The organism is Prosthecobacter sp., assembly GCF_020439865.1.
In the GTDB taxonomy this organism is placed as follows: Bacteria; Verrucomicrobiota; Verrucomicrobiia; order Verrucomicrobiales; family Verrucomicrobiaceae; genus Prosthecobacter.
This window is the reverse complement of sequence record NZ_JAGRPF010000079.1, coordinates 57,672-115,342: the sequence shown is the minus strand read 5'-3', so window position 1 is coordinate 115,342 and position 57,671 is coordinate 57,672. Positions and strand designations below refer to the sequence as shown.

Annotated in this window: 47 protein-coding genes, 1 tRNA gene and 1 pseudogene (2 of these 49 cut by a window edge); 28 read left to right on the top strand and 21 right to left on the bottom strand. The window is 60.3% G+C overall.

Annotated elements, in window-relative coordinates:
• On the bottom strand, positions 1–299 hold the 5' end (the start) of the coding sequence (locus tag KDL09_RS09065) for a PEP-CTERM sorting domain-containing protein (protein ID WP_294384091.1). It extends 310 nt beyond the left edge of the window; the window shows 299 of its 609 coding nt (coding positions 1–299); it begins with the start codon at positions 297–299; its stop codon lies off the left edge, out of view.
• Positions 300–423: 124 nt separating this feature from the next.
• Here KDL09_RS09065 and KDL09_RS09060 point away from each other — a divergent pair, with 124 nt between their 5' ends.
• The 4 genes from KDL09_RS09060 (at position 424) to KDL09_RS09045 (ending at position 4,150) form a co-directional block, all read left to right on the top strand.
• Positions 424–1,047 (top strand): hypothetical protein, encoded by a 624-nt coding sequence (locus KDL09_RS09060; protein WP_294384090.1) that lies wholly within the window; start codon positions 424–426, stop codon positions 1,045–1,047.
• Positions 1,048–1,165: 118 nt separating this feature from the next.
• Positions 1,166–2,029, top strand: a complete 864-nt coding sequence (locus KDL09_RS09055; protein ID WP_294384088.1) for a sugar phosphate isomerase/epimerase family protein — start codon at positions 1,166–1,168, stop codon at positions 2,027–2,029.
• A gap of 90 nt (positions 2,030–2,119) precedes the next feature.
• Positions 2,120–2,899, top strand: coding sequence for an FkbM family methyltransferase (locus KDL09_RS09050; RefSeq protein WP_294384086.1), 780 nt, complete (start codon positions 2,120–2,122; stop codon positions 2,897–2,899).
• Positions 2,900–2,980: 81 nt separating this feature from the next.
• Positions 2,981–4,150: a hypothetical protein gene (locus tag KDL09_RS09045; RefSeq protein WP_294384084.1), complete on the top strand. Its 1,170-nt coding sequence runs from the start codon at positions 2,981–2,983 to the stop codon at positions 4,148–4,150.
• A 96-nt stretch (positions 4,151–4,246) separates the two neighbouring features.
• On the opposite strand, the gene KDL09_RS09040 is transcribed toward KDL09_RS09045, so the two are convergent.
• Positions 4,247–5,374 carry an Lrp/AsnC family transcriptional regulator gene (locus tag KDL09_RS09040; protein ID WP_294384081.1) on the bottom strand — a complete coding sequence of 376 codons (1,128 nt, stop codon included), beginning with the start codon at positions 5,372–5,374 and terminating at the stop codon, positions 4,247–4,249.
• A gap of 103 nt (positions 5,375–5,477) precedes the next feature.
• Between KDL09_RS09040 and KDL09_RS09035 the strand changes: the two genes are divergently transcribed.
• Genes KDL09_RS09035 through KDL09_RS09025 form a run of 3 tightly spaced genes read left to right on the top strand, consistent with a single transcriptional unit; the run spans position 5,478 to position 8,613 of the window.
• Positions 5,478–5,855 (top strand): DUF721 domain-containing protein, encoded by a 378-nt coding sequence (locus KDL09_RS09035; RefSeq protein WP_294384080.1) that lies wholly within the window; start codon positions 5,478–5,480, stop codon positions 5,853–5,855.
• 16 nt (positions 5,856–5,871) lie between these two features.
• Positions 5,872–7,347 (top strand): CbiX/SirB N-terminal domain-containing protein, encoded by a 1,476-nt coding sequence (locus KDL09_RS09030; protein ID WP_294384079.1) that lies wholly within the window; start codon positions 5,872–5,874, stop codon positions 7,345–7,347.
• Between the two features lie 30 nt (positions 7,348–7,377).
• Positions 7,378–8,613 carry a DUF1015 family protein gene (locus KDL09_RS09025; RefSeq protein ID WP_294384078.1) on the top strand — a complete coding sequence of 412 codons (1,236 nt, stop codon included), beginning with the start codon at positions 7,378–7,380 and terminating at the stop codon, positions 8,611–8,613.
• On the opposite strand, the gene tilS is transcribed toward KDL09_RS09025, so the two are convergent.
• Entirely contained in the window at positions 8,614–9,582 is a 969-nt protein-coding gene (gene tilS, locus KDL09_RS09020) for a tRNA lysidine(34) synthetase TilS (protein ID WP_294384076.1), read from the bottom strand.
• 124 nt (positions 9,583–9,706) lie between these two features.
• Here tilS and cobA point away from each other — a divergent pair, with 124 nt between their 5' ends.
• Positions 9,707–11,233: a uroporphyrinogen-III C-methyltransferase gene (cobA, locus tag KDL09_RS09015; RefSeq protein ID WP_294384075.1), complete on the top strand. Its 1,527-nt coding sequence runs from the start codon at positions 9,707–9,709 to the stop codon at positions 11,231–11,233.
• Between the two features lie 72 nt (positions 11,234–11,305).
• Here cobA and KDL09_RS09010 read toward each other — a convergent pair whose 3' ends face one another.
• Positions 11,306–11,998, bottom strand: a complete 693-nt coding sequence (locus KDL09_RS09010) for a hypothetical protein (protein WP_294384073.1) — start codon at positions 11,996–11,998, stop codon at positions 11,306–11,308.
• A 26-nt stretch (positions 11,999–12,024) separates the two neighbouring features.
• Positions 12,025–13,110, bottom strand: a complete 1,086-nt coding sequence (locus KDL09_RS09005) for a transporter substrate-binding domain-containing protein (protein WP_294384071.1) — start codon at positions 13,108–13,110, stop codon at positions 12,025–12,027.
• Positions 13,111–13,211: 101 nt separating this feature from the next.
• On the opposite strand from KDL09_RS09005, the gene KDL09_RS09000 reads away from it, so the two are divergent.
• Complete coding sequence (locus KDL09_RS09000; RefSeq protein WP_294384070.1) at positions 13,212–14,045, top strand: hypothetical protein; 834 nt, start codon at positions 13,212–13,214, stop codon at positions 14,043–14,045.
• On the opposite strand, the gene KDL09_RS08995 is transcribed toward KDL09_RS09000, so the two are convergent.
• Entirely contained in the window at positions 14,046–15,605 is a 1,560-nt protein-coding gene (locus KDL09_RS08995; RefSeq protein WP_294384068.1) for a PQQ-binding-like beta-propeller repeat protein, read from the bottom strand. It lies immediately after the preceding gene.
• A 296-nt stretch (positions 15,606–15,901) separates the two neighbouring features.
• On the opposite strand from KDL09_RS08995, the gene KDL09_RS08990 reads away from it, so the two are divergent.
• Positions 15,902–16,426, top strand: a complete 525-nt coding sequence (locus KDL09_RS08990) for an SET domain-containing protein (RefSeq protein ID WP_294384067.1) — start codon at positions 15,902–15,904, stop codon at positions 16,424–16,426.
• Between the two features lie 96 nt (positions 16,427–16,522).
• Positions 16,523–17,386: an alpha/beta fold hydrolase gene (locus KDL09_RS08985; RefSeq protein ID WP_345781084.1), complete on the top strand. Its 864-nt coding sequence runs from the start codon at positions 16,523–16,525 to the stop codon at positions 17,384–17,386.
• Positions 17,387–17,448: 62 nt separating this feature from the next.
• Here the strand turns inward: KDL09_RS08985 and KDL09_RS08980 are convergent.
• The 3 genes from KDL09_RS08980 to KDL09_RS08970 all read right to left on the bottom strand — a co-directional run bounded on the left by KDL09_RS08980 (position 17,449) and on the right by KDL09_RS08970 (position 18,964).
• Positions 17,449–17,523: transfer RNA gene (locus KDL09_RS08980), tRNA-Lys, on the bottom strand.
• A gap of 26 nt (positions 17,524–17,549) precedes the next feature.
• Positions 17,550–18,257 carry an HAD-IA family hydrolase gene (locus KDL09_RS08975; RefSeq protein WP_294384065.1) on the bottom strand — a complete coding sequence of 236 codons (708 nt, stop codon included), beginning with the start codon at positions 18,255–18,257 and terminating at the stop codon, positions 17,550–17,552.
• Between the two features lie 59 nt (positions 18,258–18,316).
• Positions 18,317–18,964 carry a hypothetical protein gene (locus KDL09_RS08970; RefSeq protein ID WP_294384064.1) on the bottom strand — a complete coding sequence of 216 codons (648 nt, stop codon included), beginning with the start codon at positions 18,962–18,964 and terminating at the stop codon, positions 18,317–18,319.
• Positions 18,965–19,112: 148 nt separating this feature from the next.
• On the opposite strand from KDL09_RS08970, the gene KDL09_RS08965 reads away from it, so the two are divergent.
• Positions 19,113–21,395: a DUF1549 domain-containing protein gene (locus tag KDL09_RS08965; RefSeq protein WP_294384061.1), complete on the top strand. Its 2,283-nt coding sequence runs from the start codon at positions 19,113–19,115 to the stop codon at positions 21,393–21,395.
• Positions 21,396–21,469: 74 nt separating this feature from the next.
• On the opposite strand, the gene KDL09_RS08960 is transcribed toward KDL09_RS08965, so the two are convergent.
• Positions 21,470–22,849 carry a DUF1501 domain-containing protein gene (locus tag KDL09_RS08960; RefSeq protein ID WP_294384059.1) on the bottom strand — a complete coding sequence of 460 codons (1,380 nt, stop codon included), beginning with the start codon at positions 22,847–22,849 and terminating at the stop codon, positions 21,470–21,472.
• Positions 22,850–22,941: 92 nt separating this feature from the next.
• The gene (locus KDL09_RS08955; RefSeq protein WP_294384057.1) at positions 22,942–24,660 is read right to left on the bottom strand and encodes a DUF4407 domain-containing protein; all 1,719 of its coding nucleotides are present in this window, start codon (positions 24,658–24,660) and stop codon (positions 22,942–22,944) included.
• 80 nt (positions 24,661–24,740) lie between these two features.
• On the opposite strand from KDL09_RS08955, the gene KDL09_RS08950 reads away from it, so the two are divergent.
• Positions 24,741–25,397 (top strand): GNAT family N-acetyltransferase, encoded by a 657-nt coding sequence (locus tag KDL09_RS08950; protein WP_294384054.1) that lies wholly within the window; start codon positions 24,741–24,743, stop codon positions 25,395–25,397.
• Here the strand turns inward: KDL09_RS08950 and KDL09_RS08945 are convergent.
• Positions 25,394–26,341 carry a class I SAM-dependent methyltransferase gene (locus KDL09_RS08945; protein WP_294384053.1) on the bottom strand — a complete coding sequence of 316 codons (948 nt, stop codon included), beginning with the start codon at positions 26,339–26,341 and terminating at the stop codon, positions 25,394–25,396. The genes KDL09_RS08950 and KDL09_RS08945 overlap by 4 nt on opposite strands.
• Before the next feature lie 151 nt (positions 26,342–26,492).
• On the opposite strand from KDL09_RS08945, the gene KDL09_RS08940 reads away from it, so the two are divergent.
• The 4 genes from KDL09_RS08940 to KDL09_RS08925 are packed head-to-tail and all read left to right on the top strand — an operon-like array spanning position 26,493 to position 34,099.
• Positions 26,493–27,413, top strand: a complete 921-nt coding sequence (locus KDL09_RS08940) for a bile acid:sodium symporter family protein (protein WP_294384051.1) — start codon at positions 26,493–26,495, stop codon at positions 27,411–27,413.
• Positions 27,414–27,456: 43 nt separating this feature from the next.
• Positions 27,457–29,787 carry a PSD1 and planctomycete cytochrome C domain-containing protein gene (locus KDL09_RS08935; RefSeq protein ID WP_294384049.1) on the top strand — a complete coding sequence of 777 codons (2,331 nt, stop codon included), beginning with the start codon at positions 27,457–27,459 and terminating at the stop codon, positions 29,785–29,787.
• A 3-nt stretch (positions 29,788–29,790) separates the two neighbouring features.
• A complete protein-coding gene (locus tag KDL09_RS08930; RefSeq protein WP_294384048.1) occupies positions 29,791–31,275 on the top strand; it encodes a DUF1501 domain-containing protein in 1,485 nt (494 codons plus the stop codon).
• A gap of 37 nt (positions 31,276–31,312) precedes the next feature.
• A complete protein-coding gene (locus KDL09_RS08925; RefSeq protein WP_294384047.1) occupies positions 31,313–34,099 on the top strand; it encodes a PSD1 and planctomycete cytochrome C domain-containing protein in 2,787 nt (928 codons plus the stop codon).
• Here the strand turns inward: KDL09_RS08925 and KDL09_RS08920 are convergent.
• Positions 34,089–34,904, bottom strand: coding sequence for a PEP-CTERM sorting domain-containing protein (locus tag KDL09_RS08920; protein WP_294384046.1), 816 nt, complete (start codon positions 34,902–34,904; stop codon positions 34,089–34,091). The genes KDL09_RS08925 and KDL09_RS08920 overlap by 11 nt on opposite strands.
• A gap of 243 nt (positions 34,905–35,147) precedes the next feature.
• Here KDL09_RS08920 and KDL09_RS08915 point away from each other — a divergent pair, with 243 nt between their 5' ends.
• From KDL09_RS08915 to KDL09_RS08900, 4 genes are read left to right on the top strand one after another with little or no spacing between them, the layout of a single operon-like run.
• A complete protein-coding gene (locus tag KDL09_RS08915) occupies positions 35,148–35,882 on the top strand; it encodes an ECF-type sigma factor (RefSeq protein ID WP_294384045.1) in 735 nt (244 codons plus the stop codon).
• Between the two features lie 43 nt (positions 35,883–35,925).
• On the top strand, positions 35,926–36,141 hold the full coding sequence (locus KDL09_RS08910; RefSeq protein ID WP_294384044.1) for a hypothetical protein: 216 nt from the start codon (positions 35,926–35,928) through the stop codon (positions 36,139–36,141).
• A gap of 50 nt (positions 36,142–36,191) precedes the next feature.
• Positions 36,192–39,356, top strand: coding sequence for a WD40 repeat domain-containing serine/threonine-protein kinase (locus KDL09_RS08905; protein ID WP_294384043.1), 3,165 nt, complete (start codon positions 36,192–36,194; stop codon positions 39,354–39,356).
• Between the two features lie 9 nt (positions 39,357–39,365).
• Positions 39,366–39,494, top strand: a complete 129-nt coding sequence (locus KDL09_RS08900; protein WP_294384042.1) for a hypothetical protein — start codon at positions 39,366–39,368, stop codon at positions 39,492–39,494.
• Here KDL09_RS08900 and KDL09_RS25155 read toward each other — a convergent pair.
• Positions 39,464–39,883, bottom strand: a pseudogene (locus KDL09_RS25155) (hypothetical protein); the annotation flags it as partial. The gene KDL09_RS08900 and the pseudogene KDL09_RS25155 sit on opposite strands and share 31 nt — an antisense overlap.
• A 1,031-nt stretch (positions 39,884–40,914) precedes the next feature.
• Here KDL09_RS25155 and KDL09_RS08890 point away from each other — a divergent pair.
• Positions 40,915–42,366, top strand: coding sequence for a DUF1501 domain-containing protein (locus KDL09_RS08890; protein ID WP_294384038.1), 1,452 nt, complete (start codon positions 40,915–40,917; stop codon positions 42,364–42,366).
• Positions 42,367–42,375: 9 nt separating this feature from the next.
• Here the strand turns inward: KDL09_RS08890 and KDL09_RS08885 are convergent, their stop codons facing one another.
• The 6 genes from KDL09_RS08885 to KDL09_RS08860 all read right to left on the bottom strand — a co-directional run bounded on the left by KDL09_RS08885 (position 42,376) and on the right by KDL09_RS08860 (position 48,928).
• On the bottom strand, positions 42,376–43,896 hold the full coding sequence (locus tag KDL09_RS08885) for an alkaline phosphatase D family protein (protein ID WP_294384035.1): 1,521 nt from the start codon (positions 43,894–43,896) through the stop codon (positions 42,376–42,378).
• 76 nt (positions 43,897–43,972) lie between these two features.
• Positions 43,973–44,833, bottom strand: a complete 861-nt coding sequence (locus KDL09_RS08880; protein ID WP_294384034.1) for a ribokinase — start codon at positions 44,831–44,833, stop codon at positions 43,973–43,975.
• The gene (locus tag KDL09_RS08875) at positions 44,833–45,822 is read right to left on the bottom strand and encodes a nucleoside hydrolase (protein WP_294384033.1); all 990 of its coding nucleotides are present in this window, start codon (positions 45,820–45,822) and stop codon (positions 44,833–44,835) included. Before KDL09_RS08875 ends, KDL09_RS08880 begins: the two co-directional genes overlap by 1 nt.
• On the bottom strand, positions 45,819–46,802 hold the full coding sequence (locus KDL09_RS08870) for a nucleoside hydrolase (RefSeq protein WP_294384032.1): 984 nt from the start codon (positions 46,800–46,802) through the stop codon (positions 45,819–45,821). Before KDL09_RS08870 ends, KDL09_RS08875 begins: the two co-directional genes overlap by 4 nt.
• Before the next feature lie 3 nt (positions 46,803–46,805).
• Positions 46,806–47,729: an ABC transporter permease gene (locus KDL09_RS08865; RefSeq protein WP_294384031.1), complete on the bottom strand. Its 924-nt coding sequence runs from the start codon at positions 47,727–47,729 to the stop codon at positions 46,806–46,808.
• 266 nt (positions 47,730–47,995) lie between these two features.
• Positions 47,996–48,928 carry a sugar ABC transporter substrate-binding protein gene (locus tag KDL09_RS08860; protein WP_294384030.1) on the bottom strand — a complete coding sequence of 311 codons (933 nt, stop codon included), beginning with the start codon at positions 48,926–48,928 and terminating at the stop codon, positions 47,996–47,998.
• A 61-nt stretch (positions 48,929–48,989) separates the two neighbouring features.
• On the opposite strand from KDL09_RS08860, the gene KDL09_RS08855 reads away from it, so the two are divergent.
• The 5 genes from KDL09_RS08855 to KDL09_RS08835 all read left to right on the top strand — a co-directional run bounded on the left by KDL09_RS08855 (position 48,990) and on the right by KDL09_RS08835 (position 56,149).
• Positions 48,990–50,489 carry a sulfatase gene (locus KDL09_RS08855; RefSeq protein ID WP_294384029.1) on the top strand — a complete coding sequence of 500 codons (1,500 nt, stop codon included), beginning with the start codon at positions 48,990–48,992 and terminating at the stop codon, positions 50,487–50,489.
• A gap of 297 nt (positions 50,490–50,786) precedes the next feature.
• Positions 50,787–51,317: a sigma-70 family RNA polymerase sigma factor gene (locus KDL09_RS08850; protein WP_294384027.1), complete on the top strand. Its 531-nt coding sequence runs from the start codon at positions 50,787–50,789 to the stop codon at positions 51,315–51,317.
• The gene (locus KDL09_RS08845; RefSeq protein ID WP_294384026.1) at positions 51,314–52,840 is read left to right on the top strand and encodes a LamG-like jellyroll fold domain-containing protein; all 1,527 of its coding nucleotides are present in this window, start codon (positions 51,314–51,316) and stop codon (positions 52,838–52,840) included. The genes KDL09_RS08850 and KDL09_RS08845 overlap by 4 nt, the downstream gene beginning before the upstream one ends.
• Positions 52,837–53,745, top strand: coding sequence for an alpha/beta hydrolase (locus KDL09_RS08840; RefSeq protein WP_294384024.1), 909 nt, complete (start codon positions 52,837–52,839; stop codon positions 53,743–53,745). Before KDL09_RS08845 ends, KDL09_RS08840 begins: the two co-directional genes overlap by 4 nt.
• Positions 53,746–53,944: 199 nt before the next feature.
• Complete coding sequence (locus tag KDL09_RS08835; protein WP_294384023.1) at positions 53,945–56,149, top strand: hypothetical protein; 2,205 nt, start codon at positions 53,945–53,947, stop codon at positions 56,147–56,149.
• A 214-nt stretch (positions 56,150–56,363) separates the two neighbouring features.
• On the opposite strand, the gene KDL09_RS08830 is transcribed toward KDL09_RS08835, so the two are convergent.
• Positions 56,364–57,326 carry an alpha/beta hydrolase gene (locus KDL09_RS08830; protein WP_294384021.1) on the bottom strand — a complete coding sequence of 321 codons (963 nt, stop codon included), beginning with the start codon at positions 57,324–57,326 and terminating at the stop codon, positions 56,364–56,366.
• A gap of 136 nt (positions 57,327–57,462) precedes the next feature.
• Here KDL09_RS08830 and KDL09_RS08825 point away from each other — a divergent pair, with 136 nt between their 5' ends.
• Positions 57,463–57,671, top strand: the 5' portion of a protein-coding gene (locus tag KDL09_RS08825) for a PSD1 and planctomycete cytochrome C domain-containing protein (protein ID WP_294384020.1). 2,623 nt of this gene lie beyond the right edge of the window; the window shows 209 of its 2,832 coding nt (coding positions 1–209); it begins with the start codon at positions 57,463–57,465; the stop codon falls past the right edge of the window.

Here is a 57,671-nt window from a genome sequence, read left to right as displayed (position 1 = left end):
GCCATGAAGGACTGATTACCTGATGTGGGTGCTGAGTAGCTCACCAAGTTGATCCCCGTCAGGTAGTAGCCGGCCGCGATGGTGAACGTCCAAACATCAGCGTCCACCGGACCTACCCCACCCAAGGCTCCCATCGTGCCCTCAATCAGGTTGTCCCCCTCCGTGAAAAGAATGAAGGTCGGCGCATTGCCGTCACCGGAGAGGTCTCCGTCGTTGAGCTCGTTCCAGTCCAAGGCCCGCATAGTGCCGAAGGGCAATGCGAGGGCCGCGATCAAGATGAAGTGTCGGACTGAAAACATGTTATTATAAATATATAAAATATTATTATTACTGTCAACATTACTTATCATTACCCCAACTCAAACATTCTGGCCCCCCATTTCGGACTCGCCCGTCACCGCTCGAACCTCCATTCTGGTCGGCATGCGCCCGCTGAATTCCCTCCTCTGCCTGCTGCTGGTTCCTTCCTGCGTCCATCTTTTCACCACCCGGGTCGAATACGCGGCCACGTCTCCTGCCCCCGAAGTGGGCGGCAGTGCATTTCGAGCGGAGTTCATGCCTCAGGGCAAAGAGTCTGGCATCGCCCTCAATGCCATGGTGATCGGTGGAGCCGTCGTCGCCGAAGTCGGCCCCTACCAGATGCGGATGCACGCCTTCGGGAAAGAGAGTGATCAGCGGTGGTTTGAAATCAAAAGTCTGCGCCTCAGCAGCAAAGACGGTTTCGAGGCGCCCATGGAACCACGCGGCTTTGAAGGCCGAGCCGAGTTCAAACCGACAGCCACCGCCGGGACCACCCGGGCGAGCCTGCTGCTGGGCCCCTACATACGACTCGATGCCAAAAAACAGCACGACATTGTGATAGACGCCGAAGTGGTGGTCATGCGCCGCGGCGGGCTCTCAAAAGGCCGCCTGCACATGCCGCTGTCTCTGAGTAAAACCCGACGGCGTGACAGCATCTATGTCGTATCCGAGCTCTGGCATGATCTGCGTCATCGTGACAGCATGGAGATCCCCTCCGCGCTGCCACCACCTCCCGAGCATCCCTGATTGGCGGACAGCGCGACTTGGCGCTAGACAGTCCGCCGCCGCTCGTTTCAAATGGCCCCCTGCTGGCCACGAGCCCGCTGTTTCATTCCAACGCAAACCCACAACCACACTCAACATCATGGGCAAAATTCAATTCGGCTCCGAAGTCTACACCTGGTTCATGCAGGGCACGGGCAAAGGTTACGACAACAAACTCGATCACATGATCAAGGTCGCCTCCGAGGCGGGCTTCACCGGCATCGAGCCGATGGTGCTTGAAATCTCCCAGAGCGCCCTCGGCTGCTCCAAGTACTGGCTCGGCCCGCAGATCGACCCGATTAAGATGAAGGACACGCTCCAGCAGTACAACATGAAGCTCTGCGGACTCGCGCTCGTCTGCGCATGGGATGGCGACAACGAGGCTCCGAATGAGAAGGAAGCCGCTGATTTCACGATCAATTACCTCAAGCATTTCCCCGGAGCCATGCTCGGCACCGTCACGCTGCCCTCCGGCCGCACAAATGATCTGCAAAAGCGTCGCCTCAACGTCGCCAAAAATGTCAACGCCGTTTCCCAACGTGCGCACGACGCCGGCCTCGTCTGCTCCTACCACCCGAACTCCCCGCCCGCCTCCCTCGTCCGCACCCAGGAGGACTACGACGTCGTCCTCAGCAGCCTCGACCCGAAGGTCACCGGCTGGACACCCGACGTCGGCCACATCATCCGCGGCGGCATGGACGTCATCGCCACCCTCAACAAGTGGCAGCACCTCGTGAACCACATCCACTACAAGGACTTCTCCGGCAACGGCGCCGAGCCTTGGGCACAGATGGGCACCGGCAAGCTCGACTTCCACAGAATCACCGAGTGGCTCGTCGCCCGCAATTACTCCGGCTGGATCATCTGCGAAGACGAAGCCCACGTCGCCGTCGATGACCCTGATGGCGTCACCAAGCAGAACGGTCAGTGGTGCAAAGACAACCTGCACCCGATCGTCGCGTAAGTTTTCGCAACCAAGGCTTGTGATCCAAATGCCATCCGCTGTAAAAAGCGGGTGGCATTTTTGTTTTGCCGTTCTCTCCCGCTTCCATCCATGCCCGCCGTCCTTTCTTCCCAGGAGAATTCGGTGATCAGACTCCCCAACGGCACCCGCCTGCACCTCAGCTCATCCGACTTCCTCGAAGATGCGGGTTGCATCATCGAGGAGATTTTTCAGGCGCAGGTTTATCGACATCCCGGATTCGACCTCCGTCCCACTGATACCATCATGGATCTCGGCTCCCACGTTGGAGTATTCGCACACTGGGCGGCCCCACAGATCCCCAGCGGGAGAATGATCTGCGTGGAACCCACCTCGTCTGCGGACAGCTTCGAATACAGCCTCGCACAAAACGGCATCACCAACGTTCGTCTTCATCGCTGCGCGGCGGGGCCGCCGTCCAGCACCTTGGAACTGATTGAAGACCGCCGGTTCGCGGGATTAAACCGTTCCCATCAGTTCCAGCCCTCCACATTCATGCATCTGATGCTGGCAATCCAAAACATCAGACAAGCTCGGAAGCAGCTGCACATCTGCCGTGTCCCATGCAGATCGATCGAGGAAATCATGACGAGCGAAAAACTCGATCAATGCGATCTCCTGAAGATGGACTGCGAAGGCGGCGAGTATGCCATCCTCGAGCACACCAGCCGCCACGTGCTGCGACGCTTCAAGCGGATCATGCTGGAGTTTCACCTGTTTCATCCCGGTCATAGCCTTCGCAGGATCGAACACTGCCTCGAAGAGTGCGGCTTCTCATTTCAGGTCAAAAAGAAATGGCTGCACCATCTCCTGAACAGGACCGGAATGATCTGGGCCACGCGCATCGACTGATACCGGGAACCGCGGAAAAACAAGCAAGGCAAAAGGATTGACTTACTTAAGCCGAGTGTTCAGCTTGCCATCCAAGACGGTATGAACTTGAAACTCATCACTCTCGCTTGTGCCCTCGGCGTCCTGACAGCCACAGCCCAGCAGCCGCCGGTTTACCCCGACTCGGAGGCAGCGAATCACATCGGCGAGGAAGCCTCGGTCACCGGCAAAGTCTTCGGTGTTTCCACCTCCAAGACAGGCACGACGTATGTGAATCTCGGCGGCAACTTCCCGCAGCACACTTTCGCGGGGGTCATCTTCGTCAGCAAACAGGCCGATGTGGGCGATGTGAAACAGTACGAAGGCAAGGAAGTCTCCCTCACCGGCCGCATCACGCTCTCTCGAGATGCGAGCAAGAAGCCGCAAATTCTCATCAGCAAACCGGAACAAATCAAACTCACCATCTCAGCCGACAGCGCCCCTGCACCGACGCCTCCCGCAACCACCGCCAATTCGTCCACACCCGACGCAGCCACGCCAATGCCCGCGGCGGCGGCCGCCCCCAAGACGGAAAAGCCCATCTCGGCCACCGTGAACGTCCGGCTCGCCACGGGCTGGAACACTCCGCAGCGCAGCGGCGAAATGACGCGCAAAGATCTCGCCAGACTCTTCGGCACACTAGGCTCTGCCAGCGAATCTACCGCCGCCGATGCTGCGCTCGAAGTGTATCCCGGCATCCCCTTCCTCACGCAGTTGAACACGGTCAAGAAGCTGCTGAAGCTCGAAGGCCTGCAATGCTCCCAGTCCAAGGTTGTCACCGCCGGCCTCCCCTTTGACTCTTTCCGTTCGCATGACTTTTCCGGCATTTTCCCCGGTGGTTATGATCACCTCTGCCTCATCACCGACCACGACGATCAAGTTGTCAGCGTCCTCCTCGTCGATTCCAGTTCCCGTACGCGTGTCACGAACGAGCCCGACAGCACCGGCTACCACACGTACAACTTTGTCTCCGGCACCAGCAAAGGCGCCGCCTACTACGCCATCCGCCATCAGGTCACCCCTCCCAGCACTCCCACCGCCAGCATCGTGGTGGACACGCTGCTCGTCGATCCCACCGATCCCGAAACTCCGACGCAAAGTCGCCCGAAGAAGAAGAGCCCCAGCAAATCCAGCACCTATTCCCAGCCCAAGACCGGCAAGGTGCTCGAACGCTCCCGCTGGTTTGTGCCGCCGCCCCTCGTAAACCTCATCCTGCGCTGCGTCGGCGGGTGACACGGATGCGATGACACTGTCGAACGGAACCGAAGTGCTTCAAAAACATAGTCCCCCGGAAATCGAGACGTTGAGCAAAAAGCTCTCCTCCCCGATTCACACCACCGGACCGGCCACGTCTTTCCATTTGGCGTGCCATTCCTTGAACACGATCGGGGAGATTTCGCTGGGTTTGATCTCACTCCGCCCCCCCCAGAAGACGTTGGTGTACTCGACCGGGATGCCCGTCTCGACGAGGTGCTTGTCGATGGCGGCCTTGTGAGCGAGGACGGTGTCCTTGTCGGTGCCGTGGATGACGCCCATGATGTTGACGTTGGCAAAGCGCTCGCCGCCTTCACGCCAGTAAGCATGCGTCATGATGGGATGACGTCCGACTTCACCGCCGGCGCGTTCTTCCATGCCCTTCGGCACTTTCCAGTGGAAGAGGGCATTGAAGCGGGTGACGCGCTGGCCGGTGGCGCTTGGTTTGACGTGCTCGAGGAAGGTGGAGAAGCGACCAATCACGCCTTTCTCATCGAGCCGCTTGGCGACTTCGCAGAACTTCTCCAAAGTGACGCCCGCATCCTTGGCGCGGCCAGCCCACGGCTCGGGGCCGATTTCCTCGGGCTTGAGATCGCCTTTGAGATTGAGCAGCACATTCCACTCCTCCGCGTCGAGGTCGGCGATGTTCGTGGTCATCATCTTGGCCGGTTCGTCGGCCTTTTCACCGGGCTCCATCGTCTTGCGACGGACGTGGCCGACGCCGAGGGCGAAGATGCCGTGGGCCTGCATGGTGTAGTAGTCGTCGGCGCCGATGAGACGCTTCAGGACGTCGCAGTGGTCGTTGATGTTGCGATCCTGCGGGACCTTGAGCGTGGTCCACAGACGGAAATCACTGCCGCTGACCTCGCGGTCAGTGCTGCGCAGCACGACATGGCCGCTGAAGGGGTCTTGTTTGAAGAGGAAGTCGAAGGCGGCGTCGAGCTTGTCCACGGGGAGCTTCCAGGCGACGAGCGCACCCTCGGCAAGTTTGTTGGCCAGCAGGGTTTGGCGCACGCGGCGGATGACGCCGGCGGCGAGCATGGCGCGGATGCGCTCCACCACGGTGTCAAAGGGCACGCCGCTCTCCTGCGCGATGAACTGGAAGGGATGCTGATGGAAGCCCTTCACCCGGTCCTCGCTGACGGAGAGGATCTGGGCGTTGACGGGATCGGTGTGGTCGGTGGGGAGGGTAACGTCGGACATGATGGCTGAAATCGGGGGATGAGACCCTTAGCGGGCATGGGGAGGAATGCGAGATTTGAAATTTGCGATTTAGCACCCGCCCATTGCGGTCTAGCATGCCCCCATGAACAACCGCAAGCCCACGGCCGCCATGCGCAGGCGCCACAACCTCATCGCCGCATGGCGCGGTGTGGAGGACGGGCCGCTGATGGACCTGCCGACGCTCAAGGTGGGCGACCTCGCCGCTCAAATCATGGCGAAGGCCGGCATGGCCAACCGCGTGAAACTGGAGGACATCCTGGCCGCGTGGGAGGAGATCGTCGGCGCCATGCTGTTTCGCATGACGCGCCCGGATACCTTTGAACGAGGCGTACTGACCGTGCGCCTCATGCAGCCCACCGCCCATCACGCGCTGATGCAGGAGAAGGGCAAGATCCTCAAACGCCTGCAGGAAAAGCTGCCGGCCGCCAAAATTAGAGACGTCCGCTTCCGCCACGGCTGACGAATAAATCATTCCATTGAAATCCCACTCACACGCCGCCCTCATCATCGTCGGTCACGGTTCCACCACGAATCCGGACTCCAGCTCTCCCACGCACCTGCACGCCGACTCGATCCGTCGCCGCGGCCTGTTCCGTGAGGTCGTCTGCTGCTTTTGGAAGGAGGAGCCGAACATGCGCGAGGTCTATGAGATGGTGGACAGCGACGTCATCTACATCGTGCCGAACTTCATCAGCGAAGGCTACTTCTGCCAGCAGGTGCTGCCGCGCGAACTGCGCCTCGACGGCCCGACCACGCATCGCGATGGCAAAACGATCCATTACTGCGATCCGGTGGGCATTCACCCGAACATGACGCGACTGCTCATTCAGCGTGCCGATGAAGTGGCGCCGCATGTGCCACGGGATCAGACCAGCCTCGTCATCGTCGGCCATGGCACGAGCCTGAACGAGAACTCCACCAAGGCCATTCAGGATCAGGTGGCGCTCATTCGCGCCGGGCACTACGGCTTTGCCGAAGTGATCGACGCTTACATGGAGGAGGCGCCATTCGTCGCCGAGTGGGCAAAGCTCACCACTGCACCGAACGTCGTCGTCGTGCCGTTCTTCATCGCCGACGGCCTGCACAGCTTTCAGGACATCCCGGTGCTGCTCGGCATGCGCGAAGAAGTGGGAGCCGCGCTCAGCGAGATCGGCGTCTTCCACCAGAACCCTCACGAGCTTCAGGGCCGCCAGGTGTATTACAGCGGCGCAATCGGCACTGAACCGCTCATGGCGGACGTGATTCTCGATCAGGTGAACGATTTCGACGCGAAGCATCAGGTGACTGACAAGATCGGAATGCCGAATGACGAGGTGAAGTCGTCCCTGGCCTTCTGGTTGAACTCAGGCCTCGATGAGATCGGCGAGATCGTCATCACCACCAACGCCGATGGCTCCTACTCGCTCTGCCACATTGCCGATCGTGGCAAAGAGGACCTGCAAGTCCACCACGAGGCGCATGACGCCCTCTTCATTGCCCGCAACGATGCCAGCGGCACCTTCCGCCCGCTGCATTCCGCGCCGACCTTGAATCGTGGCTGGCGGCTTGATCTCACCGACCTCGACGAACTGCGCCTGGCCCTCGATTTCTTCTACCCCGCCGCCATCGGCATGGCGCGTGCGCTGGAACGGGAAAAACTCGCCGCCGTGCCGCTGCGCGAAATGCTCGGCCGCCAGACCGGCATGTATCGCTTTGCGAACACCATCACCGACGAGCAGGCGCATGCGATGATCGGAAAATGCTGCGCCAATGAAAAATGCCTCCGCCGCATTCTCTGGCCGCTCACCTCCACGCAGCCGATGGCGAACGAAGCCGCGTCCAAAACGCAGCCGAATCACGCCCCGAACGCGATTCCCCTGCTCTGCATCGAGGCCTGCACGCATGTCGTCTCCGCCGCACGCAAGATCGCCCGTCAGAATCATGAGGCGAATCAGCCCAAGAGTGCGGATTGACAAGCCTCCCCCGCCATCTTATCCCGCCCCATGCGCATCCGCACATTCAAAGGTCTCGTTCCCGCCCCGAAATTCGCCCCCGAAGTCGCCGCCGTTCCCTACGACGTGGTGAATCGTGAAGAAGCCGCCGCCCTGGCCAAAGGCAAGCCCAACAGCCTGCTGCATGTGGACCGCGCCGAGATCGACCTCGATCCTGAAATCGATCCGTATTCCGCCCCGGTCTATGCCAAGGCCAAGGAAAGCTTCCTGCGCATGCAGAAAGAGGGCGTACTCGTCCGCGAGGCAAAGCCCACGATGTATCTCTACCGCCAGACCATCGCCGGCCACAGCCAGACCGGGCTCGTCACCGTCTGCCACACCGAGGACTACGAGAAGGACATCATCAAGAAGCACGAGAAGACGCGTCAGGACAAAGAGGACGACCGCACCAACCTCGTGGACACGCTCGACGCGAACACCGGCCCCATTTTCCTCACCTACCGCGAACGTGCCGGCATCAGCGCCTTGATTGAGAGCTTCATGAAGGCCGAACGGCCCATCTATGATATCAATGCGCCCGACGGCGTGCGTCATCAGGTCTGGCGTCTCTCGCTCGGTCTCTGTGTGTCATTGACCAGCCTGTTCGAAAGCCAGGTGCCCTGCGCCTACGTGGCCGACGGCCATCACCGCGCCGCCAGCGCCTTCCGCGTGAGCCAGCTCCGCCGCAAAGCCAATCCGAACCACACCGGCGAGGAAAACTACAACTGGTTCCTCTGCGTGCTCTTCCCCGGCAACGAGCTCAAAATCCTGCCTTATAACCGTGCGGTGAAGGACCTGAACTGCAACGACCGCGAGGAGTTCCTCAAGAAGGTCGGCGAAGTCTTCACGATCAAGCCCACCACGCTGAAATCTCCCACGAAGCCAGGCCAGTGCTGCATGTATCTCAAGGACCAGTGGTATGAGCTGACCTGGGAACCGGCCAAGGATGCCAGCCCGATCGACCAGCTTGATGTCAGCATCCTGCAGGACCGCCTGCTCAAGCCGATCCTCGGCATCGACGATCCGCGCACCAGCAAGCGCATCGATTTCATCGGCGGCATCCGTGGCACGGCGGAGCTGGAAAAACTCGTGAACACCAAGGAGCACACCGTGGCCTTCTCCATGTTCCCGACCACCGTCAGCCAGCTCATGGCCATCTCCGATGTCGGCCAGATCATGCCACCGAAAAGCACGTGGTTTGAGCCGAAGCTGCGCTCCGGTTTGTTCATCAACACGCTGGAGGGCTGATCACTCCACCCACAGCTTCTTCGCCTTGCGGCGCAGGTGCTTGTCGTGAGGCAGATTGATCTTGGCTGCGCCATCAGGTGCGAGCATCGACATCGCGGCTTCAATGTCGTCATTCTCGATGCCCGGCAGCTCCATCACTTCGCGAAACCAAAGTGCGAACACACGCGACAGAACGGCGGGATGAAGGGCGAGCAGCTCCTTGGTGATGGACAGAGAGCGATCCTCATTCACTGCCAAGGGAGCAGTTAAGAACGCAAAGGCCTGACGCTGCAGGCAGTCGTCATCCTGTTCGGCCAGCGATCCCAGCCGGACCACCTGCGGCACGACGTCGCGGGCGAAAATGTCATTGAGCAACGGCAGGGCCTCATGCCGCAGACGGTTGCGTCGATGTTTCAGCGACTGATTGCTCGAATCCTCGCGAAACTTCAGGCGCTTGGATCTCAAATACGCGTCGATCTCACTGCGTCGCACCTGCAGCATGGGACGAACGAGGTGCAGGCCGGAATCCAGCCGCTGTACCGCATGCATGCCCGCCAGACCGGCCAGACCTGTGCCGCGGCACAGGTTTGCCAGAATCGTCTCCGCCTGATCCTCTGCATGATGGGCCACCAGCACGACCCAGACGTCGTGCTTCTCGGCCATGCGCAGCAGAAACGCATGCCGGGCCTCGCGTGCCGCCGTTTCGGTCGAGATGCGGCGTTTTTCCGCCAGCGCGGCCACATCCACCTCCTCGATCTCGCATTTCAGCTCGTGTTTCTTCGCCAGACGCCGCACAAAGGCCGCGTCTCCCGTCGATTCCATGCCGCGCAGGCCGTGGTTCAGGTGGCAGAGGATAAGATTCGTGAATCCCGCCTCCCGCATCAAATGCAGCAGCGCCACCGAATCCCGCCCCCCGGAAATCGCCAGAAGGACCGGTTCGGTCGGTTCACAGGCGGAGGGGATGGCGAGGGCGATCGGAGCTTGTGGCATGCAGATGAGGAGTGAAGCAGGCGGAAATGCCCGCATCACTAGGCCTTGGCATCGTTGCTGACAAGTCGTCATCCCTCCTTGCGGTGAGCCGTGGTTTCGACACCTTGCCCGCCCTTTTCCCATCATGGCCTCCAAAACAACCACCCCTGGCATCTGTTATCTCGTCGGCGCCGGTCCCGGCGATCCCGGACTTCTCACGCTCAAGGGCAAGGAATGCATCGAGGCCGCCGACGTGCTCGTTTACGACTACCTCTGCAACCCCGCGCACCTGCGCTATGCCAAGGAGGGTGCGGCAAGCATCTACGTCGGCAAAAAAGCGGGCGACCACACGCTGTCACAGGAGGAGATCAACAAGCTCATCGTCAAACTCACCACCGAAGGCAAAACGGTCACGCGCCTGAAGGGCGGCGATCCGGTGCTGTTCGGACGCGGTGCCGAAGAAGCCGCCGAGCTCCATGAAGCGGGCGTGAAGTTCGAAATCGTTCCAGGCATCACCTCCGCCATTGCCGGACCGGCCTATGCGGGCATTCCGGTCACGCATCGTTCGCACGCGTCCCAGCTCACCATTTTCACCGGCCACGAAGATCCCACGAAGCCCGACACTTCGCTCGACTATGCCAAGCTCGCGCAGGCGGACGGCACCAAGGTGTTCCTCATGGGCGTCGAGCGCATCGAAGAGATCACCGCGCAGTTTTTGAAGCACGGCGCGAAGCCGGAAACCCCCGTCGCTCTCGTTCGTTGGGCTACCCACAGCCATCAGCAGACACTCGTCGGCACGCTGGCAGACATCGCCGCCAAGGTGAAGGCCGCAGGTTTCAAAGCGCCCGCCGTCGCCATCATCGGAGACGTCGTAACCGAGCGTCCGCAGTTGAACTGGTTTGAAGATCGTCCGCTGTTTGGCAAAAAAATCGTCGTCACCCGCACGCGGGCGCAGGCCAGTGTACTGAGCAAACAGCTCGCAGCCCTTGGAGCCGACGTCATCGAGCTTCCCACCATCCGCATCGCGCCGGTGGAAGATCAGCTGTCCTTCGGCGAACTCGTGCAGGACTGCCATACCTACGACTGGATCATCTTCACCAGCCCGAACGGCGTGGATGCCTTCTTCACCATGTTCGACAAGCTCTACAACGACGCCCGCAGCATCGGCGGCGTGCGCATCGCCTGCATCGGACCAGGAACGGCGGAAAAGATCAAGGCCCGCCATCTCGCGGTCGATCTGATGCCCGACAAGAAGAACTACGTCGCCGAAGGCCTCGTCAAAGCCTTCAAAGACCATCAGGACATGGAGAACATCAAAGTTCTCTGGGTCCGCGCCGAAGAGACGCGCGAGATCGTGGCTAACGAACTCACTGGCATGGGTGCCATCGTCGATGAATGCATCGCCTACCGCACCATCGCCGAAACCGAGGACAACCTTGAAGCCCTCGCCCGCCTCAAGGCCGAAGGCGCTGACATGATCACCTTCACGAGCGCCTCAACCGTCGATCACTTCCTCAATCTCAAAGTCCCGCTGCCCGAAGGCATCAAAATCGCCAGCATCGGCCCCATCACCAGCGCCGCCATCAAAGAACACGGCCTCAAGGTCGATGTCGAAGCCAAGGAGAACAGCATCCCAGGACTCGTGGCGGCGGTGGAGAAGTTTTGGAAGTAAGTCCGAGGCATCTACGCCATCAGCCCATGCCGCTTGCGAGCCGACTAAACATCGACTCCGCCCCCGACTTCTTCACCCCTCATTCTTCCGACTCGTCATCACCGTCACCACAAGGATGAAGAAACACATGACGACGGAGAACAGCGGAAACTGCAGAGCTGCAGGAAGGCTGTAAACGAGGACGAGCGCGGGGATCCAGATGAGCCAGTTGGTGAGGAGCACGGTGGGGCAGGTGCGGGTCCAGAACTCACGGTTGAGCGTGGGGCGCGTGCGCGCCCACGAACCGCCCATCTCCACCCAGCGCAGGGCGACCACATAAGTGGGCACAAACCAGACCGGGCTCATGATGAACTGGTCCACGAGAACTTTTTTCACCAGCGTGACTGCGTCGTGACCATCACCGAAAAGCCAGCCCTGAAGATGATAAAACAGGTCGATCTCCATGCCGCGATAACCCCAGAACAGCATGAGCAAGAGGAGGCGTTTCCAGCGGCTCTCCTTCGGCAGCGTTCCCATCGCCAACTGAATGCCGGTGGGCATGATGGCCGCGGCGAACATCGTCGAGACACAGGAGAAGGCGAACGACCAGTGCGTCTTGAACGTGCCCACCGATTCCCAGAATCCCGCCAGATCCGGCACCTGATAGTAGCTGACCACCAGAGCCACGGCGAACAGGTTCAGCACGAGGCATGGCGTCCGGTTCTTCCGAAACACGCCCCCGATGGTGGCAAGAATGCCGGGAGCAGGAGTTTCAGAAGCAGGCATGGCGGGAGCGGGGGAAGATCACCCGCTTACTGATCGGCACCAAAGAACTTTTTCCGCAGTTCATTGCCGGCACCACGCTCGGTGAGGTCCAGAAGGCCCTGATTGAGTCGTTCGCGCAGGGCGCTGTCCTGCTGAAGGGCGAAGGCGTAGTTCTGACGCTCGAACACGGGACCCACCATCTGCAGCTTTTCGTCATTCAGCTTCGCTGCCTCGTATTGCAGCACCGGAGCGTCATAAACGACCGCCTGCACGTCGCCGCTCTTGAGCGCAATGACGCATTCGCCCGGTGTGGCGAGAGGAACCACCTTCGCTCCTTTGGCCGTGAGCCAGGTTTCCGCCGTGCTGCCTTTGACCGTGGCCACCTTGCGTCCCGGAAGATCGCCGGGGCCGTTGATGTCGCCCTTGAGCGAATTCACCGTGAGCGTGGTGGTGAAGGAAGCAGTGAGCAAAGAAACGAGCACGATGCTCAACAGCATCCAAACAATGGCAATGATGCGGCCGCCAACTCCGACGGGACCTTTGTTGTCCGCGCCGCCGACGAGCAGAGTGCTGATGGTCCACCAAAAAGACTCCCACATGCCTGCCTTGTAGTCCTCGGGCCACATGTCGCTGTTCACCTTGTGCTCGTAGCGCCAGACGAGATGCGAGATGATGAACATCGTGATCATGAGCAGTGCGAAGGCACCGATCAGTTGGAGATTGAAGAGGTTGGAGATGAGGGAGAAGATGTTGTCCGCAAAACTTCCGCTGGAGCCCGCCACGAGCACCTGCAGACCGGATTCATAGAACGGCTGCGAGAAGTCGATGACCGCTTCGCGCTTGGCCGTGACACTGATGGCTCCGACACCGACATCCGCCGTTTTGTTTTTCAACGCATCGATGATCTCCTGCGCGGTGGCCACGACCTGCACTTCGTAGTCCAGTTTCGTTTCACGGGCAAGCTGCTCCCACAGTTCCGCCGCATAGCCGACGCGGCGTCCGTCCTTTTCAAAGGAGAACGGTTCAAGATTGCGGGTGACGACACGGACCTTGCCGGTTGCATCCTGTGCAGCGGCCTGCGGGACAAAACTGATCAAGGAAACAGCAGCAAAAAGCAGGAGATGTATGCGCATGAGAGAGGGTGCGGCGACAGTGTCGTGCGCCAATGATCCGTCAACGTAATCCCTAAATTTTGGCAGCTTGCGGCGCCTGATACCCCGCCCATTCATGCCGCATGACCGCCGAATCGTTCCACCAGATCACCGCCCACGGGGCCGCTGCCAATCTCTCCGCCCGCGCTAAGTTCCGGCTCACGGGCGCGGACCGGGTGCGTTACCTGAACGGGCAGGTCACCAACGATGTGCGCCGGACGAAATCAGACGAAACGATCTACGCCTGCGTGACGGATGCGAAAGGCCGCATCGCTGCCGATGTGTTTGTGCATTCGACGGCCGACGCACTGCTGCTGGATGCGGAACCGGATCTGCGCGAAGCGCTGGGCATGCGATTGGAGCGCTACATCGTCGCGGATGATGTGGAACTGACTGACGTGACGGACGACTGGCAGCTCTGGCATGTCTTTGGCGATGCATCTACTCAGGGCCTGCGCTCGACACGATTCGGCATCGAGGGATGTGATGTGTGGCTGCCTGCTGGAGAAACTTTCGAGTCTCCCTGTCCCGTCCTGACTGAGGAAGATCTCGAAACCTGGCGTGTCCTCCAAAAGGTGCCGCGCTGGCCGAACGAACTGAACGCCGACACCTTCCCGCCTGAAGCCGGGATCACCGGTCGTGCGATGGATTTTGCCAAAGGCTGCTACATCGGTCAGGAGGTGCTCTCACGCATCAAAACGACCGGAAAGATGCCGCGCGAACTCATGGCGTGGGCAGCGGAAGCACCGCTGACGGCAGGCACCGAGATTCTAAATACCGAAGGCAAGGCGGTTGGAACAATCACTAGCGTCGCCATCCATCCGGAAACCGGAGACGGCATCGGGCTGGCATTCGTGCGACAGGGAACGCCGCAGATTGCGCTAACCGCGTCCGGCGTCAGTCTGAAGCAGCGCTGATCAGTGCGCAGGCCGCAGGTCAAAGCATGCCAGCTTGTCCTTCTGCCGCACGATGAGACGACCATTCGCGATTGCGGGCGAAGAGCAACCCATCGCCTCCGTCTTGGCACGGCCCAGCACCTCATAGGCGCTGTTGGTGGCCTTGATCATGCGCACGTGCGTGCCATTGTTCTCATAGACGAGCAGCTTGCCATCCACGAGCAGCGGAGAGGTTATGGTGCTGTTGATCTGGTTTTCGACCCACTTCACCTTCCCTGTTTCAAGATCGACACATTGATGCTTCTCACCGCAGCAGAGGTACACATTGCCTTCATAAATGATGGGGCTGCCGGTGTAACGGCGCGTCACCCAGAAGTGTGACCAGGCAGCCTTCGGCGTGCCGTCAGCCTGCATCTTGTAGGCACGCAGCCCGACACCTTCCGTGCCGCTGTAAAGAACCAGCCAGTCGCCACTGGCCACCGGCGTGCTCTGACTGCCGCCTTCCGCTTTCCACTTCACCGCACCGGTCTCAGGATCGACTCCGTAAAGCGCGTTGTTGCCATTGATGACGAGGACGGGCTTCCCATTCGTCGGCACCCACCATGTAGGACTGGCGACGTTGCCTTTGGCCTCCTTTTGCTCCCAAAGGAGCTTGCCGTCATCTTTGGAAAACGCACAGGTCGCTCCGGCAGCCATATACACGCGATCACCCACGACAAGCGGTGACGCAGCGGGGCCTTTTAAAGACAGAGGCGCGATCCACACCTGCTTGCCGTCGGTTTCGTTTACGCAGATCAAATCGCTGCTCAGCGCAGCATACACCTTTCCATCAACTACGGCGCAGGTGCTGGAAGACTGACGCCCGCTCGGCTTGCCGGGCTTCGTGTATTTCCAGATCTGCTTCCCAGTGTTCAGGTCGAGGCAAAGAATCACATCCTGCGCGACCTTCACGGTGTTCGGCACCACGGCGATCATCTTCTCCTTCACTTCCGGCGGAAAGCCCTCATTATCGAGCCACTTGGCGTACGCTTCGGCATTCGGAAACGGCTTGCCCTGTTTGCCAGACATTTTGTCGAGCCACTCGAGCGCAATGGCGGTTTTTCCCGCCTTGAAACGCGAAGTCACCCAGGAACCAATGTTGATCTCTTCCTTCTCCGTGAGGTTGTCCTTTCGCCACTGCGTCACCCATTCATCGAATTTTTCGCCGCGAAGTTTGGGCAGGTTCATGCGCGTTTCCTCAAGCTTCTTGGCGAGCTCCGGCGAAGTGCCGCGGTAGTTGAGCTGCTGCATCACCTCCGTGTCGATCTCACGAGTTTCAGACGGCACCCGCTCATGCCAGACCACGCTGAGAAACACTCGCTCCCCGCTGACCACCGGGCTGCCGTGACCGCCGTACTCGTTGCTGGGAATGAATTCACTCTCCCAAAGTTTTTTGAGTCCCTCGGTGGGGAAAGCTTCAGCGATCGGAGTCGTGTCCTGCGAAACGCCATTGCGCTCCGGTCCGCGCCACTGATTCCAGTCACCAGCAATGGCAGCTGAGTAAAGAAGCAGGGCCGGAAATGCGAGCAAAGTATATTTCATGAGCGTCGGTTAACGCTGGCTGCTTCCGCGAAGTTTCATCCGCCAGTCCACAGATACATCTGGTAAAGGGACAGGGGCGGGCTGCTTCCCCTCCAGTTCACACGTTCACTCATCCACAACGCCTCCCCCCCCGCCTCCCAACGCATGTCAACGGCCCAGTCCCTCAGGCCCGTTTGAACCACGTTCCTTCCCTCTCAAATGCAGTTTCCCGGATGAAGAAAAACCTTGCGATTTACGGCCAAGTCCGGACCGGTTTCGTGGGTCGATCGACCTACCTTCGAGAAAATTTCGACACCATGTCCGACACTGATCGCCCCAACATCGAGATCAAATCCGCTGGCTGCAAAGGCCAGGGCGTATTCGCAACTCGGGCCCTGCCACGTGGCTGCCACATCTACACACTCAGCGGCCGCCGCATGACGTTGCTGCAAATCGTCGTCGGCATAGTCGCATCCAAAATCCGCAATGACGACCCCCTTCAGATTGGCAGGTTTTTGTACCTCGATCTCGATGCCATCTCGAACAAGTTTAATCACAGCTGCGATCCGAACTGCGCGATAATGCGCGATTCCGATCTCGTGACGCGGCGCGACATCATGGCAGGCGAGGAGTTGACCTTTGACTATTCTCTCACCGTTCGCCCGTCCTTCTATTCGTGGATGTGGCATATGAGCTGTCAGTGCGGCAGCGTGCGTTGCCGGAAACGGATTGGCGACATCTCTTCCGTGCCTCACAACCAGGTTGAAGAAAGTGCTTCAGACGGACTTTTGCAGAACTACATGATCGAGCATCTCTCAAAAACAAAGAAGTCACATGGATAAGCAGATGTTGGCCATGCGGATACATTTTTAGAATCAGATCCACCTCACAAACGGCCATGACCAATATCTCAAAGATAGCGTACGCCAGGCCTTAACCTGCCATCCCCCATCAAAGACCACAGCTACATCCTGCCTGGCAACGATACCGGCATTCTTCTTCTGCACGGTCTGAATGGCACACCGTTCGAAATGCGCGCCCTCGCCGATGCTCTTTATGCCCGTGGCTATACTGTTTCTGTTCCCCAACTCGCCGGCCACTGCGGCACTTTTGATGACCTCAGAAAAACTTGCTGGCGCGACTGGGCACGTTCAGCCGAGAATGCACTGCTTGACCTTGAGAAGCGCTGCGCGACGATCATCGTCGGTGGTCTCTCCGCAGGCGCCATCCTCAGCCTGTATCTCGCCAGCCAGCACCCCCTCCTTGTCAACGCCATCGCGCTTTACGCTCCCACACTGTGGCTAAGCGGCTGGGCGATACCGTGGTACGCGCGCATTTTCCGTCTCGTCCATATGCGGTCATTTGCCAACCTGATCCCTTTCCCCGATCTGCCAACGCACGGCATCAAGGATCCGGAAATCCGGGACAAAGTCCAGTCCGCCATCCTGAGCGGCGACAGCGCCATCGCAGGTACAGCGTCCACGCCCGGCAGCTCCGTTCTCGAACATCGCCGCCTCGTCAACAGCGTGCTCAGACGTCTCAACGTCATCACCCAGCCGACACTGATCATCCACTCGCGCGAGGACGACTATGCCGGTCCCGACAACGCCGCCTACCTCATCCGCCATCTGCGCTCCGAGGTCGAAACACTCACGCTCAACGACAGCTATCACATCATCACGTCCGACCGGCAGCTGCCGCGCGTCATTGAAAAGTCACTGGAATTCTTCGCCCGTATCAGTTGCGAAAACGCCGAAGCCTATCAGCCACCGTGCATCACACGTGCACCAACCGCGGACTAGCTCGTCACAAGGGAGCCCCACTCCTCTGAAGGGATTGCACGATGAGTTGCTCCGTCACAGGGTGGTACGCAGGGAGGGGATCGAACCCTCGACCAATTGGTTAAAAGCCAACTGCTCTACCGCTGAGCTACCTGCGCATTTCCCGAAGGGGGCGGGTATGTATTCACAGGAGGGGCCAGTGCAAGCCGGAATATGCCCCGGTGCGGACTTTCTGCACCAGGACGTCGAGGCCGTTCTCGGGCCGCTTGACATGAAACGACGGAATTCTGCTGTCCTCAGCACCTTCCAAATCGCATCTCACATCATCTCCGACGTGCAGGCAGTGGTCGGGCGGGCTGTCCGCCGCTTTAAGTGCCGCCTGAAACATGCGAGGATGGGGTTTCGCGGCACCAACCTCACTGGAGATGATCACCCGCTCAAAGAATGACAGCAAGCCGTGCCCGGCCAGAATATCGCGCAGTCGCCGGTCAAAGTTCGACAGTACCAGCAGCCGATGATCGACCGCGAGGTCGCTCAAAGCAGGCACAACATCGTCAAACACACTCCAAGCCTCGGGCTGAGCGTAGTGGAAATAAAGTTCGTCAAAAAGTCCTGAGAGCGTGCTCTCCGGAAGGGGCTGGCCAAGAGCTCTGAGAAACACAGCGCCCACAAGACTGCGCCACCACTCCCGATCATCATCGTCAGCCGTCCGGCCCACAGGATACAAAGGCGGCGAAGTTGCCTTCCATACCTCGCGAAACGCCCCCATCACGCCCTCCGGTTTCACCAGGACACCATGCCGGGCCGCAAAATGCGCATATGTGCTTCCTACCGGTTCCGCAGGGCTGATCAAGGTGCCTGCTGCATCGAAAAACACCGTCTTGAGTGGCATGATCAGATCAAAAAAAACGGGAGCGGTCTCGCGACCGCTCCCGCATGAAATCATCCCACTTACTTGGAGTAGGTGACCGGGTTTTTGCCCGCGGTCACTTCCGGTTCCGGCTCAACAGGAAGCTGAGGCAGTCTGCAATGCCAGCTGGAACCCGGCATCGCATAGGCGTTGTGCAGATCATTCAAGCTGCCAACCATGTAGGGCTTGGGCTCAGGCGGATTGAAGATGTTCCAGAACCCAAAGTAGCCGCGATTCACGGTCTCTCCATAGGTGTTCATCGTGGCCTGATACACCCTTCTTGTGGAGAAGAGACCACGTTTCATCATTCCGGTCGCGACGCCTGGCCAGCGGGTGATGGCCCTCGCACCGTAGACAGCGCCGTCATCCACCGTGTCCATGCCGTAGTCTGCATAACGATTGACCTCACGATAGGCGATATCATCCGTGCGACGGACGGCGTTCATGCCAATGTTGGTGTAATCACGTGCCTGTCGATCCACCACTTTCCCGCCATAGTTAAGGCTGTCATCGGTCACATCCAAGGTGCTGGTGACTCCCTGACCGACTCCTCCGCTCACATAAGCCAGTCCTTGATTCGTTGCTGGTGCACCACGGCAAGGAAGCTCGGCCGAAGGACGCGGATTGTTCTTCAGGCTTGTGCAGGAGGCGAGACTTGCGAGGAGTGCGATGGGCAGGAGCAATTTCATAAGTAATCCCTGATTCTGTCGGAAAGCAGCCTGAATTGTCAAAGCTAAAATCAGCAGAATCTCAGTTAATTGGCAGGATCATTGCCCAGGCGCCTGAAAGACCTATTCGGGCAGGACGTTATCGCGCAACCCCATTGCCCCCCCCCCAATGAAGATCAATCCCCTCAGCTTTCTCCTCGTCTCGTCCATGGCGTTCACCATGACGTCCGGCGCCGCCCCTGACCTCAAGGCCACCGCCAGCAAGATCGACGAACTCGTCAACGCCAAGCTCGCCAAGGAAAAAATCCAGCCAAACGCCCCGGCGAGCGACGAGGTCTTCGTTCGCCGTGTTTACCTCGATGTCGTGGGCCGAATCCCGACGCTGCGTGAAACCACCGAATTCCTGAAGAGCAGCGAAGCCGACAAGCGCGCCCAGTTGATCGACCAGCTTCTCGCCAGCGACGGCTACGTGCAGAACTACTACAACTACTGGGGCGACATCCTGCGCATGAAGAGCAACATGGTCGGCGGCGGCCAGAGCCTCCCGGCCTTTTACGGTTATTCGAAGTGGCTGAAGGACTCGCTGCGCACAAACAAGCCCTACGACGAGATGGTGCGTGAGGTCGTATCCGCAGACGGCAAGACGTATGAGAATGGCGCCGTCGGTTTCTACATCCGCGACTACAACATGCCTCTCGACAACATGGCGGTGACCACCCAGATCTTTCTCGGCACCAGCATGGTCTGCGCCCAATGCCACAACCACCCTTTCGACAAGTGGTCGCAGATGGATTACTACCAGATGGCCGCCTACAGCTACGGCATGACGGGCACCAACGGCCTCACCAATCCGTTGCTCGCCCAGGCCATCTACGGTGGTGCGGGCAAAAGCAAAAAGAGCAGCTACAAGAGCCCGGTGTCCAAGTTTGATCTGCCGGCGGGCATCGAGCGCAAGGACGTGACCCGGGCCATGACGGAAATCCTCCGCCCGTTGCGCTACAACACCGTGCTCGACGAGTCGCACCGCAAGACCCTGCGCCTGCCGCACGACTACCAATACACGGACGCGAAACCCAAGCAGGAGATCAAGCCCTTCATCCCCGCCTCTTTTAGCAAAGACGGAGACATCATGAAAAAGGACAAGTCCCCCATCGCCGCCTACGCCGGCTGGATGACGAGCAAGGACAACCCGCGCTTCACCACGGTGATCGCCAACCGACTTTGGAAAAAACTGATGGGCCAGGGACTCATCGAACCCGTCGATGAAATCACCGACAGCACCGTGCCGAGCAATCCGCAACTGATGTCCTTCCTCGAAGACACCATGAAGTCGTTGAACTACGACATGAAGGCCTACCTGCGCGTCATCCTGAATTCCGCCGCCTACCAGCGCACCGCCTACACCAAAGATGTCGAACTCGGCGAAATCTACAACTTCCCCGGCCCGCTCCTCCGCCGCATGAGTGCCGAACAGATTTGGGACAGCATGGTCACGCTCTACAAGCCCAATCCCGACGCTCCGAGCATCGAGACCAAGGTCGCTGCCGAAGTTTCCCTGCGCCGGATCGAGTGGCTCGACCGCGCGTTGAACAGCCTCACGCCGAAACAGCTCCAGGACTGCACCGTCAAGGTCGCCCAGAGGCAGAAGGAACTCGCCGCCGAAGTCCGCGAAGCCCAGGAGCGCATGGAAGCAGCGTCGAAGCAGAAGGATGAAGATGCCATCCGCGCAGCCCGCAGGGCCATCCAAAGCCAGCGCAAGCGCATCGACGAGGCGGTGGATGCCGTGGTCTATGACACCGGCTTCAAGCGCTTTGCCGAACTGGCGCACGAAGGTAAACTCAGCGAATTCAGCAAGGACGAGGAATTTGTCAGGGAGGTCGAGACCGCCCTCAAGTCCAAGAAGGACGGAGAAGTCCTCAGCATGGACGAAGCGCTCGGAATCCTCGCGAGACAGCGCCGCACCAAGCTCCAAGAACAGGCAAAGGCCCGCACCAAGGCCGACGCCGAACGTTTTGACGTGGATGACAAAAACGAAAAGGCATCCCTCACCGCATGGGAGAGCTTCCGCGACACCTACATGCTCCGTGCCGCAGACCTGCGCAGCCCGGCTCCCAACGGCCACTTCCTGCGCGAATTCGGCCAGAGCGATCGCGAACTCGTCGAAAACGCGAATGACGAAGCCAGCGTTGGGCAGGCGCTCATGCTTCTGAACGGCAAGGTTTTTTCCAATTTGCTGAACCGTTACACCGTCATCTCCCGCGCCATGGACAAGGTCAAAGTGAACGGTGCAGATGCGGTGATCGACACTGTTTATCTGAGCCTGATGAGCCGCAAGGCCACTCCGGAGGAGCGCGCGCTGCTCAAGCCCATCGTGGACAATGCCGACGCCACAGACCGCGGTGACGTGCTTTGGACGGTGCTGAACACAAGGCAGTTCTTCTTCATCCAGTAGTCCCGGGCCGTCTGCCTGTCTTCGTTTCCTGTTTCAACGCGGAATGTGAACAATCACATTCCGCGTTTCCGTTTTTACGCGATCAAGCCTTTCACCACCTCGCCTGCTATGTCAGTCAGACGGAAATCACGTCCGGCATAGCGGTAGGTGAGCTTCAGGTGGTTCAGTCCGAGCAGATGCAGGACGGTCGCGTGCAAATCGTGGATGTGGACCTTGTCTACCGCCGCGTAGTATCCGTAATCGTCCGTCGCTCCATACGCGGTCCCCGGTTTGCTGCCACCGCCCGCCAGCCACATGGTGAACCCATGAGGATTGTGATCGCGGCCGTCCGCACCCTGCGCCACGGGTGTGCGGCCAAACTCGCCGCCCCAGATCACCAGCGTGTCCTCTAACAGCCCACGCGACTTGAGATCGGCGAGCAGACCGGCGATGGGCTTGTCCACCTCGGCGGCATTTTTCGTGTGTCCCTTGAGCAGATCGCCGTGCTGATCCCATTGCACAAAACCATCGCTGTGCGTCACCTGCACAAAACGTACGCCGCGCTCCGCGAAGCGTCGCGCCATGAGGCACTGCCGGCCAAAATTCGCGGTCACAGGATCGTCGAGGCCGTACAGCTTCCGCGTCGCCTCGGTTTCACCGGAAATGTCCTGTAAATCAGGCAGGGTCGATTGCATGCGGTAGGCCAGTTCAAACGAATTGATTCGCGCCTCCAGCGCGGCATTCGCCCCGGTCGTCTCCAGATACGAGTGGTTCATCTGCGACACGAGATCGAGCTGCGAACGCTGCATTTCTGGCGACAGCATCTTGTTATGGATGTGTTTTACCACCGCCTGATCAGCCGGAACGCTCGCATTGCCCAAAGGCGTGCCTTGGCAGTGCGCCGGCAGGAAGGCAGAGCCCCAGTTGTTCACGCCGCCATGCGCCAATGTCGGGCAAATCGTGATAAAGGCCGGCAGGTCGGAATTTTCGGTGCCCAAGCCGTAGCTGACCCATGACCCCATGCTCGGTCGCACGAACGTGTCACTGCCTGTGTGAAGCTTCAGCAACGCACCGCCGTGCGCCGGGTTCGTGCCATGCATCGAGCGGATGATGCACATGTCGTCCACATGCTTGGCCACATGGGGAAACAAATCGCTCACCGCCAGACCGCTCTGTCCATACTGACGAAATTTCCAAGGCGAACGCAGCAGATTGCCCGTCTGCGCGAATTTTACGCGCGGAAGCGCGAACGGCGGCGGCTTGCCATGATCACGATCCAACAGCGGCTTCGGGTCAAACGTATCCACCTGCGAGGGCCCGCCCTTCATCAGCAAGAATATGACCCGCTTTGCCCGGGCCGGAAAATGCGGCTGCTTCGGTGCCAGCGGATCAACCACCGCCGCCTGAGCCGAATCGAGTCCAAGAACGCCCTGCAAAGCAAGATAGCCGAATCCCGCGCACGAGTTACGCAACATGGCGCGGCGGCTGAATGGCAGAGCTGAAGGCGGTGCTTTCACACCTTAAGATACGGCTCGAAACCGCTGCTCTTGCTGCCCGGCAGCAACGGCTACACCCGCCCGGTGATAGGGGTCCGGCTTCCGCTGTCTTCGTTGAAGAACTGCTCCATGCGTTTGTGCAGGTCGGCGTAGAACTTGCTCGCCATGTCTTCCAAAGCGTCGGTGGTGCGGGTGATGCCTCCTGCCGCCGCCTGCTCACGGGCCAGTCGGTTCTTCTCTTCAAACGCCCGCTCCAGCTCCATGAGGTGCTCCAGAAATCCCTTCGCAGCACGCGTGCGGTCCGCACCTTCGATCAGCGCGCGTTCCAGCGGCTTGTTCTGCGTGAGATGCAGCAGCTTGCTCTGGCTCAGCTCCTTCATGTAGCCGTTGAAGCTGTTCAAGAAGGCCTGACGCTCACCGTCATACTTCACCTCCTCGCGGTCCAGCATCGTGTCATACGGACCTGGTTTGGAAAAGAACTTCACGACCAGCGGGATCGTGTCCACCAGCATGAACAGCGCCGTGAGCACGAGGTAGGCCACGAGGGCAAACATGCCGCCCTGCTGGCCGTTTTCGAAGAGCTCATGCAACGCCAGCGTCTGCGTGAGAATGTCGCGCCGCGGCTCAGCCCTGATGCCGGCGATGCGCGTGTCCTCGTCCTTCACGAGCTGGGTGATTTCGGCGTGGTAGTTTTGCAACTGGAGCAGCAAGGCGTCGATCTGCGCCTTCAGCGTCTCGCGAATGGCATTTTGCTGGCCGACAAATGCGTCCGCCTGCTCCGTCTGCACCTTTTCCTTCAGGGCCTGAATTCGATCCTGCTCAGCCTTGTTGCGTATGGCTTCTTCCGCGGCCTTGGCATCCAGCGCAGCATTCACGCCGTCTTCGGCGGCCTTGATCTCGGCCACAAGAACCACGCGGTTCTTCGTCATCGTATCCAGCACGCCGCTCAGACGTGCGGACTCGGCACGGCGCCAGGTGAGCTGGTCCTCCTGAATGCTCTTCGCCCGCGGACCGAGGCCGATGATGCCGCTGCGCTGACCGTTGACCTCGCGTTCAAACTCCGTCTGCCAATGGTTGAGCTCTGCCGCGATTTTTTGATAGTCGGCGCTGATGGTGGCCGTCTCCTTGTCGAGAGCTTCAAGACGCATTTTACCCGGAGCCACCGCCTCGGCAATTTTCGCCTCACGCTCGGCCTTGGCCTTCTTTTCGTCGTCAGAGAGCGGCTTTTCGACAGGCTTGCCGTTTTCATCGAGGAACTTGGCATTGAAGGTAGCGTTCCAGTTCTCGCGCTGTTTCGCGATCTCTGCCTCCAATGGTGCAATTCGTGCCTCCACCGCCGCCTTTTGCTGCTTCGAAGTCTCACGTGCTGACTCGATCTCACCCTGACGATGCTTTTCAATGACCGACGTCACGGTGTCTTTAAATAGCAGCAGCGTAAGCGGATGCGAGATGGTGATGCCCATCAGCGCCGCCACCACGATGCGCAGTGAAAACTGCGCGGCCTTGCGGAAGATAGACTGGTAGGCGCGGTACGTCGCCAGCAACGCCCGGTCAACCGTGAGAATGATGAATGACCACACGAGCGACACCGGCGCGATGATCCACCAATTGTCCGTCAGCGTGGAAAGCGCATACGCACATGCGATGATCGCGAACGTGGACGGCACAAGCACCGTCGCCCCGAATGCCACATACTTGCGCCGCTCCCACGCCGGACATTGATCGAGGTTGTCAGAAGAGGCCGAAGAGAGCCAGAAGAAGACGCGTTCGATGCGTTGGAGGAGGTTCATGGGCGTGAGGGGCTGCCGTGTCCCGAGTGTGTGGGCATGGGCGGGATTGTCAAACTGCGGGACTGGTATAATGAGAGCCTATGACGCCCGCCCTCGACGACGCATTCATCTGCGATTCTGTGCCTGCGGAAATCATGGACAAGCTGTGGGCGGCGGGCTGGCGGCATTTTGGCAGGTATTTCTTTCGTTACAGCACGCAGCCGACGAGCGACGGCGGCGCTCAAACGATAACGCCGCTGCGCATCAATCTTGTGTCCTGCACCTTCACCAAGAGCCAGCGCCGGGTGTTGCGTAGAAATGCCGACCTGCATCACGATTTCGGTCCGGCCGTGCTCGATGATGATTTGCGCGCCCTGTTTCAGCGCCACAAACAGCGCTTTACTCACAACATTCCTGAAGCGCTGGAGACCTTTCTAGGCCCAGATCCTGGAAAAGGCCCCTGCAACTGCCGCATGGTGCGTGTCTTCAACGGGCCACGACTCCTCGCCGCCAGCTTTTTCGACATGGGAGACGGGGCCGCCTCCAGCGTCTATGGCCTCTTCGAACCGGAAGACGCCAGACGCAGCCTCGGCATCTTCACCATGCTGCTGGAGATCCAGCACTGCCGCGAGTCCGGCCTGCGCTGGCTTTATCCCGGCTACGCCACGCACGAGCCCAGCGTCTACGACTACAAAAAGCAGTTTCGCGGCACGGAGTTTCTCGATTGGTCCACGGGCGAATGGCTTCCCCTGCCCTAGCGGCGCACGTGCAGGAACAGGTTCACTTCTTCAGGCTCCCATTGGATCTCGATGGAATCCGCCGCGGCCCCAGCTTCCAACGCGAGCTCACGCAGGTGATCACGGGTGCGATGATGCAATACCCAGTCTCCGAGCAACTCCATGTAGTCGCGGCTAGGGTTGAAGTCAGAGAAATTGCCCACCACGACCTCTCCGCCGCGCTTCGTCACCGTCATCAGCGCCTTGAGCAGGTAAACAAAAGTGCGGTCGGTAAGGTAGTCGAACAAACCCGCCGACCATACCAATTCATAGCCTTTGGCAGGAATAAAGCGTAACACGTTGCGGTGATAGAACTCCACGCGTTTCGCAAACGGTGCGCACAGTTTCTTCGCGTGCTCGATTGCATGAATCTCCGCGTCCACGCAGTCAAAAAACACCTCGCGCTCCGGATTGTCCAGCACCCACTCGCGCACGTCGCGCGCCGGACCGCTGGCGACGTTCAGAACGTTGAGAGGTGCCTTGGGACGCCCCGCCGAGTGGGAGTTCAGCAACTGATGGAAATACGCTTTGCGGTTGCGCACCGCGTTCGGGGCCGCCTGCGAATGAAAATACAGGTCCCAGCGGCGCAGATGGGGCTCCTGGGCGGTTTGCAGCGTGTAGATCGCCTCGATGATCTCAAAGTCGCCGCTGTAACCGTGCTTCTTTCCTAACGCCCGGGACTGCATCGTGCCATCGAGGTAACGGCTCGTGATGTCATGCGCATAGGCCATCACATCGTCACGCGCGATCACCTTCGCCCGCACCGCGTCGCCAAGCTGCCGCAATGTGCGGTTCAGCAGCGCATACTCCGTCGGCATCGGACCGCCGGCAGCGATCAGCTCACGCAGCAGATCGTCCATTTGCAGCAACGGCTCGAAGTCGCTCTTCCGAGCGGAAATTCGTTCCTGGAGGACAAGGGGAGGCATGTATCGGTGGTGACTTCACGATGTCCCAAAGCTCGACGCCGAAGGACCTAATCGGTTGATAATAAGCCATTCTTAACTAATCGGGAAGCAAAAAGTGCAAAGGTGGCCCAAGGCTTGAACTGGCCGCCCCTCTGCCGATGATCCGCTCTTCATGCTTGCCCGCCTCAACAATGCCTTCGCCCTCTGGCTCGCCATCGGTCTAATTTGGGCCTGGCTGGTGCCTGCCCATTTCATCTGGTTCCGGGCCTATATCCCGCAGGGGCTGGGCATCATCATGCTGGGCATGGGCCTGACCCTGCGCTTCGCCGATTTCCGCGATGCCCTGCGCACGCCGTGGATCGCACTCGTCGGGATCGGCCTTCAATTTGTCATCATGCCGCTGGCGGGCTGGAGCGTGGCCACGTTGCTGCAACTGCCCCCTCCGTTTGCCGTCGGCCTCATCCTGGTCGCCTGCTGCCCCGGAGGAACAGCCTCGAACGTCATCACCCATCTGGCCGGTGGCAATCTCCCGCTGTCCGTCCTCATGACCGCCTGCTCGACCTTCGCCGCGGTGGGCCTGACCCCGCTTCTCACGGACCTGCTCGCAGGGGCGCAGGTGCCGGTTCCCGTGGGCGACATGCTGCTGGACATGGCCACCGTGGTAGTGCTGCCCGTCCTCGCCGGGTTGCTGCTGAATCACTTTCTCGGCAACGTCGTGCGGCGAATCGAACCCGTCACCCCGCTGGTGAGCATCTTCTTCATCATCCTGATCGTCGGTGCCATTGTCGGAGCGCAAAAGAAGGCCATTTCCGAATCCGCACTCCTGCTGCTGGCCGCCGTGTTCCTCGTTCACGGCCTGGGATTTGGCCTCGGCTATGTGCTCGCTCGCGTGTTCAAGCTGCCCGAACGCGACGCGCGCACGGTGTCCATCGAGGTGGGGATGCAAAACTCCGGTCTGGGTGCCAAGCTCGCCGCCACGCACTTTGCCAATCCGCTCACGCCGGTGCCTGCGGCGCTCTCGGCCGTATGCCACTGCGTCATCGGCAGTTCGCTCGCCGCGTGGTGGCGGCGCAGAGCAGCATCCAGCAAATGATTGCTGCGATTTGCCAGAATCGCAGTCGTACACTGTCCCCTGAATGAACCTCCGCGTCTGCTGCCTTGCCTTGATTTCCGTCCAAGCGATCCGTGCCGTCGAGCCGGTGAATTTCTCCCGCGACGTGCTGCCCATTCTCTCTGCGAACTGCTACGCCTGCCACGGACCGGACGAAAAGGAACGGAAGGCCAAGCTGCGGCTCGACATCGAGGCCGAGGCGAAAAAGCCCCGAGATGGCGAAGCACCCGTGCTCGGTGGCAAACCGGAGCAGAGCAGTGTTTTTACCCGCCTCGTCACCAAGGACGAAGACGATCTCATGCCGCCGCCGGAGTCGCACAAGACGCTGAAACCTGCGCAAATCGAGATCGTGCGCCGCTGGATCGCCGAAGGCGCGAAATGGGGCCGCCACTGGTCCTTCGAGCCCGTAATACGACCACAGGGAACGATCGACTCGCTCGTGAAGGAGAAACTGGCAGAAAAAAAGCTCACGCTGCGGCCACGCGTGCCTGCAGCTACGCTCGTGCGACGTCTTTCACTCGATTTGACCGGCCTTCCACCGTCCGACTCGTCAGACAAGTCCGACCTGTCGGACAAAGATTACGAGGCGCTTGTCGACAACCTCCTCTCCTCCAAAGCCTTCGGCGAACACTGGGCACGCATGTGGCTCGATCTCGCGCGTTACGCGGACACCAAGGGCTATGAGAAAGATCTCGGACGCACGATCTGGCCGTGGCGCGACTGGGTCATCAACGCACTGAACGCGGACATGCCGCTCGATCAGTTCACACTGGAGCAGCTCGCGGGTGATTTGTTGCCCAATCCAACCGAGCAGCAGCTCATCGCCACCGCGTTTCATCGCAACACGATGTCCAACGACGAAGGCGGCACCGACAATGAAGAGTTTCGCGTCGCGGCGGTGAAGGACCGCGTCGATACGACGATCCAGGTGTGGATGGGACTCACGATGGGCTGCGCGAAGTGCCACAGCCACAAATACGATCCCATCAGCAACGAGGAATACTACCGCCTCTACGCCATCTTGAACCAGACGCAGGATGCCGACTTGCCGGACGACTCGCCGAAACTCTCGAAGCCCACACCGGAGCAGACGAAGGCCGTTGAGGACGCCACGAAGAAGCTCAACGAACTGCGCGAAGAACTCGCGAAGACCAGCGGCAAAGATTTAAAGGACAAAGACCTAGAACGCGAAGATCCCGCCACCGACAAACCGGAGATCGCCAAGCTCAAAGACGCGGTTAAATCAGCCCGCAACGCGGTGAAGGCTGCCAATGAGCAAATCGTCGCCATTCCAATCATGCGCGAACTACCCGCCGCAAAGCAACGCGCGACGAAGATTCACAATCGCGGCAACTTCCTCGATCAAACCACGCCGGTGACTCCCGCCGTGCTCGCGGAGTTCGGCAAACTTCCTCAAGATGCACCGCTGAACCGCATCGGCCTCGCGAAGTGGCTCGTGAACAATGACAACCCGCTCACGCCGCGGGTGTGGGCCAACCGCGTGTGGGCGCGGCTGTTCGGCATTGGCATTGTCGAGACCGAGGAGGATTTCGGCGCGCTCGGCACGCTGCCGACCAATCCGAAGCTGCTCGATCTGCTCGCCGCCGAGTATCGCGATGGGGGCTGGTCGTTGAAGAAGCTGCTCAAGTTCATCGTGATGAGCGATACCTACCGCCAGGCCTCGGAAACCACGCCCGAGTTGAACGAAGCCGATCCGCGCAACGTGTTCGCTTCACGCGGCGCGCGTTATCGCCTCAGCGCCGAGATGGTGCGCGACTCCGCGCTCACCGTTTCAGGTTTGCTCTCAAAGAAGATGGGTGGCCCGCCAGTGATGCCGCCGCAGCCTGCCGGTCTCTGGCGCTCAACTTACAGCGCCAAGTCGTGGATCGACGCCGAAGGCGAAGATCGTCATCGACGCGGCCTCTACACCTATTTGAAGCGCACCACGCCGTATCCGTCCTTCATCACCTTCGATGGTGGTAGTGGTGAAGTTTGCCAGATTCGTCGCATCCGAACGAACACGCCGTTGCAAGCGCTCGTCACGCTGAATGATCCCGTCTATCTCGAAGCCGCCGCCGCGCTCGCCACGAAGATGCTCGCGGCTGGCAACGAACCCGCCGCCGCTGGCCTGCAAATCGCGCTTTGTCGTCCGGTGAAAGCGGAAGAGGCAAAACCGCTCCTCGCGCTCTTTGCTGATGCGAAGGCTGATTTCACAAAGCATCCGCAAAATGCAGCCGACTTGATTCAGACAACGCGCGCAAATCAACCGCAGGGCATCGCGCCCGCCGACTTTGCCGCGTGGATCGTCACCGCGAACGCGATCCTGAATCTCGACGAATTCCTCACCCGCAACTGAGCCATGACTCCTGATCTCCTCCACGCACGCAGCATCACGCGGCGGTATTTGTTTCAGACGACCGGTCTTGGTTTCGGCGCGATGGCGCTGAACTCGTTGCTCGCCGGCGAGGCGAAGAAGCCGATGATCCCGGCGAAGGCGAAGCGCGTCATTTATCTGCACATGGCGGGTTCGCCGTCGCAGCTGGAGATGTTTGATTACAAACCGGAGCTCCAAAAGCTTCACCTCAAGGACGCACCGGCCTCGTTCCTCGAAGGCAAGCGCTTCGCCTTCATCAAAGGCGTGCCGAAGGTGCTCGCGGGACAGTTCAAATTCGCGCAGCAAGGTCAAAGCGGCCAGTGGATGAGCGAGTTGCTGCCGCAACTGGCGAAGGTGATCGACAAGATCTCTGTGATCCGCACGGTTCACACGGATCAGTTCAACCACGCGCCCGCGCAGCTCTTTGTGCACACGGGATCGCCGCGACTCGGCAGTCCGTCGATTGGATCATGGGCCACTTACGGTCTCGGCAGCGTGAATGAAGACCTGCCGGGCTTTGTGGTGCTGCTGAGCGGTGGCAAGACTCCCGACGGCGGCAAATCGCTCTGGGGCAGCGGCTTCCTGCCGAGCGTTTATCAGGGCGCGCAATGCCGCACCAGCGGTGATCCGGTTTTGTATCTGAGCGACCCGAAGGGCATGGACCGAACCATGCGCCGTCGCATGCTCGACGCGGTGGCCAAGATGAACGAGGCGGAACACGCCCGAAGCGGCGACTCCGAAACGCTCACACGTATCGCTCAATACGAACTCGCCTATCGCATGCAAATGAGCGTGCCGGAGGTGATGGACATCTCGAAAGAGCCCGAGCACGTGCTCAAACTCTACGGTGCGAAGCCCGGCTACGTCTCGCCGGCCGAAAAGGGCGTCGAAGATCCCCGTGTTCTCTACAAGGGCGACGATCCCACCTTCGCGAACAACTGCCTGCTCGCGCGTCGCCTTATCGAAAACGGCGTGCGCTTTGTGCAGCTCTACGACTGGGGCTGGGATCATCACGGCTCCTCGCCCGGCGAGAGCATCGACGAGACGCTGCCGATCAAGTGCCAGCAGATCGACCGCGCCATCAGCGGTCTCATTCTCGATCTGGAGCAGCGCGGCCTGCTCGATGACACGCTCATCGTCTGGGGCGGCGAATTTGGCCGCACGCCGATGATGCAGAACAACGTGCGCACCGAGTTCAAGAAAGGCTTCGTCGGTCGTGATCACCATCCCTATGCCTACACGATGTGGATGGCCGGCGGCGGCATCAAAGGCGGTGTTGCCCACGGCCAGACGGATGAGTTCGGCTACTACCCGGTCGAAAAACCGGTCAGCATCCGCGACCTGCAAGCGACGATCCTCAACCAGCTCGGACTCGACCCGTATCGCTTCCACTTCACCTACCAGGGCCTCGACAACCGCCTCATCGGCCCGACGAGCGAAGGCAAGGTGCTGAAGGCCCTGCTCGCTTGATGTTTGAATGCGACGACGCAGGCCGTTAAAACAAATCATGCGTTTCCCGTCCCTCCTGCTGCTCGTCACCACCAGCGCGTCCGCCGCGCCGGTGGATTTCGTGCGCGAGGTGCGGCCGATCTTCGAAAAGCACTGCTACGAATGCCACGGTGAGAAGAAGCAGAAGTCCGGCCTGCGGCTCGACATCAAATCGGAAGCGCTCAAAGGCGGCGACAAGCATGCGCCGGACATTCAAGCAGGCGATGCGGCAAAGAGCTCCCTGATCCACTTCATCACGACGACCGACGAAGATGAGATCATGCCTCCCAAGGGCAAGCTCGCCTCCGAGGACATCGAAACGCTCACGCGCTGGATCAACGAAGGCGCGCACTGGCCCGATGGAGTCGATCTCGCGAAACTCGAAGACCGGCGTGATCACTGGGCCTTCAAGCCTCTCGCGAAGTCTTCGTTGCATTCCATCGATGCCTTCATCGACGCGAAGCTCACCGAAAAAGGTCTGCATCGATCCCCACCCGCCGATCCGGTCACCTGGCTGCGTCGCGTGACCTTCGATCTCACTGGCCTGCCGCCAACGCCGGAGGAAGTCGCCGCGTTTTCGAAGAGCAAAGATCACGCAGCGGTTGTCGAGCGTCTCCTCGTCTCACCACGCTACGGCGAGCACTGGGCGCAGCACTGGCTGGATGTCGTGCGCTACGCGGACACGCACGGCTTTGAAGTGAACACCGAGCGTCCCAACGCGTGGCCTTACCGCGATTACGTCATCCGCGCGTTCAACAACGACACGCCATACGATCGCTTCATCAAAGAGCAGATCGTTGGCGATGCGATGGGCGAGGACGCGGCCACGGGATTCCTCGTCACGGCGTCGGTGTTGCTGCCGGGACAGATCGGCAAGGACGAGCCGTCGAAGCGTCTCGCGCGGCAGGATTCCATCGACGAGATCGTCGTGAACATCGGCCAGACCTTCCTCGGCCTCAGCATCGGCTGCGCGCGCTGCCACGATCACAAGTTTGATCCGATCAGCGCGAAGGATTACTACTCGATGCAGGCTTTCGTCGCCGGAGTCGAGTATGGCGATCGCGAACTGCGCACGCCAGAGGCTCTCGCGGCCCGCGAGGAACTGAAGAAGGTCAAAGCACAGCTCACCGATATCGAGAAGCAGCTCTCGCGCTTTGTTCCCATCGCCAAATCAGGCGTGAAACGTCCGATGATCGATGCGCGTGAAAATCGCGATCGTTTCATGCCCGTGAAGGCCAGACGCGTGCGCTTCACCATCCGCGACACGAACAAGCTCGAACCCTGCATCGACGAACTCGAGGTTTTCACCACCACGGGCGAAAACATCGCGCTGAATGCCCCCATCACAGTCTCTGGTGAGAAAGTCAGCGCTGACCGCCATGAGCAGCGTTTCGTGAACGACGGCAACTACGGCAACTCGCGCAGTTGGATGTCGAACGAAGTCGGCAAAGGCTGGGTGATGGTCGAGTTCCCGCAGGAGCAGGAGATCGACCGCGTCGTGTGGGGCCGTGATCGACAGGGCAAATTCAAGGACCGCCTCGCGACCAGCTACGTCATCGAAACCGCCGACGATTCCGGTGCTTGGCGCGTCGTCGCCGATTCCGACGACCGCCAGCGCTATGACGAGCGTGATCGCACGCAGCCCGCGTTTTCCACGCAAGGCCTTCGCCAAGACGAAATCGCCGAGGCGCAGCGTCTCATCGATCAAAAGCGGCCGCTCGATGAACAACTGCAACGCATCAGTGCCGAACAGAAGGTCTTCGCCGGCACCTTCCGCACGCCGGATGACATCCATCTCTTGAATCGTGGCGATCCCGAGCAGCCGAAGGAGTCCGTGGTGCCCGCCGTGCTCTCTGCGTTGGGAACGGTGACACTGACAAATGAAACCGCCGAGCAGGAACGCCGCCGCGTTCTCGCCGACTGGATCGCCAGCCCGCGGAATCCGCTCACCGCCCGCGTCATGGTCAATCGCATCTGGCAGGGCCACTTCGGCACCGGTCTGGTCGAAACGCCGAGCGACTTCGGCCGCATGGGCGTGAAACCCACGCATCCCGAACTGCTCGACTGGCTCGCCGCCGAGTTCATCAAGAGCGGCTGGAGTGTGAAACACATGCACCGGCTGATCGTGATGAGCGAAACCTACCGGCAGTCATCCAAGACAATGAGACCTTCAGACAATCAGACAGGGAGACAAAGCGACTCCCTCTCATTGTCTCCAAGTCTCATTGTTTACAAGTCTCCCTCCGCCAACACCATCGACTCCGACGCACGTCTCCTCTGGCGCTTCCCTTCCCGCCGACTCGAAGCCGAATCCATCCGCGACTCGATGCTCGCTGTCAGCGGTCTGCTGGATTTGAAGATGTATGGCCGCGGCTACAACCTCTTCGACAAACGCGGCGGCCTCAGCGGCTTCGAACCAGTCGATAGCCTCACACCCGACAACAAACGCCGCATGATCTACGCGCACAAAGTCCGCCGTGAACCCGAGGCCGTGTTTGGCGCGTTCGACTGTCCTGACGCCGGTCAAAGCACCGCGATCCGCCGCGCCAGCACCACACCGATCCAGGCGCTCAACCTATTCAACAGCCGCTTCACACTCGACACCGCCAGCGCCTTCGCGACACGCTTGCAAAAAGAAGCCGGAGATGACATCGCCGCACAAATCACCAGCGCCTACAAGCTCGCGCTGAATCGTTCCCCGACCACCGCAGAACTGCACGACACCGGACCGACCGTCCGCGAATACGGACTCAGCGCGCTTTGCCGGGCGTTGTTCAACAGCAACGAGTTCCTGTTTATGCCGTGATGCACCGGCTGCGCCGACGGCGGATCACCATGCCAAGCAGCCCGCCGAGCAGGAGCAAGGAACGGGAAGGTTCGGGGACGGCTTGTGCTGTGAAATTCACGGTCGCGCCGCTTAGAGTTTTCGAAAAGCTCAACGGCAGAAAGTGGTAGTCGCCACCTAACGCAAGAATGTCCACCGGCAGAACGGCGGTGCCGCTGAAGGTCAGCGTCTCGCCGGCTTGATAGGTGTGTGAGGAGTTCGATGCGAAACCCCAACTGTCCAAGTTGCCGCCGCCATGCACCAGCAAGACTGAATCAATCGAAAGAGCACCGCTCAGGGAGCCGGTCAGTTGCACCGTTCCACCCGGATCGAAAGCGTGAAGCCCATCCGGAACGGAGCCCGGAAGAGGGTAGCTTCTGAAATAGTCGCCAACGCCGGCCCAATTGGTGATGCCAATCGTTGATGAAGTGGTGTTCGCATTCACCGTGCCCCCCGTGGTGACGACGTAGCTGCCTGAGAAGGTCCATGTGGACTCACCGGTCTCGGGAATGCCGACAGCGGTCAACACCAGAGCGGAGTGAGCCTGGGAAGCCATTGAGATGAACAACAGCAGTCCCGTGACAAGCCCGCTAAGGGCCTTGGTGGCATTGATTTTGGATTTCATTCTTTTTCTTTTGGAGTGTGAGTGAGGGGCACTGACTGCCGAGAAGCCGCTTCGCGCGGCCGCCCGGTAGTAGCGCCGCCACTTCAGTCCCGGTTTCCGGGCGGGCGTTTCACTTGACCCGCGTTTTTCTTTAGAATGCCTGAATGCTGATTTGCGAAGCATGAAGGAAAGGCGGGTTTCGGGCCCCACAGATGGCAGTCCTCCGGACCCGGCCGCGAAAAAGGCGGGACGCTTGCGAGTCCCACCTTCCGATTTCCGGAGCGGTGCTTCAGCAGAGCCGCATTTTTTGGCAGATGATCCGCCTGAGGACGGGAATTCCAGTTTCTCACCGGGGAAACAGATGCCAGAGTTACCCCCGAATGCCGGAATGCGATTCGCCACAGGGTGACACTCCGTGTTGCCAGAATGTCCGCGCCTGATCACAGCCTGAACGCCTCGTTCCCATCGACGCACTGGACGCTCGTCCATGCGTTGCAGAACGGCAATCCCGAGGACGCCGCAGCAGCGATGGAGGAGCTGTGCAAAGGCTACTGGTATCCCATTTACGCCTTCCTGCGCCGCAGCGGCCACGCTGCGCACGACGCGGAGGATTTGACTCAGGCCTTCTTCCACCGGCTCATCACCGAAAACGCCCTCCTCTCCGCACAGCAGGAGGCCGGCAAGCTCCGCTCCTGGCTGCTGGGCGTGCTGAAACGCCTGCTCAGCGATGACGCACGGCACAACGGTGCGCAAAAGCGTGGCGGCAATGTGCTTCATGTGTCCTTCGATGAAATGGCCGCGGAAGAGCGCTATGCGCACGAGCCGCAAACCGAGAGCGATCTGGATGCGTTTTTCACACAGGTCTGGGCGCAGGATTTGCTGGCCAGTGTGCGTGTGAAGCTCCGCGAGGCTTACGAAGCGGTGGGACGAAAAGAGGTCTTCGACCTCCTGCTGCCCTATCTGATGTGGGACAACGAACCGCCGTCCTGCCGCGAAGTCGCCGAAAAGATCGGCTCCAGCGAAGTCGCGACGCGCATCCTCATCCACCGCCTGCGTGTGAAGTTCCGCACGCTTCTGCGCGAGGAAGTCGCCCATACCGTCCTCACACCCGGGGAAATCCCCGGCGAGCTGGCGTGGTTGCAAAGCGTGCTGGCAAAATAGATTTGTGATCCATATACTCGGCTTCTCAACAGCCACACACGCCATGAATTCACACGAATCGAAATCACTCGTCTCCCGCAACTGGCTCGTGTGGCTCATCGCCGCGCTTACCTATCCCATCGTGCATTGGATCCCGACAAGCTCGGGCCACCCGGCCAAGATTTTTGACATTTTGGTCCCGGTGTTCGTGATGGCACTGGGCTACGTGTCCCACACGGTTCTGACCGCGGCGCTTAACCAGCGATGCAAGAATGAGTGAAACAGTGTCCGGCATTCCGGGCCTGGAATCGAAAGCCAATCCATAGTCCGATGCCCGAACACACCGAACCCACGCCGCCCGCTCTCGGTGTCGAAAACTACGACATCGGACGCGAGATCTCTTCGGGTGGCATGGGCAGCGTCTTGGAGGCCAAGGATGCCAAGCTGGACCGCACCGTGGCCATCAAGGTCATGCTGCTGGAAGCGAATGCCGATGAGCGAATGAGAGCACGCTTTCTGCGCGAGGCGCAGGTGCTCGCCATGCTCGCGCATCCGAACATCGTGCCCATCTACGATATCGTGTGGGAGGACGGCCTGCCGCTGTTTTATTCGATGAAGCTCGTCAAGGGCCGCACGCTGCAGGCTATCCTCAATGACCTGCGCAAAGAGGATGCTGATGCTCTGCGCGACTTCCCGTTCACGCGCCTGCTCGACATCTTCCGCAAAGTCTGCGACGCCATCGCCTTCGCCCACAGCAAGGGCGTGCTGCATCGTGATCTGAAGCCGGAGAACATCATGGTCGGCGAATTCGGCGAGGTCATGGTGATGGACTGGGGACTCGCCAAGACGATGAGCCAGGGAGAAGTTGAAGATGTCTCATTGTCTCCCCTTCGCATGGTCTCATCGTCTTCTGCGACGCTCGCCGGCGCGGTGCTCGGCACGCCGCAATACATGTCTCCGGAACAGGCGCGTGGAAGCATGCAGGATGTGGATGAACGCTCGGACATCTATGCGTTGGGCGGCATTCTTTACGCCATCCTCACATTGCGTCCGCCTGTCGAGGGCAAGACAGCACTGGAGGTGCTGGAAAAAGTCAGTCGCGGCGAGATCACCGCACCCACGGCTTTCCAATCGCGCTCCGGGAGCCGTGGAAAGGCTTTTGAAAAAGGAGAGATGCTCGACCCAACGGAGATCAGACCTCTGCCGCACGTTCGCGCCGGTCGTGCGCCCGCCGCGTTGTCGTCTGTCGCGATGAAGGCGCTGCATCTCGACAAGGCCCGTCGCTACGCGAGCGTCACCGCGCTTGGAGCAGACATCGACGCCTACACGAGCGGCCGCGCCACCAGCGCAGAGGAAGCGGGAACCCTGAAGCAGATCAAGCTCCTGATGCTGCGGCACCAGGTGGTTACCGTTGCCCTCGCCGCACTGTTGATCATCAGCTTCGGCTTCATCTGGAAAGTCATGGCCGGTGAACGCGTGGCCCGGCACTCCCTCGCCACCGCGCAGATCGCGCTGGCCGATGTCGATTTCAAAGAGGGTGACATCACCAGCATGACCAACGCGCTGGAGGTCGTGCCAGCATACTTGCGCGATCAAAGCTGGCGCTATCTGGCTACCAAGCAGGATTCATCGCTCGGCACGCTCTCGATCCCCGGCTTCTGCGAACAGGTGACGGATGTGTGCGCGATTCCGAATACTCCCGCGCAGTTCGCCATCGCCAATGGCGATGGACGGATCGGCATCGTGGACGTCGCACAGAAAAAACTTCTCCGCGTCATCGAAACCGATCACGCGGGCGAACTGCGCATCAGCATCTCCGGTGATGGCAAACAACTTCTGAGTCGCACGAGTTCAGCCAGCGAGGCCGCTTTGCACGATCTCGCCACCGGATCAAAGCTGAAGACCTTTCCAGTCTCGCGCACAGATGCCGCCGAGAATCCTTATCTGCAAACCCTCGCACTGAATGCCACGGGCACACTGGCAGCCTTCGCTGACTTCGATACGCGCGCGCTGCATCTGATCGACACCACCACTGGCGCCGTGCGTTGGACAAAGCCCTTCCGTCCGTTGCGCATGGTCTTTGCCTCACATGGACTTGTCCTCGCACTTATCCAGCACCAAAGCTACGTCCTCAACGGCCTCAAGCTCACCGATGGCAGCCCCGCCTTTCTCGGGCGTCTCAACGCCCACCCAAACTCCATGGCAGCGAGCCCCGACGCTGCACGGCTCGCGATCGGCCTCATCTCCGGCGACATGGAGGTGTATCATTCCAACAACGGCGTCCTCATCAAACGCCGCCGCGTCGACGCCATGCCCATCGCGCAGGTGGCCTACAGCGGCGCAGGGAACATCATCCTCCTCGGAGGCAGCGCCGCGCAAGACCTCACTGTCAGCCGCCCGCTGTCGCTTATTTATCCCAGTGATCTCGAGCCCACGGGGACCTTCCACGGCATCACGGCTTACACAGGGTATCTGCCACTCAGCGTCAATCACAGCAGCAGCCACCTTCTCACGCAGCAGTCTCCGCCGCAACTCTGGCACTTCCGCGATCAACCGCTCGCCGAGATCTGGCCAGGCAGTGACGAAGGCTGGTCCTGCCACTTTCTCTCTGATGCCATGCTGCTCGCCCGCGGGAAGGATGGCCTCGGCACTCGCTACGACGTATCTGATCCACGTGATCCCAAGGCATTGCCTTCTGATTTTACGAAGGACCACAAGGTCAGTGCCGTCCACCTCGCCAGTGGCCTCATCGCCACCGCTTACTCACGCAACAGCCTCACCACACCCGAGGCCGTGCTCGAGTTGTGGCAGACCACAACAGACGGCGTCGTCAAAACAGGGTCCCGCCCTGCTGAGTTGAAGAACGACGGCACCATGCACCTCGACTTTGACGTCAAAGGGGAGCGCCTTCTGCGCACGCTGCCCTCGCCTCGCAGTCGTCTCATCATCCACGACACCCGCACCGGCAAGGTGATCCACGAGTTCAAACACGAAGCCTACAAAGCCATCTTCGCCGGCACACGCGGCCACATCGTCGCCATCTCCAGCGAACTTCAGCCCGACAACACGCAAAAGGGTACCATCACCCTCATTGATTCTCAAACAGGCCGCGTTCTCGCCTCGCACGATCACAACAGCGCCCTCTACGCCCTCGCCGCCTCGCCGGACCGCCGCCTCATCGCCGTCGGCGGCAGCGGGCGCTTCGTCACCATCCTCGATGCCGACACCCTCGCCGTGAAGCATCGCTTCCGTGCGCACGACGCCACCATCAGCGCAGCCTGCTTTCATCCCACGCAGCCCATCCTCGCCACCGGCTCCTCCGACCACAGCCTCAAGCTCTGGCGCTACGCCGATGCCACGCTGCTGCAGAGCTTCATCGGTGTCGAAGGCCTTACCCGCTCCATCACCTTCAGCCCGAACGGCCGCCTCCTCGCCACCGACGGGCGCGATCGCGCGGTGCGCATCATTGAGGTCGATGAACGAAACTCACCATAGCCGGTTGTAATGAAAACCCGCATTACCTCTCGTGCCAACGACAAAAAGAACCGCCGCCAGCACGAGGCCGACGGCGGTTCGAGAATGCGAATCGGAATGGACGGAGTTTACCAGCTCGACTGCGCGGCGGCTTTCTGAATGACCGCTTTCTCCTTGTTGGTGATCACGCCCTGGCCTTTCAGGTCGTTGGTCAGATGCGCCACGCCGCTGACGAAGGCCCCATGGTTACCGGCGGAGGCGGCCAGATCCACGATGAGATCGGTGATCGTGCAGCCGTCATCGAACAGTTCGTTGAACACGAACGTGTCCGTCCCATCAATGACCACGGTCAAACTCAGGTCAGAAGTGTCGCAAGCATCGGCATTGTCGCCCACGCCATCGCCATCGGTGTCTACCGACTCGGTGGGATCAAGCGGGAAGGCGTCACCGTTGTCGCCCACGCCGTCGCCATCGGTATCCGCCCACTCAGTCGGGTCGTTCGGGAAGGCGTCGGCATCGTCGGGATGGCCATCGCCGTCGGTGTCAACGACGGGCAGCACCTCGACGGCTTTCCCGTTCACGATGAGATAGCTGCTGCTGGCCGAAACATAGATGTAGGTGATGCCTCCGGGGGAGGGTGCCTGCGTGAAGACGTATTCCGGCTGCGTGCCCAGAAAGGCACCGAAGTTGAGTACGATGGCGTTCGAGGGTGAAGAGGTGGTGCTTACAGCCACCATCTGGTGTTCGGGTCCGTAGGTGAGGAGACCAGCCACCAAGTCGAAGGTGTCGGCGACCAGGCCGGCGGCCGGATCAGCGGTGGTGGAGATGTTGACGGTTTCCACCAGGTGGGTGACGTCATTGTAGGTAAAGCCGCCGCTGAGCTGTGCGCCCCCGGCAGTCGTCGTGCCGACAAGTTCATAGGTGCGCGTGGCCGCATGGGCCTGCGTGAGTCCGGCCAGCAGGAGTCCTGCCGCCATGCATGCGCCGAGGAGGCGCGGTGTGTTCATCATGTTTGTGTTCATGGGTATGCTCTTTCTTTGTTTGGTTGGTGGTGTGAGTGATTGACGCGCCACAGCAGCGTAGTGCGACGAGGTGCGGTGTTTGCTGACAAAAAATAGAAAGCCGGGATCGAACGCAGAGCGTCGCCAGCAGGTCAGCGGAATGTGATCGGGTGAAGGTGGGGGTGAGATGCGGATGTATCCCCGGAGGGATGCCGCGACGACCTTCGTTAAACCCCGTCTTCACCGTTGAATCGGCGAGATGAAAGGAAACCCGGAACAGCTCGTGAAGAGGCAGAATTCAAACCTCTCTGAGCAGCAGTAAGGCGAGTGTGACCAGTCGGGCAAGTCCATCGGCAGGCTACGATCGAAAACAGCGGCTGCCGCCACAAGACGGCGAGCACGCTACATCCCGCCGGCTCTGGCTGTCGTGCGGGAAAAGACGTGGCGCCCTCGGCATCGACAGTCTCGCCCAGCTTGTCTGTGTGATCGCCATGAATGAAAAGCTGTGGTGACTTCACGATCTCGCGTGAAGTATCATCAAATTCCGCACCGTTTGGAAGAGTGTCAGTCCGCCTTCCATGCTTTCCTCCGCCGAACATCTCTCGCCCGCAGGCCATCACCTGCTCGACCGTCGCCGCTTCCTGACGAGCAGTGCGACGGCGCTCGGTTCGATCGCGTTGACGCGCTTGTTGGCAGCTGATGGCTTATTGATCGATCCCGCACGGCCGTATGCGCCGCGAAAGCCGCATTTTGCACCGAAGGCTAAGAACGTCGTCGTCATCTTCTGCGCGGGTGCGGTGAGCCAGCTCGAGACGTGGGACTACAAGCCCGAACTCATCAAGTGGGACGACAAACCGCTGCCCGGTGGCCCGGCGGTGACGTTTCAAGGTCCCGCAGGCAATCTCGCACGGCCGCAGTATGCCTTCCGACCACGTGGACAGACCGGCAAATGGGTCAGCGACATGATTCCGCATCTCGCGGAGCTCACGGACGACATCGCGTTCATCCACTCGCTCACCAGCAAGTCGAACACGCACGGTCCTGCGGAGAATTTTCTCTCCACCGGCTTCACGCTCGATGGATTTCCCTCGCTTGGCTCGTGGGTGACGTATGCGCTCGGTAGCGAGAACCAGGATCTGCCGAGCTACGTCGCGATCCCCGATCCACGTGGCGTGCCGCAGAACGGTGCGAACAACTGGGGCCCGGGATTCCTCCCCGCCGCCTTCCAAGGCACCACGATGAGTTCGAAGAGCCCCGTGCGGCATCTCTCCGCGCCCGGTGTGTCCGCGCAGGCCGATCAAGCCGCGCGTTCGTTGCTGCAAAAGATGAACGCACGCCATCTGGAGGCGAATCCCGGCGATCAAAAGCTCGCCGCGCGCATCGCCAGCTACGAACTCGCCGCGCGCATGCAACTCAGCGTCCCGGAGATCAACGATCTGAGCACCGAACCCGCACACATTTTGAAGATGTATGGCGCGGATGATTCCAAGAACGCCGACAAGGCCGCCTTCGCGAAGAATTGCATCCTCGCTCGCCGCCTCATCGAGCGTGGCGTGCGCTGTGTGCAGCTTTTCAACGGCGCGTATGCCAGTGGCGGCAAACTCAACTGGGACGGCCACAGCGATCTCAAGGCACAGTATGACGTGCACGCCAACATCCTCGATCAGCCCGCCGCGGCGTTGATCCGCGATCTGAAACAACGCGGCCTGCTGCAGGACACGCTCGTCGTGTGGTGCACCGAGTTCGGTCGCATGCCCTTCTTCCAAAAAGGCGCGAAGGGTCGCGATCACAATCCGGACGGCTTCACCTGCTGGCTCACTGGCGCTGGCGTGAAGCCTGGCGTCAGCCACGGCGTCACCGATGAACTCGGCCAGAAGGCCATCGAGGACGTTCATCCGCTCTATCACTTCAACGCCACGATCCTCCATCTGCTCGGACTCGACTTCGAACGCCTCACCTTCGAGCACAACGGCATCCAGCGCCGCCTCACGAACGTGGAGGGCAAAGTGATTCCAGAAGTGCTCGCGTGACGCGACGCGTCACACTTCAGGCGACAGTTCGACGCTGTGAAGCTTCGTGCCGTCGATGTTGTGAAGGCTGACCGTCATCGCACCACTTGCGCCGTCGATTTTCACCGCACCGAAGAACTGCAGGCCCTCCTTCGGCGAACGATTGGGCTTCATGCCTTTCGGGATGCCGGTGAACTTCACCTCTGGACCAAAGGTGTTGTCCATCTCACCAGGACCAAAGGTTCCCGCATTGAGCGGACCGGCCACGAACTCCCAGAACGGTTCAAAGTCCGTGAACTGCGCCCGTGCGGGATTGTAGTGGTGCGCGGCGCAGTAATGCACGTCCGCCGTCACCCAGACCACGTTCTTGATGCGGTTCTTTTTGATGAAACTGAGCAGTCCGGCGAGTTCCAGCTCACGTCCCAGTGCCGGACCATCGCCATTGGCGAACGCCTCGAAATTCGCGCCGTCTTTGACCACAATCCCAACGGGCATGTCGCTGGCAATGACCTTCCACGTTGCTTTCGAAGACAGCAGCCGCTGCTTCACCCATTCCAGTTGCGCCGATCCAAGGAATTTCGTCTCGTCACTCGGGTTCGTCTGTCGGTTGGGCGTATTCACGCCTCGGTAGCTGCGCTCATCGAGCATGATCACATCCAGCAACGGTCCGCGCTTGAAAGAGCGGAAGATTCGCTCCGGATCGGATGCATCAAACCGCAGCGGCATGTAGTCGAGAAATGCGCGCTTGGCCCGCGCCGCGAGCAGATCGACGCTTTTCACCGTGTAGCGGGCATCATCGTGCAACTGCTGGCCGGGGAACCAGTTGTTCCGCACCTCGTGGTCGTCCCACTGCGCCAGCATGGGAACCTCGGCGTTGAAGCGGCGCAGCTTTTCATCCAGCAGATTGTAGCGATACGCTCCGCGAAACTCATCGAGCGTCTCGGCAACCTTCGACTTCTCCTCGCTTGTGAGGTTCTTCCAAATCTGACCGTCATCGAGTGCTGCCTCGGCCACGATGGCATTGTCCGCATAAATGGTGTCCCCGGAATGGATGAAGAAGTCAGGCTGAAGCCTCCGCATCGATTCAAAGATCTTCATCCCACCGAACTCGGGGTTGATGCCCCATCCCTGCCCGCATACATCGCCGCCCCACACAAAGCTCACATCGCGACGCCCGTCTGGAATCGTGTTGAAACTGCCCGTCACCGGCTCGCTAAGCACCTTCGAGTCTTCGAGCGACTGAAACTGCACGCGATAGAACACACGCTGCCCTGCCGGAAGACCGTTCAGATCCATCCGTGTCGTGAAGTCACTCGTTTCCAAAGCCGCCGGTCCCACGATGCGCCGCGCATCTTTGAAGGACTCTGTTGTCGCGCACTCCACGATCATCCGCGCCGCCCGGTCCGCCCGGCTCCAAATGATCGCACCGTCAGCAGTCACATCGCCGCTCTGCACGCCGAACGGAATCTTCGGTCGAAGATTGTCAGAAGTCACAATCGCCGGAGCGGCGAATGATGCTCCGCGCAGCATGGTTCCGGCTGCCAATGGCATGGATCGAGACAGGAAAGAGCGGCGGTTCATCATAGCGCCCATTCTGCCCACCGCTCACTCACGCCGCAACTTCCAGTCAGCCGATAAATGACAAGATTTCGTCTCGTGACGGAATCGAAGGCTGCGCGCCCGCTTTCAGTGTCGCCAGTGCTCCGGCGGCGTTCGCGAAGGCAACGTCACCCGAAACGGCAAACGCACCCGCAAACGTGTCTCCCGCGCCCACCGTGTCCACGGGCGTGACCTTTGGTGGCAAAACCTCGCCCACACCTGCCTCCGTGATGCTCAACGTGCTCTCCGCGCCTCGCGTGATGATCAGCTGACGGCACTTCGCCTCTTTCAGATTGTGATTAGGCGTGATTGTCTCCGCTTCGCCTTCATTCACGATCAGCACATCGACTTCGAAGCGATCCGCCAGAAACGCCTCACTCAGCGGCGACGGGTTCAAAATGACTTTCACACCGGCCTCACGCGCGATTTGCGCCGCGCGACGCACCACCGGCAGCGGACACTCAAGCTGCAGCAGCAGCGCATCGGCTCTGCGGATGAGTTCGGCATGCTTGTCGAGGTCGGCGACCGTGATCGCGTGATTCGCGCCCGGATTCACGATGATCGAGTTCTCTCCCGCATCATCCACGGCGATGAAAGCGCTGCCCGTGGTCGTTTCGGAGCGCAAAACGCCCGAAGTATCGATTCCCTCGGCTTTCAGCGCCTCGATGTAGCGCGTGCCGAAATCATCCACGCCCACGCAACCGATCATCGCCACGCGTCCGCCTGCTCGCGCAGCCGCGACGGCCTGATTCGCCCCTTTGCCGCCAAAACACGTCAGCATGCTGCTCGACGTCAGCGTTTCACCCGGCGTAGGAATGCGCGGCACACGCAGCGTGTGATCCACGTTCGACGAACCGACGACGACGATGCTGGGACGCGTTGTTTCCATCACTTCTTCACCGATGGAGGTTCGACGCTGAGTTGCACGATGGCTTCACGCACGCGCGAGGCCTGCTCGGGGCTCATGATGAGGAAGCGGTGCTTGCCTTCGCCTTTCTTCACGGGGCGGAAAAGCGTCGCGGAGTCATCATCGACCTTGATGTTGCCGGGAGGCGAGAGATCGAAGTAACCGCGGTCGGGGTAGATCGCATACAGCACCGCCGTCGGGTCCCAGGTCGGGCGATCGTGCGGCGGCGGGTTGTAGAGGTAGTAGGCCTCCTTGAGCGGATGCTGCGGCATGTAGTTGAGATCCTGCTCGATCACGACATGCGGAAACGCCGCCGCCACGCCAATCTCGAAGCCGCTCCACACCATCGGCGTCGGCCATTCCTTCGCGAGCTTCTGCGCGGCGGGCACATCGAGCTTCACATTGTATTCGAGGTGCCGCGTGTCGAAATTCACCGTCTGAAACGCGCCTGCCATGATGCTGAGCACTTTCACTTTTTTCGCGATGAGCGCCTTCGCCTCCGCATCGTCCATCAGACGCGCCAGATTCGTGAAAAAGCCCACCTGAGCGATCACCACGCTGCCATCCGGCTGCTTCGCGAGGATGTCTTTGATCAAACCGCCTGCCTCGGGTGCGTCGGCGCCGCTTTTGAGATCATGCGGGTAGCGGAAAGAGCCGTCGGGGTTCTTTTCGTCAGCGAGGAGGTTGAATTTGCCAGCTTCCTTCGCCGCGCCGTTGCGCACCACCCCGATGGGCGTGTCGGGATAGCCGTAGAGCGTGTTCACGGCGTCCACGAATGCCGCGGCCTGCGGATGATCCTTCGTGATCGTGACCGCGAGCAGCTCGCACGCGCCGCGCTTCTGCAGATTGTGAATCATGCACAGCGCCATCAGGTCATCGACATCGTTGCCCATGTCGGTGTCAAAGATGAGCTTCACGGGCGCCGCCTGGGCGACGCCGCACAACAAGAGAGAGAGGAGCAGGCACTTCATTTTTGAGGAGGTTGGATGGTGAAATGGACGATGGCTTCCAGTGCGCGGCTTTGCTGCACGGAGGTCATGGTGAGAAATCGATCACGCTGGCTGCCTTTGCCGTTTCTGACAGGGATGAAGCGCGTGAAGCCGTCATCGTGCACTTTCACGCGTCCGGGCTGCGAGAGACCGAAGAAATTGCGATCGGGATACACCGCCTGCAGCACGCTGCTCTCGTCCCAGCATGGACGGTCATGCTCGGGGCCGTTGTGGAGCAGATAGGCCTCTTTGACGATGTGATGCGGCAGATAGCCGAGATCACGCTGAATCACGACACGGGGAAACGGCAGCGCCTCGCCGATCTCGTAGCCGCTCCACACGATGGGCACCTCGTCAGGCCACTGATCGGCCACGGTCTGCATGTAGCCGATGCCGTTGATGACGTTCGCTTCGAGGTGGTAGTTCGTGCCGTTGCAGAACGCGAACGCACCGGCCATGATCGAAAGCGTTTTCACCTTCTGCTTCACCAAATCGATGCCGCCGGGTGATTTGAGCAGGTTCGCCATGTTCGATGCGATGCCGACGCTGATGATCGTGACGCTGTGATCCGGCTGCGCGCGCAACAGATCGCGAATTAATTCCACAGCGTCCTTCGCGTCGTCGTTTCGCTTCAAATCGTGCGGGTAGTCCGGTGAATCGGCCAGCTTGAGATATTTGCTCTCGCGATGTTGCGCCTGGTCATCGCGCGTGACACCCACCGGCAGATCTGGGCGACCGTGGAAGGTGTTTTGCGCGTCCACAAAGCTCGCTGTGAGCGGGTTGTTCTTCGAGATCGTCACGCCGAGAAACTCGCAGGCACCTCGATCCGCCAGTGTGTGGCACATCGCCAGCGCCAACACGTCATCGACATCGCCGGTGATGTCCGTGTCGAAGATGATCTTCGGTTTTTCGGCGAAGAGCGACGCGCCGAAGACGCAGAGAAAGAGAATGAGGCGTTTCATGAGTTATTTGCGTCTCCAGGTGTCTGCGAGCACGGCGGCGATGATGACAGCGCCGGTCACAACGCGTTTCATCGGTTCCGTGGCACCGATTTGAACGAGTCCAGCCTCGAGCGTGGCGATGATGAGAACGCCCATGAAGCTTTTCACGACACTGCCGCGTCCCCCCATCAAACTTGTGCCGCCGACGACGACCGCGGCGATGGCGCTCAATTCGAAACCGACGCCTGCATTCGGATCCGCGCTGCCGAGGCGCGAGCAATTGAAGACAGCAGCCAGCCCCGTCAAAGCGCCGAGCAACACATGCGCCAGGATGCGAGGACGATCCACCGGGACTCCGGAAACGAGCGCAGCCTCACGATTCGCACCGATGGCAATCCAATGACGTCCCATGGGCATCTGCGAAAGCATTACCTGCCCCGCCACGACGATGAGCACGCTGATGATGAAGGCCGGCGAAATGACCAGTCCGCCAAATGGAGCACCCAGCGACTCAATCGAAGCACCGATGTATTTGGTCTGCGAATTCGTCGCGAGGAACGCCAGCCCGCGCGCCATTTCGAGCATCCCGAGCGACACAATAAACGAGGGAAGCCTCAGCTTTACACTCACCGCGCCTGTGGTGCCACCTATCGCGCCGCCCACGAGGATGCTGCCGAGCAAGGCGAGCGGCAGCGCCCACTGCCAGTCGGCCATCATCACACCGACGACCGCACCGCATAACCCGAGTACGGAACCGACGGAGAGATCGATGCCGCCCGTCACCATCACCAGCGTCATGCCCGTGGCGACCAGCGCGAGCGCCGGAATGCGGTTCGCTACAGAGCCCAGCGTCGCCACACTGAAGAAGCTGTCGCGCAGCATGCCGAACAGCAGGATCATCGCCGCAAGCACGGCGAGGAGGATCAGGTAGTCGGCGAAGCGGCGCATGTGTCGTTTGAGTTCCAACTAGCCCATAATCCATCCACCCAGACAGAGTGAGATCACAACAGTTCCCAAGGTGAGCGAGCTGCCGATCAAATCACCATGACCCGCCAAGATGCTCAATGATGAGACGTGGACGTATGGCGACAACAACAGCACCCCAACTGCAATCGCGACAATGCTCAGACATGCATACCACATGCTCCAAAAGGGGTGCCCAAGATACCCTCGCAGGGATCGATGGAGGAGATTCCGCATGTTAGTCGCACAAATTACTTCGTCACCACATCCACCGGCGTTTGCTGATACGCAGGCGCGGACTTGTCCTTGAGGATTTTGAGCGCGGCTTCGATGCCGAAGACGGCGAGCTGGTCGCCGTGCTGGTCGGCGGTGGCGAGGACGCGACCGTCGGCGAGGAGAGGCTTGAGCGCGGCGATGTTGTCGAAGCCGACGATCTGGACCTGACCGGCCCTGCCTGCGGCCTGAACGGCGGCGACGGCGCCGAGGGCCATGTTGTCGTTGGCGCAGAGCAGCGCTTTCACGTTCGGATTCGCGGCGAGGATGCCTGTGGCGACTCCGTTGGCCTTTTCCATCTCCCATTGGCCGCTCTGAGTGCTCACGATCTTCATTCCGGCGGCGTTCATCGCATCTTCAAAGCCCGCCTTGCGCTGCTGACCGTTGAAGGCGGTGGTCACGCCTTCGATGATGGCCACCTCATCACCAGCCTTGAGATTCTTCGCGAGCACCTCACCCACCGCCTTCGCCCCGGCGCGGTTGTCAGGACCGACGAAAGGGATTTGCAGCCCGGCCTGCTTCAGTGTGTCGGCATCGAGTTTGTTGTCGATGTTGATGACGAGCGCACCGGCGTCCTGGGCGCGTTTGAGCACGGTGACGAGCGCCTTCGAATCCGCCGGAGCGATGACGATCGCCTGCACACCCTGCGCGACCATCTGCTCCACCAAACCGACCTGCTCGGCGAGATCCGTTTCATTCTTGATGCCATTCACGACGAGATCGTAGTCGGCGGCATGCGCGGCCTGATGTTTCTTCGCGCCTTCGGCCATGGTCTGGAAAAACTCATTCGCCAGCGACTTCATCACGAGCGCGACCTTGGGCTTGCCCGATGAGGTCGGAGTGGTTGGCGACGATGGTTTGCAGGAGGCAAGGGCCAAAACGGCGACGAGAAAGTAGAAAAAGAGCTTCATGGTTGGCACTCGGGATTGATCCAACGGGAGAAGATGACTGCAACCTTCGTTTTTACCCCGCATGAAGCTGATTTTTGCCCTCCTGTTGATGATTCCTGCTCTGCCCACGTTGGCAGCCGGTCCCAACATCATCGTCATCAATACTGACGATCTCGGCTACGGCGACCTGGGCTGCTACGGCTCGAAGGTGATCGCCACGCCGCGCATCGACCGCATGGCGGCGGAGGGCATGCGATTCACGGATTTCTACGTCGCATCACCGTTCTGCAGTCCGTCGCGTGCCGCGCTTCTGACAGGGCGTCTTCCGGCGCGGTGCGGCGTGCCGTATGTGCTGTTTCCCAGCGAGCACACCGGCCTGCCACCAAACGAGGTGACGATTGCGGAGGTGTTGAAGTCAGCCGGTTATGCAACGGCATGCGTGGGCAAATGGCACCTCGGCTGGCACAAGGAAATGCGTCCGCAGCAGCAGGGTTTCGATGAGTTCTTCGGCCTGCTGCACACCAATGACACCGAGGAATGGAAGGTCGGACTGCCGTTTCATCAGCTCAGCATGTTCGAGCCGATGCAACTGCGTGAGGGCGACCGCGTGGTCGAGTCGCCCGTGGATCTGGCGATGCTGACGCAGCGCTACACGGAACGCGCGCTCGATTACATCCGACGGCGGCGAGAGAAGCCCTTCTTCCTCTATCTGGCGCACACGATGCCGCACATCCCGCAATACGCCTCGCCTGCCTTCGCCGGCAAATCGAAGGACGGCGTGTATGGCGATTCCATTGAGGAGATCGACTGGAGCACCGGGCGCATTCTCGATCTCCTCCACGAACTGCACCTCGACGAGCGCACGCTCGTGATCTTCACCTCCGACAACGGTGCGGGAATGCGAGGCCCCAAACCAAAACCCAATGCCCGTTTCCCCGGACACTCATTCGGGGGAAGCAACGGCCCTCTGCGAGCAGGTAAAGGCTCGACATTCGAAGGCGGCATCCGCGTTCCCTGCATTGCCTGGTGGCCGAAGACGATCGCCGCCGGGCGTGAAGACGCCACGCCGTGGTCAACGCTCGATTTTCTCCCAACCTTCGCGCAGCTCGCGCAAACGCCCTGCCCTGCCGGGGTCACTCTCGACGGCATCGACTCCAGCGGATTGCTGCTCGGAAAACAAACGTCCAAGGAACCGCGGATGCTCTTCCACTACTTCGGTGTGCAGCTTCAAGCCGTGCGCGAAGGCTCTTTGAAGCTCTTCCTGCCGGTGACGAGCCTTCCCGCAAACCGTGTGCCGAGCCTCTGGTTTGAGCACCAGCCGGGATTGTTCGAGCGCCAGCATCGTCTGTGGCCCAAGCCGACACTCTATAATCTGTCCTATGACATCGGCGAGAAGACCGACGACGCTGCCGGGAATTCGGACGCCGTCGCAAGCCTGCTGAAGAAAGCACAGGCGTTCGACGACGAGTTCCAAAAACAAATCCCGCCCGTGCTCTACCTGCCCGGCCCCAAGCCACCCGCTCCCGGCCAGGTTCGCACGCCGGCTGATGACATCGGCGAGTGGCTCAAGCTGACACCGTAAAAGCTCGTTTTCCTCGGCGAATTTACAACTGACACAGCTCCTGCTTTCGAAGGTCTGGGCCGCCCCTCACCTAACCTCTCCCCAGATGGTAGCAGAGGGTGTCTGCAACGCTGTGCGCTGGGGAGAGGGATTTCGCGTTGGAGCCTGCACAAAACGAATCTCCTCTCCCCGCCTTTGATGTCGCTGCTCGTCGATACACTTCGGGGAGAGGTCGGGTGAGGGGCGACAATGAGTTTTCAAACACAACTGAGCATTATTTTGGCACTGCTCCGCATCTCCTCGTGATAACCTTACGGCATGACAGACTCGCCACCATCCACGGAGAACCTCATCCTGCTGCTCACGCAGCATCAGGAGGCGCTGTTCCGCTATATCTTCAGCCTCGTGCCATGCGAGGCGGATGCGCGTGACATCCTGCAGGAGACGAGCGTGGCGCTGTTCCGAAAGTTCGACCAGTATGATGCCACGCGTCCGTTCCTGCCGTGGGCCTATCGGTTCGCGTATCTTCAGGTGCAGAAGCATCGCGAGAAGTCGGCGCGCTCGCCGCTGCTGTTCAGCGATGATGTGATGGACCTGCTCGCCAACGAGCGCACGCACATCGAACCGCAGCTCGACGAACGCCTGCGCCTGCTCGACGGCTGCCTGGGCAAACTCACGCCGCAGGACAAGGAACTCGTCACCAGCCGTTACGCGCTACGCCAGAGCGCTGAGGACATGATGCAGCGCTTCGACATGAGCCGCCGCACACTGTTCCGAAATCTGGAGATGCTGCGCCAGCGTCTGCACGAGTGCGTCACACACCAGCTTCAATCGGAGGGCCTCGCATGAACCTCGAATCCCTCATTCACGCTCGACTCGATGGCGAGCTCACACCGGAGCAGCATGCGCATCTCGAAGAACTCCTTCGCGGAGACTGGCAAGCGCGTCGTCTTTACCTCGAACTCGCCGATCAACACGCGCGCCTGCTCCAACAACCGCAGATTGGCACTGGCAGGCTGCCAAGTCAGGCATCGGCAGCAAAACGATCGCCACGGTGGCAAAAGTTCATCGTCCCATTCGCGGCGGCAGCTGTTGTCGTAGCTGGTTTCATCTTCTGGCCTCGCGAAGCAGCCGTTATCGAAGCCACCTCGAACGGCGTGGCGATTCTGAGCCAGACCTTGGATGCCGAGTTCACGCAAAGCACGCATCGCAGCGGTGAAACGCTCGCGCCCGGCACGCTGAAGCTCGCGAAAGGACTCGCGCAGATCGAGTTCTTCAGCGGCGCGACGGCTTTGATCGAAGGCAATGCGGAGATCGAGGTCATCTCCGCGTGGGAGGCGCGTTGTGTGAGCGGTCGCGTGCGCGTGCATGTGCCGCCTGCGGCAAAGGGTTTCCTCATGCATGCGCCGGACATGAAGCTGGAGGATCTCGGCACCGAGTTTGCGCTGAATGTGAAGGACGGCACGAGCGCCGTGCATGTGTTCGAGGGCGAGGTCATCGCGCACACCGACCAGCCGCCCGCGAGCCTGAAGCAGGGTATGACACTCGGCACCACCAGCGCGGGCTTCCTGCCAGTCGGCGAATTGCAGGACCTCGTGAAACAGCGTGCGGCGCAGCGTTTCGACGTCTGGCAGAAGTGGTCGCTCGAAACACGCAAGGATCCGCGACTCATCGCCTATTACGCCTTCAAGCACTGGCCTGACGACCGCTGGGACCGCCTCGTGAACAACTTCACCGAGCCACGTCGTCCCAATCGCGCAGGCGGAGCTGTCGGTGCGCGTTGGACGCAGGGACGCTGGCCCGGCAAGGAGGCCCTCGAGTTCAAACGGCCCGGTGATCGCGTGCGTTTGAATCTCGACGGCACCTACCACGCGCTTACGCTCGCCTGCTGGGTGAAAGTGGACAGCGTGGACAAGACCTACAACTCGCTGCTGCTCACCGACGGCTACGAGAACGGCGAGCCGCACTGGCAGATCTACGAGGACGGCAGCCTCATGTTCAGCATCGCCTACCGGCCCAACAACCAGATCAAAGCCGGCAAATACAACCAGATGTATTTCAGCCAGCCCGTCTTCACTGCCGACAGCCTCGGCCGCTGGCATCACCTCGCCGTGACCTACGACAGCCAAAGCGGCGAGGTCATCCAGTACTTCGACGGCCATGAAGTGGATCGCGAAGTTTCGTACCTTCATGCCCCTGGCCGCGACATCACCTTCGGCCCCTGCGAGATCGGCAACTGGGGGCTTCCCACCGAAGGCCACCCCTCCCCCATTCGCAATCTGAACGGAGCGATTGATGAATTTGCGATCTACAGCGCCGTTTTATCGACCTCCGAAATCCTGACCATCTACCAACAGGGCAAACCCGAATGAGATTCCTTCTTCCGATCCTTCTAGTCACCACCGCCATCGCTCAACAACCGACCAAGCCGAAAGCCACGCCCGTGAAGCTCGCGCCGGAAGTCGTCGCATCACTCGAAGCGCATCCGGGGCTTGTCTATGCCCGCTATGGCGAACGCGAGATGCAACTCGATCTCTGGCGGCCGAAGGCGGCATCGCAGCCGCTGCCCGCGATCGTTTGCATTCACGGCGGCGGCTGGTTTCAGGGTGATCGCAACTCGATGGCGAATCTGGCGCAGGCACTGGCGGCGAAAGGTTATGTCACCGTCTCGATCAGCTATCGTCTCAGCGGTGAGGCAAAATTCCCCGCCGCGATTCAGGACTGCAAGGCCGCGGTGCGATTCCTCCGTGCGAATGCGGCGAAATACGGCATCCAGAGCGATGCCATCGGCGTCACCGGATTGTCGGCGGGCGGCCACCTCGCAGCGCTGCTAGCCACGAGCGGCGGCGTGAAGGAACTCGAAGGCGACGGTGGCAACGCGGATCAATCCAGCACTGTGCAGGCCTGCGTGGCGATGGGTGCGCAGAGCGATCTCGAAAGCGCCCGCATCGGCGAACTTTCCGCCGCGCCCAACAATCCGCACTACCGCCCCTTCCTCGGCGATTCGCAGGCAAAGATCCCGCAGACCTATGCGATGGCGTCGCCGCGTCATCACCTGGACAAGGCCGATCCGCCGCTGCTCTTCATGGCCGGCGAACTCGATGATCCCAGCACGCACGCCGACGAGACGCGGGCCGACCTGGAGAAACTCGGCATCCCCACCGGCTTCATCAGGATCCCGCAGGCGCCGCATGCCTTCCTCGGCAGACAAACGTCATTCGACATCGGCCTGCAAGCCTGTGCGGAGTTTTTCGCCAAGCACTTGAAGGATCAGTGATCCTGCGTGCGGAAGAGCGATTCTTGCGTCCTTCATTTTAGTCTTGCGACACAAGCCAGACGCTTGGTATGACGGAACCACCATGAGACATTTCCTGTCGCTCCGCCCCTGGCTGCTTCTGCTGGTTCTTGCCAATGATTCTGCATTGAGAGCCCTCCCTCTAAGACCGACGGAGCCTCAGGAACCGGCTTTCCCTGTGGTGGAACCCATTCCAATCAGGGACGGAGCGTTTCTGGAGAAGGATTTCCTCGCGGAAGAACAGGCCTGGGCCCATCGCATGTTGTTGAAGCCTGCACAGGAAAAGTGGCAGAGGCAGCCATGGGCGGATGAGGCCACGGCCTTGGTGGAGGCGGCCTTTGAACAGTTCGCGAAAGACCACGCGGATTCGAACGAGCTCGCCCCACTGGCAGATCGCTTCCGTGAACTGCTCAAAAAGACCAACGAAGATCCACTCCTGCTCGAACTGGGGGCCCGTGCCCTGTTTGCCGAAAAGATGGACTGGCGTGAAGGCAGGCCGCTGCTGGAAAAAGCACTCGAACAGGGCGGACTGAACGGTGCGCTGGAAATGGTGGTGATATACTCGCGCTGGCTGGTGGCGAACAGGGAGGGCATCGACACAGACGATCTCGAGAACCGCTGGTTAAATGCGATTGAGCGGACTCTTTCGGACGGAAGTTACGATGAGGCCACGCACACGGTGCTGGTCCGACATCATGTGCTGGTGCTGAATACCATCAACTTCACCAGGCCGGAACCGCTGGAACACTACAGCCGCACTGTGGACGCCAGCACACTTCCCGACTGGGTGAAATTCACTTTGCGCGGAACCGCTGAGAAGCATCTGGCCTGGGTGAAACGCAGCGATTCATGGGCGTCGGAGGTGAAGGACGAACAGTGGAAGGGCTTTGCCGAACATTTGAAATCCGCACGCGATCTGCTGGGCAAAGCCTCGCGTCTGAGACCTGACCGCCCCGAGGCGGCGTCAACAATGATCGGCGTGGCCATGGGCGAAGGCATGGACCCGACCGAACTGCGCGCATGGTTTGATCGCTCCGTGAGCGCCCAGTTTGACTATGCGCCGGCCTACAAGGCGCTGCTCTATGCCTATCGCCCGCGGTGGAGCGGCAGTCATGCGTTGATGCTGGCCTTCGGCAAAGCCTGCGCGGCCACGAAGCGCTATGATACGATGGTGCCGTCCCAGCTCATGGTCGCCGCAATGGCCGTGACCGAGGAAATCTACAATCCCCACGCTGTCTTCCGCCATCGTGAGGTCCAACAGGCCATGGTGGACATGAGCCGTGGCTATTTGGAAGGCACCGTCTCCTCGCCGCCCCTCATGCGCCATCTGCGGGTGTCCGATGCAGCCATGTGCGCCTTTTTAGCCGACGATGATGCCCTGGCGCAGAAGGCGCTGGATGCCGCCGGCCCGCGCCTTCACCGCAGCACGCGGGATCGGCTGAGCGAAATGCTGATGCACGAAGACTTTCTACGTGCCGAGGTGGCAGCAGACAACGGCGCGTATGGCGAAGCAATTCGCGCCGCAGCCAATCCTGCGCCCAAGACTCCCCTGAGCGACATCCACGCGACATTCATGAAGATCGACGAAAAGGGACTGTCGTCAGATGCGGCTGCCTATCTGCGGGAGGCCAAGGAGATCACAGGCCTTCAAGAGGCGGTCAATGCAGGCGGCTGGGTGGACGTGCATTTCCACAAGCATCTCACCGCGTTCTATCAGTCGGAGGAAGGTGACTGGACTGTGAATCCGGACGGCAGCCTGATCTGCCACGGCACCGATCATCCACGCTCACGATTTGTGCTGAAGGTCCCCATGGAGCCCAACGTGGAGATGAAGGGCGAAATCGCCTTCGACATTCCGGACTCGGTGCAGAGAAGCCAGTTCGGTACCGGCTTTGCGCCCATGATCCACTGGCTGCCAACCTGCACCAGTGGAGTGCGTGCCATGATCTACTATCTGGGCGGCGGTTCCGCCTGCACCAAGGCTTATTGTGACGGCAACGAGAGCACGCCGGACATTCCTTTCAGCCTTCGGGAATGGAACACCTTCAGCATTCGCGCCGCGGATGGGAAGCTGAGCTACGACGTGAACGGTCGCACCATGACCTCCGGCTACGACATGGCACGTCTCGGGCTCGAGACTGAATCCGGCATGCTGGGCTTCAGCGCCTATCGCCTGCCCGTCGGAACCCAGGTGCGAGTTCGCAACGTGAGCATCCGCAAAATCACCGCGGCAGACCTAGGACCGAAAACCTCCTCTCAAGCAGACGGAGGAACATCACTGATCCGGGCTGCGGACTTCGACTGGATCTGGAAAGCCGGATTGATCGGACTGCTGGCTCTCGTGGCTATTTTCATTCCGCGCTTCATGCCCAATCGGGAAGAGTAAGACTCATCAGCCGCCGGCGAACTTCGCTCCTGGGCGAAGGGAGGAGCGGACGTCTCTCAAAGCATTTGAAGAGGCAGGCTGGCTTCACGCGAAGCAAAGCAGTCCTCTCGCTCCGTCGAGAGGAACATAGCGCTCACGCAACCACGAGCGATTGTGATCTTTGAAGCCGTTGGATGTTTGGCTGACGTTTTGCTCATCTTGCGGAGCAAGATGGCTACTTTGCTGACGCTGCGAGGTGCGTCTTCAAGAACGACGCGATCTCCTCCACCATCGGCATCATCCACGGATTCTGGCCCCAGCAGCCATGCTTGCCGCCTTGGACGATGACGAGACGGTTGGGAACCTGGAGCGCGTCGAGTTTCTTCCGCATCTCAATGTAGCGTTCGCCCGGCGTGTCGAATTCGCCTTCGATGAAGAGCATCGGAGGTGTTCTGGCACTGACATGCGTGATGGGCGAGGCGGCGACATAGACGTCTTTCTTCTCGGCGTAGGTGCCGCCGAAGAACTTGAGCTGGCTGTCGATCGGCTTCGGCGACTCCTGCGCACGTGTGGCCTGATCGACGCCTGCGCCCATGAGCACCACGGCCTGAAGAGCGCTGCTTTGGTCTGCGTTGCCACCGCTGCCTTCGAACTGCGCGGGGTCTGACGTCGTGGCGACCATGCCGGCGAGATGACCGCCCGCCGAACCGCCGACAGCGCCGATGCGCGCCGGATCGATCTTGTAAGTGGCTGCGTTCGCCCGCAGCCAGCGCAATGCAGCTTTGCAATCCTCCACCGCGCCCGGAAACGGCGCCTCGGTGGCGAGACGGTACTCGATCGTCGCGGCGACAAAACCTCGCGCGGCGAATTGTTGGGCCATCGAACGGAAAGCCTCCTTGTTGCCTCCGGTCCAACCGCCTCCATGCACCAACATCACGGCCGCGTGTGGTCCCTCGCCGGAGGGTGTGTAGAGATCGAGTTTCAGTTCACGCCCGCCGCCTGTGCCGAAGACGATGTTTTCATGAGGCGTGACTCCATCAGGAACTTTCGGGTCCACCTTGGACCGCGGTGCGTCTTTGGGGATCTCAATGAAACACTGCACGGAGACGCCGGGTGCCGCCTGGAATTGCCCCGAAAGAGTGCCGCCAAGCGGAATCAACGTCATGCCGAGGCAAAGCCAAAAAGAGGTTCTGTTCATGGAAGAATCCTAGCCAGCAGCAGGCACACGGACAAGTGTCGCCTCTGCTCAAATCATTCGGCGCCTTTTTTGGCACTCGTCCGGCCTGCGACGGGATAGAAATGAACGCCTTTCTCCTTCGTTTTCCATGGATCGCATGACACGAAACATCACCCTCATCGCCCTGCTGCTCGGTTCCTCGCTCCACGCTGAGGACGCGGAGGCCTTGTTTGTCCGCCGTGTGTGGCCGTTGTTTCAAGAGAAGTGCCTCGCCTGCCACGGCAATGACGAGAAGAAAATCAAAGGCGACTACGACATGCGCACACTCGAAAGCGCCACCAAAGGCGGCGAGAGCGAGGTGAAGGC

Bases quoted from the DNA above. Each gene is read 5' to 3' on its own strand.
- KDL09_RS09005 (WP_294384071.1), bottom strand. From the start codon at position 13,110: ATGCGCATACATCTCCTGCTTTTTGCTGCTGTTTCCTTGATCAGTTTT.
- cobA (WP_294384075.1), top strand. From the start codon at position 9,707: ATGGCCTCCAAAACAACCACCCCTGGCATCTGTTATCTCGTCGGCGCC.
- KDL09_RS08930 (WP_294384048.1), top strand. From the start codon at position 29,791: ATGACTCCTGATCTCCTCCACGCACGCAGCATCACGCGGCGGTATTTG.
- KDL09_RS08925 (WP_294384047.1), top strand. From the start codon at position 31,313: ATGCGTTTCCCGTCCCTCCTGCTGCTCGTCACCACCAGCGCGTCCGCC.
- KDL09_RS08860 (WP_294384030.1), bottom strand. From the start codon at position 48,928: ATGAAGCTCTTTTTCTACTTTCTCGTCGCCGTTTTGGCCCTTGCCTCC.
- KDL09_RS08960 (WP_294384059.1), bottom strand. From the start codon at position 22,849: ATGTTGCGTAACTCGTGCGCGGGATTCGGCTATCTTGCTTTGCAGGGC.
- KDL09_RS08870 (WP_294384032.1), bottom strand. From the start codon at position 46,802: ATGAAACGCCTCATTCTCTTTCTCTGCGTCTTCGGCGCGTCGCTCTTC.
- KDL09_RS08845 (WP_294384026.1), top strand. From the start codon at position 51,314: ATGAACCTCGAATCCCTCATTCACGCTCGACTCGATGGCGAGCTCACA.
- KDL09_RS08875 (WP_294384033.1), bottom strand. From the start codon at position 45,822: ATGAAGTGCCTGCTCCTCTCTCTCTTGTTGTGCGGCGTCGCCCAGGCG.
- KDL09_RS09050 (WP_294384086.1), top strand. From the start codon at position 2,120: ATGCCCGCCGTCCTTTCTTCCCAGGAGAATTCGGTGATCAGACTCCCC.
- KDL09_RS08830 (WP_294384021.1), bottom strand. From the start codon at position 57,326: ATGAACAGAACCTCTTTTTGGCTTTGCCTCGGCATGACGTTGATTCCG.
- KDL09_RS09060 (WP_294384090.1), top strand. From the start codon at position 424: ATGCGCCCGCTGAATTCCCTCCTCTGCCTGCTGCTGGTTCCTTCCTGC.
- KDL09_RS08945 (WP_294384053.1), bottom strand. From the start codon at position 26,341: ATGCCTCCCCTTGTCCTCCAGGAACGAATTTCCGCTCGGAAGAGCGAC.
- KDL09_RS09010 (WP_294384073.1), bottom strand. From the start codon at position 11,998: ATGCCTGCTTCTGAAACTCCTGCTCCCGGCATTCTTGCCACCATCGGG.
- KDL09_RS08940 (WP_294384051.1), top strand. From the start codon at position 26,493: ATGCTTGCCCGCCTCAACAATGCCTTCGCCCTCTGGCTCGCCATCGGT.
- KDL09_RS09000 (WP_294384070.1), top strand. From the start codon at position 13,212: ATGACCGCCGAATCGTTCCACCAGATCACCGCCCACGGGGCCGCTGCC.
- KDL09_RS08885 (WP_294384035.1), bottom strand. From the start codon at position 43,896: ATGCCATTGGCAGCCGGAACCATGCTGCGCGGAGCATCATTCGCCGCT.
- KDL09_RS09025 (WP_294384078.1), top strand. From the start codon at position 7,378: ATGCGCATCCGCACATTCAAAGGTCTCGTTCCCGCCCCGAAATTCGCC.
- KDL09_RS08920 (WP_294384046.1), bottom strand. From the start codon at position 34,904: ATGCTTCGCAAATCAGCATTCAGGCATTCTAAAGAAAAACGCGGGTCA.
- KDL09_RS08990 (WP_294384067.1), top strand. From the start codon at position 15,902: ATGTCCGACACTGATCGCCCCAACATCGAGATCAAATCCGCTGGCTGC.
- KDL09_RS08965 (WP_294384061.1), top strand. From the start codon at position 19,113: ATGAAGATCAATCCCCTCAGCTTTCTCCTCGTCTCGTCCATGGCGTTC.
- KDL09_RS08935 (WP_294384049.1), top strand. From the start codon at position 27,457: ATGAACCTCCGCGTCTGCTGCCTTGCCTTGATTTCCGTCCAAGCGATC.
- KDL09_RS08975 (WP_294384065.1), bottom strand. From the start codon at position 18,257: ATGCCACTCAAGACGGTGTTTTTCGATGCAGCAGGCACCTTGATCAGC.
- KDL09_RS08880 (WP_294384034.1), bottom strand. From the start codon at position 44,833: ATGGAAACAACGCGTCCCAGCATCGTCGTCGTCGGTTCGTCGAACGTG.
- KDL09_RS09055 (WP_294384088.1), top strand. From the start codon at position 1,166: ATGGGCAAAATTCAATTCGGCTCCGAAGTCTACACCTGGTTCATGCAG.
- KDL09_RS09040 (WP_294384081.1), bottom strand. From the start codon at position 5,374: ATGTCCGACGTTACCCTCCCCACCGACCACACCGATCCCGTCAACGCC.
- KDL09_RS08840 (WP_294384024.1), top strand. From the start codon at position 52,837: ATGAGATTCCTTCTTCCGATCCTTCTAGTCACCACCGCCATCGCTCAA.
- KDL09_RS08995 (WP_294384068.1), bottom strand. From the start codon at position 15,605: ATGAAATATACTTTGCTCGCATTTCCGGCCCTGCTTCTTTACTCAGCT.
- KDL09_RS08905 (WP_294384043.1), top strand. From the start codon at position 36,192: ATGCCCGAACACACCGAACCCACGCCGCCCGCTCTCGGTGTCGAAAAC.
- KDL09_RS08890 (WP_294384038.1), top strand. From the start codon at position 40,915: ATGCTTTCCTCCGCCGAACATCTCTCGCCCGCAGGCCATCACCTGCTC.
- KDL09_RS08855 (WP_294384029.1), top strand. From the start codon at position 48,990: ATGAAGCTGATTTTTGCCCTCCTGTTGATGATTCCTGCTCTGCCCACG.
- KDL09_RS08865 (WP_294384031.1), bottom strand. From the start codon at position 47,729: ATGCGCCGCTTCGCCGACTACCTGATCCTCCTCGCCGTGCTTGCGGCG.
- KDL09_RS08950 (WP_294384054.1), top strand. From the start codon at position 24,741: ATGACGCCCGCCCTCGACGACGCATTCATCTGCGATTCTGTGCCTGCG.
- KDL09_RS08970 (WP_294384064.1), bottom strand. From the start codon at position 18,964: ATGAAATTGCTCCTGCCCATCGCACTCCTCGCAAGTCTCGCCTCCTGC.
- KDL09_RS08910 (WP_294384044.1), top strand. From the start codon at position 35,926: ATGAATTCACACGAATCGAAATCACTCGTCTCCCGCAACTGGCTCGTG.
- KDL09_RS09035 (WP_294384080.1), top strand. From the start codon at position 5,478: ATGAACAACCGCAAGCCCACGGCCGCCATGCGCAGGCGCCACAACCTC.
- KDL09_RS08915 (WP_294384045.1), top strand. From the start codon at position 35,148: ATGTCCGCGCCTGATCACAGCCTGAACGCCTCGTTCCCATCGACGCAC.
- KDL09_RS09045 (WP_294384084.1), top strand. From the start codon at position 2,981: ATGAACTTGAAACTCATCACTCTCGCTTGTGCCCTCGGCGTCCTGACA.
- tilS (WP_294384076.1), bottom strand. From the start codon at position 9,582: ATGCCACAAGCTCCGATCGCCCTCGCCATCCCCTCCGCCTGTGAACCG.
- KDL09_RS08850 (WP_294384027.1), top strand. From the start codon at position 50,787: ATGACAGACTCGCCACCATCCACGGAGAACCTCATCCTGCTGCTCACG.
- KDL09_RS08900 (WP_294384042.1), top strand. From the start codon at position 39,366: ATGAAAACCCGCATTACCTCTCGTGCCAACGACAAAAAGAACCGCCGC.
- KDL09_RS08955 (WP_294384057.1), bottom strand. From the start codon at position 24,660: ATGAACCTCCTCCAACGCATCGAACGCGTCTTCTTCTGGCTCTCTTCG.